The organism is Salinibacillus kushneri, from assembly GCF_900111405.1.
Taxonomy (GTDB): Bacteria; Bacillota; Bacilli; order Bacillales; family Alkalibacillaceae; genus Salinibacillus; species Salinibacillus kushneri.
Genome location: NZ_FOHJ01000009.1, coordinates 1 through 57,671, shown reverse-complemented (window position 1 = coordinate 57,671; position 57,671 = coordinate 1). Strand labels below are relative to the sequence as shown.

The 57,671-nt window shown below is 38.4% G+C and carries 59 protein-coding genes (1 of these 59 running past the window's edge); 55 read left to right on the top strand and 4 right to left on the bottom strand.

Annotation, left to right across the window (positions count from 1 at the left end):
* The 5 genes in view from carB to pyrE are tightly spaced (each overlapping or abutting the next) and all read left to right on the top strand, a layout consistent with a single transcriptional unit that may run on beyond the window.
* Nucleotides 1-64: the final stretch of a carbamoyl-phosphate synthase large subunit gene (gene carB / locus BMX63_RS12970; protein WP_093136424.1), read on the top strand. 3,137 nt of this gene lie to the left of the window's left edge; 64 of the gene's 3,201 nt are visible here — the last part of the coding sequence; its start codon lies beyond the left edge, outside the window; the stop codon is at nucleotides 62-64.
* A complete protein-coding gene (locus BMX63_RS12965) occupies nucleotides 61-837 on the top strand; it encodes a dihydroorotate dehydrogenase electron transfer subunit (protein ID WP_093136422.1) in 777 nt (258 codons plus the stop codon). Before carB ends, BMX63_RS12965 begins: the two co-directional genes overlap by 4 nt.
* Nucleotides 834-1,748: a dihydroorotate dehydrogenase gene (locus BMX63_RS12960; protein WP_093136420.1), complete on the top strand. Its 915-nt coding sequence runs from the start codon at nucleotides 834-836 to the stop codon at nucleotides 1,746-1,748. Before BMX63_RS12965 ends, BMX63_RS12960 begins: the two co-directional genes overlap by 4 nt.
* Nucleotides 1,745-2,455, top strand: a complete 711-nt coding sequence (pyrF, locus tag BMX63_RS12955) for an orotidine-5'-phosphate decarboxylase (RefSeq protein WP_093136418.1) — start codon at nucleotides 1,745-1,747, stop codon at nucleotides 2,453-2,455. The genes BMX63_RS12960 and pyrF overlap by 4 nt, the downstream gene beginning before the upstream one ends.
* Nucleotides 2,448-3,071, top strand: a complete 624-nt coding sequence (gene pyrE, locus BMX63_RS12950; protein WP_093136417.1) for an orotate phosphoribosyltransferase — start codon at nucleotides 2,448-2,450, stop codon at nucleotides 3,069-3,071. The genes pyrF and pyrE overlap by 8 nt, the downstream gene beginning before the upstream one ends.
* Nucleotides 3,072-3,545: 474 nt before the next feature.
* Here pyrE and BMX63_RS12945 read toward each other — a convergent pair whose 3' ends face one another.
* On the bottom strand, nucleotides 3,546-5,258 hold the full coding sequence (locus BMX63_RS12945) for an Rqc2 family fibronectin-binding protein (RefSeq protein WP_093136416.1): 1,713 nt from the start codon (nucleotides 5,256-5,258) through the stop codon (nucleotides 3,546-3,548).
* Nucleotides 5,259-5,352: 94 nt separating this feature from the next.
* Between BMX63_RS12945 and BMX63_RS12940 the strand changes: the two genes are divergently transcribed.
* From BMX63_RS12940 to spoVM, 15 genes are all read left to right on the top strand, one after another.
* Nucleotides 5,353-8,013, top strand: coding sequence for a calcium-translocating P-type ATPase, SERCA-type (locus BMX63_RS12940; RefSeq protein ID WP_093136415.1), 2,661 nt, complete (start codon nucleotides 5,353-5,355; stop codon nucleotides 8,011-8,013).
* A gap of 129 nt (nucleotides 8,014-8,142) precedes the next feature.
* Entirely contained in the window at nucleotides 8,143-9,024 is an 882-nt protein-coding gene (locus tag BMX63_RS12935; protein ID WP_093136414.1) for a YicC/YloC family endoribonuclease, read from the top strand.
* Between the two features lie 145 nt (nucleotides 9,025-9,169).
* The gene (remA, locus tag BMX63_RS12930) at nucleotides 9,170-9,433 is read left to right on the top strand and encodes an extracellular matrix/biofilm regulator RemA (protein WP_093136413.1); all 264 of its coding nucleotides are present in this window, start codon (nucleotides 9,170-9,172) and stop codon (nucleotides 9,431-9,433) included.
* Nucleotides 9,434-9,444: 11 nt separating this feature from the next.
* Nucleotides 9,445-10,065, top strand: a complete 621-nt coding sequence (gmk, locus tag BMX63_RS12925; RefSeq protein WP_093136412.1) for a guanylate kinase — start codon at nucleotides 9,445-9,447, stop codon at nucleotides 10,063-10,065.
* Entirely contained in the window at nucleotides 10,062-10,268 is a 207-nt protein-coding gene (gene rpoZ / locus BMX63_RS12920; RefSeq protein WP_093136411.1) for a DNA-directed RNA polymerase subunit omega, read from the top strand. Before gmk ends, rpoZ begins: the two co-directional genes overlap by 4 nt.
* 150 nt (nucleotides 10,269-10,418) lie before the next feature.
* Nucleotides 10,419-11,633, top strand: coding sequence for a bifunctional phosphopantothenoylcysteine decarboxylase/phosphopantothenate--cysteine ligase CoaBC (gene coaBC / locus BMX63_RS12915; RefSeq protein ID WP_093136410.1), 1,215 nt, complete (start codon nucleotides 10,419-10,421; stop codon nucleotides 11,631-11,633).
* On the top strand, nucleotides 11,630-14,038 hold the full coding sequence (gene priA, locus BMX63_RS12910; protein WP_093136409.1) for a primosomal protein N': 2,409 nt from the start codon (nucleotides 11,630-11,632) through the stop codon (nucleotides 14,036-14,038). Before coaBC ends, priA begins: the two co-directional genes overlap by 4 nt.
* Before the next feature lie 15 nt (nucleotides 14,039-14,053).
* A complete protein-coding gene (fmt, locus tag BMX63_RS12905; RefSeq protein WP_093136408.1) occupies nucleotides 14,054-14,995 on the top strand; it encodes a methionyl-tRNA formyltransferase in 942 nt (313 codons plus the stop codon).
* A gap of 1 nt (nucleotide 14,996) precedes the next feature.
* On the top strand, nucleotides 14,997-16,337 hold the full coding sequence (gene rsmB, locus BMX63_RS12900) for a 16S rRNA (cytosine(967)-C(5))-methyltransferase RsmB (protein WP_093136406.1): 1,341 nt from the start codon (nucleotides 14,997-14,999) through the stop codon (nucleotides 16,335-16,337).
* Between the two features lie 164 nt (nucleotides 16,338-16,501).
* Nucleotides 16,502-17,254: a Stp1/IreP family PP2C-type Ser/Thr phosphatase gene (locus BMX63_RS12895; RefSeq protein WP_093136403.1), complete on the top strand. Its 753-nt coding sequence runs from the start codon at nucleotides 16,502-16,504 to the stop codon at nucleotides 17,252-17,254.
* A 2-nt stretch (nucleotides 17,255-17,256) separates the two neighbouring features.
* Entirely contained in the window at nucleotides 17,257-19,257 is a 2,001-nt protein-coding gene (pknB, locus tag BMX63_RS12890; protein WP_093136400.1) for a Stk1 family PASTA domain-containing Ser/Thr kinase, read from the top strand.
* A gap of 4 nt (nucleotides 19,258-19,261) precedes the next feature.
* Nucleotides 19,262-20,146, top strand: coding sequence for a ribosome small subunit-dependent GTPase A (rsgA, locus tag BMX63_RS12885; RefSeq protein WP_093136398.1), 885 nt, complete (start codon nucleotides 19,262-19,264; stop codon nucleotides 20,144-20,146).
* 2 nt (nucleotides 20,147-20,148) lie between these two features.
* Entirely contained in the window at nucleotides 20,149-20,793 is a 645-nt protein-coding gene (gene rpe / locus BMX63_RS12880) for a ribulose-phosphate 3-epimerase (RefSeq protein ID WP_093136395.1), read from the top strand.
* 52 nt (nucleotides 20,794-20,845) lie between these two features.
* Nucleotides 20,846-21,502, top strand: a complete 657-nt coding sequence (locus tag BMX63_RS12875; protein ID WP_093136392.1) for a thiamine diphosphokinase — start codon at nucleotides 20,846-20,848, stop codon at nucleotides 21,500-21,502.
* 65 nt (nucleotides 21,503-21,567) lie between these two features.
* Complete coding sequence (gene spoVM, locus BMX63_RS18865) at nucleotides 21,568-21,648, top strand: stage V sporulation protein SpoVM (RefSeq protein ID WP_093136389.1); 81 nt, start codon at nucleotides 21,568-21,570, stop codon at nucleotides 21,646-21,648.
* Between the two features lie 160 nt (nucleotides 21,649-21,808).
* On the opposite strand, the gene rpmB is transcribed toward spoVM, so the two are convergent.
* Nucleotides 21,809-21,997: a 50S ribosomal protein L28 gene (gene rpmB / locus BMX63_RS12865; RefSeq protein WP_093136387.1), complete on the bottom strand. Its 189-nt coding sequence runs from the start codon at nucleotides 21,995-21,997 to the stop codon at nucleotides 21,809-21,811.
* Between the two features lie 289 nt (nucleotides 21,998-22,286).
* On the opposite strand from rpmB, the gene BMX63_RS12860 reads away from it, so the two are divergent.
* The 11 genes from BMX63_RS12860 to rnc all read left to right on the top strand — a co-directional run bounded on the left by BMX63_RS12860 (nucleotide 22,287) and on the right by rnc (nucleotide 32,817).
* The gene (locus BMX63_RS12860; protein WP_093136384.1) at nucleotides 22,287-22,649 is read left to right on the top strand and encodes an Asp23/Gls24 family envelope stress response protein; all 363 of its coding nucleotides are present in this window, start codon (nucleotides 22,287-22,289) and stop codon (nucleotides 22,647-22,649) included.
* Between the two features lie 70 nt (nucleotides 22,650-22,719).
* Nucleotides 22,720-24,393, top strand: a complete 1,674-nt coding sequence (locus BMX63_RS12855) for a DAK2 domain-containing protein (protein WP_093136381.1) — start codon at nucleotides 22,720-22,722, stop codon at nucleotides 24,391-24,393.
* Between the two features lie 330 nt (nucleotides 24,394-24,723).
* Complete coding sequence (gene sdaAB / locus BMX63_RS12850) at nucleotides 24,724-25,386, top strand: L-serine ammonia-lyase, iron-sulfur-dependent subunit beta (protein ID WP_093136377.1); 663 nt, start codon at nucleotides 24,724-24,726, stop codon at nucleotides 25,384-25,386.
* 26 nt (nucleotides 25,387-25,412) lie between these two features.
* The gene (gene sdaAA / locus BMX63_RS12845; protein WP_093136374.1) at nucleotides 25,413-26,297 is read left to right on the top strand and encodes an L-serine ammonia-lyase, iron-sulfur-dependent, subunit alpha; all 885 of its coding nucleotides are present in this window, start codon (nucleotides 25,413-25,415) and stop codon (nucleotides 26,295-26,297) included.
* 5 nt (nucleotides 26,298-26,302) lie between these two features.
* Nucleotides 26,303-28,342, top strand: a complete 2,040-nt coding sequence (gene recG, locus BMX63_RS12840; protein WP_093136371.1) for an ATP-dependent DNA helicase RecG — start codon at nucleotides 26,303-26,305, stop codon at nucleotides 28,340-28,342.
* A 76-nt stretch (nucleotides 28,343-28,418) separates the two neighbouring features.
* Nucleotides 28,419-29,000: a transcription factor FapR gene (fapR, locus tag BMX63_RS12835; protein ID WP_093136368.1), complete on the top strand. Its 582-nt coding sequence runs from the start codon at nucleotides 28,419-28,421 to the stop codon at nucleotides 28,998-29,000.
* Nucleotides 28,997-30,001, top strand: a complete 1,005-nt coding sequence (plsX, locus tag BMX63_RS12830; RefSeq protein WP_093136365.1) for a phosphate acyltransferase PlsX — start codon at nucleotides 28,997-28,999, stop codon at nucleotides 29,999-30,001. Before fapR ends, plsX begins: the two co-directional genes overlap by 4 nt.
* Complete coding sequence (fabD, locus tag BMX63_RS12825; RefSeq protein WP_093136363.1) at nucleotides 29,998-30,942, top strand: ACP S-malonyltransferase; 945 nt, start codon at nucleotides 29,998-30,000, stop codon at nucleotides 30,940-30,942. Before plsX ends, fabD begins: the two co-directional genes overlap by 4 nt.
* Nucleotides 30,942-31,682, top strand: coding sequence for a 3-oxoacyl-[acyl-carrier-protein] reductase (gene fabG, locus BMX63_RS12820; RefSeq protein WP_093136360.1), 741 nt, complete (start codon nucleotides 30,942-30,944; stop codon nucleotides 31,680-31,682). The genes fabD and fabG overlap by 1 nt, the downstream gene beginning before the upstream one ends.
* Nucleotides 31,683-31,773: 91 nt before the next feature.
* A complete protein-coding gene (gene acpP / locus BMX63_RS12815; RefSeq protein WP_093136357.1) occupies nucleotides 31,774-32,010 on the top strand; it encodes an acyl carrier protein in 237 nt (78 codons plus the stop codon).
* A 120-nt stretch (nucleotides 32,011-32,130) separates the two neighbouring features.
* Nucleotides 32,131-32,817 (top strand): ribonuclease III, encoded by a 687-nt coding sequence (gene rnc, locus BMX63_RS12810; protein ID WP_177167306.1) that lies wholly within the window; start codon nucleotides 32,131-32,133, stop codon nucleotides 32,815-32,817.
* Nucleotides 32,818-32,887: 70 nt separating this feature from the next.
* On the opposite strand, the gene BMX63_RS12805 is transcribed toward rnc, so the two are convergent.
* A complete protein-coding gene (locus tag BMX63_RS12805; protein ID WP_093136350.1) occupies nucleotides 32,888-33,112 on the bottom strand; it encodes a DUF1128 family protein in 225 nt (74 codons plus the stop codon).
* A 131-nt stretch (nucleotides 33,113-33,243) separates the two neighbouring features.
* Here BMX63_RS12805 and smc point away from each other — a divergent pair, with 131 nt between their 5' ends.
* The 24 genes from smc to codY all read left to right on the top strand — a co-directional run bounded on the left by smc (nucleotide 33,244) and on the right by codY (nucleotide 57,401).
* Entirely contained in the window at nucleotides 33,244-36,810 is a 3,567-nt protein-coding gene (gene smc / locus BMX63_RS12800) for a chromosome segregation protein SMC (protein ID WP_093136348.1), read from the top strand.
* 19 nt (nucleotides 36,811-36,829) lie between these two features.
* Nucleotides 36,830-37,837: a signal recognition particle-docking protein FtsY gene (ftsY, locus tag BMX63_RS12795; RefSeq protein ID WP_093136345.1), complete on the top strand. Its 1,008-nt coding sequence runs from the start codon at nucleotides 36,830-36,832 to the stop codon at nucleotides 37,835-37,837.
* Nucleotides 37,838-37,914: 77 nt separating this feature from the next.
* A complete protein-coding gene (locus tag BMX63_RS12790; protein WP_093136342.1) occupies nucleotides 37,915-38,250 on the top strand; it encodes a putative DNA-binding protein in 336 nt (111 codons plus the stop codon).
* An 11-nt stretch (nucleotides 38,251-38,261) separates the two neighbouring features.
* Complete coding sequence (ffh, locus tag BMX63_RS12785) at nucleotides 38,262-39,611, top strand: signal recognition particle protein (RefSeq protein ID WP_093136339.1); 1,350 nt, start codon at nucleotides 38,262-38,264, stop codon at nucleotides 39,609-39,611.
* A 329-nt stretch (nucleotides 39,612-39,940) separates the two neighbouring features.
* Nucleotides 39,941-40,213, top strand: a complete 273-nt coding sequence (rpsP, locus tag BMX63_RS12780) for a 30S ribosomal protein S16 (protein WP_044157382.1) — start codon at nucleotides 39,941-39,943, stop codon at nucleotides 40,211-40,213.
* A gap of 14 nt (nucleotides 40,214-40,227) precedes the next feature.
* Nucleotides 40,228-40,455 (top strand): KH domain-containing protein, encoded by a 228-nt coding sequence (locus BMX63_RS12775; protein ID WP_093136337.1) that lies wholly within the window; start codon nucleotides 40,228-40,230, stop codon nucleotides 40,453-40,455.
* A 199-nt stretch (nucleotides 40,456-40,654) separates the two neighbouring features.
* Nucleotides 40,655-41,041: a YlqD family protein gene (locus BMX63_RS12770; RefSeq protein ID WP_093136334.1), complete on the top strand. Its 387-nt coding sequence runs from the start codon at nucleotides 40,655-40,657 to the stop codon at nucleotides 41,039-41,041.
* Between the two features lie 9 nt (nucleotides 41,042-41,050).
* A complete protein-coding gene (gene rimM / locus BMX63_RS12765) occupies nucleotides 41,051-41,578 on the top strand; it encodes a ribosome maturation factor RimM (protein WP_245732829.1) in 528 nt (175 codons plus the stop codon).
* Nucleotides 41,578-42,312, top strand: a complete 735-nt coding sequence (gene trmD, locus BMX63_RS12760) for a tRNA (guanosine(37)-N1)-methyltransferase TrmD (RefSeq protein ID WP_093136329.1) — start codon at nucleotides 41,578-41,580, stop codon at nucleotides 42,310-42,312. The genes rimM and trmD overlap by 1 nt, the downstream gene beginning before the upstream one ends.
* A 127-nt stretch (nucleotides 42,313-42,439) precedes the next feature.
* Entirely contained in the window at nucleotides 42,440-42,784 is a 345-nt protein-coding gene (gene rplS / locus BMX63_RS12755) for a 50S ribosomal protein L19 (RefSeq protein WP_093136326.1), read from the top strand.
* Nucleotides 42,785-42,981: 197 nt separating this feature from the next.
* Nucleotides 42,982-43,539, top strand: coding sequence for a signal peptidase I (gene lepB / locus BMX63_RS12750; RefSeq protein WP_093136324.1), 558 nt, complete (start codon nucleotides 42,982-42,984; stop codon nucleotides 43,537-43,539).
* A 13-nt stretch (nucleotides 43,540-43,552) separates the two neighbouring features.
* On the top strand, nucleotides 43,553-44,398 hold the full coding sequence (ylqF, locus tag BMX63_RS12745) for a ribosome biogenesis GTPase YlqF (RefSeq protein ID WP_093136321.1): 846 nt from the start codon (nucleotides 43,553-43,555) through the stop codon (nucleotides 44,396-44,398).
* 66 nt (nucleotides 44,399-44,464) lie between these two features.
* On the top strand, nucleotides 44,465-45,241 hold the full coding sequence (locus tag BMX63_RS12740; protein ID WP_093136319.1) for a ribonuclease HII: 777 nt from the start codon (nucleotides 44,465-44,467) through the stop codon (nucleotides 45,239-45,241).
* A gap of 23 nt (nucleotides 45,242-45,264) precedes the next feature.
* A complete protein-coding gene (locus BMX63_RS12735; RefSeq protein WP_093136316.1) occupies nucleotides 45,265-46,878 on the top strand; it encodes a hypothetical protein in 1,614 nt (537 codons plus the stop codon).
* Nucleotides 46,875-47,171, top strand: coding sequence for an EscU/YscU/HrcU family type III secretion system export apparatus switch protein (locus BMX63_RS12730; RefSeq protein WP_093136313.1), 297 nt, complete (start codon nucleotides 46,875-46,877; stop codon nucleotides 47,169-47,171). The genes BMX63_RS12735 and BMX63_RS12730 overlap by 4 nt, the downstream gene beginning before the upstream one ends.
* Nucleotides 47,172-47,205: 34 nt before the next feature.
* Nucleotides 47,206-47,631 carry a hypothetical protein gene (locus BMX63_RS12725; RefSeq protein WP_093136310.1) on the top strand — a complete coding sequence of 142 codons (426 nt, stop codon included), beginning with the start codon at nucleotides 47,206-47,208 and terminating at the stop codon, nucleotides 47,629-47,631.
* Between the two features lie 397 nt (nucleotides 47,632-48,028).
* Nucleotides 48,029-49,189 (top strand): ADP-forming succinate--CoA ligase subunit beta, encoded by a 1,161-nt coding sequence (gene sucC, locus BMX63_RS12720; protein ID WP_093136307.1) that lies wholly within the window; start codon nucleotides 48,029-48,031, stop codon nucleotides 49,187-49,189.
* Nucleotides 49,190-49,212: 23 nt separating this feature from the next.
* On the top strand, nucleotides 49,213-50,115 hold the full coding sequence (gene sucD, locus BMX63_RS12715; protein WP_093136304.1) for a succinate--CoA ligase subunit alpha: 903 nt from the start codon (nucleotides 49,213-49,215) through the stop codon (nucleotides 50,113-50,115).
* A 77-nt stretch (nucleotides 50,116-50,192) separates the two neighbouring features.
* The gene (gene dprA, locus BMX63_RS12710; RefSeq protein WP_093136302.1) at nucleotides 50,193-51,122 is read left to right on the top strand and encodes a DNA-processing protein DprA; all 930 of its coding nucleotides are present in this window, start codon (nucleotides 50,193-50,195) and stop codon (nucleotides 51,120-51,122) included.
* A gap of 161 nt (nucleotides 51,123-51,283) precedes the next feature.
* On the top strand, nucleotides 51,284-53,359 hold the full coding sequence (gene topA, locus BMX63_RS12705; RefSeq protein ID WP_093136299.1) for a type I DNA topoisomerase: 2,076 nt from the start codon (nucleotides 51,284-51,286) through the stop codon (nucleotides 53,357-53,359).
* 357 nt (nucleotides 53,360-53,716) lie between these two features.
* On the top strand, nucleotides 53,717-54,616 hold the full coding sequence (gene xerC / locus BMX63_RS12700) for a tyrosine recombinase XerC (RefSeq protein ID WP_093136297.1): 900 nt from the start codon (nucleotides 53,717-53,719) through the stop codon (nucleotides 54,614-54,616).
* Between the two features lie 27 nt (nucleotides 54,617-54,643).
* Entirely contained in the window at nucleotides 54,644-55,189 is a 546-nt protein-coding gene (gene hslV / locus BMX63_RS12695) for an ATP-dependent protease subunit HslV (protein ID WP_093136294.1), read from the top strand.
* 12 nt (nucleotides 55,190-55,201) lie between these two features.
* A complete protein-coding gene (gene hslU / locus BMX63_RS12690; RefSeq protein ID WP_281242754.1) occupies nucleotides 55,202-56,596 on the top strand; it encodes an ATP-dependent protease ATPase subunit HslU in 1,395 nt (464 codons plus the stop codon).
* Between the two features lie 28 nt (nucleotides 56,597-56,624).
* Nucleotides 56,625-57,401, top strand: a complete 777-nt coding sequence (codY, locus tag BMX63_RS12685; protein ID WP_093136291.1) for a GTP-sensing pleiotropic transcriptional regulator CodY — start codon at nucleotides 56,625-56,627, stop codon at nucleotides 57,399-57,401.
* A gap of 55 nt (nucleotides 57,402-57,456) precedes the next feature.
* On the opposite strand, the gene BMX63_RS12680 is transcribed toward codY, so the two are convergent.
* Nucleotides 57,457-57,671: IS3 family transposase (locus tag BMX63_RS12680; RefSeq protein WP_143060164.1), on the bottom strand; the 215-nt coding region annotated here is incomplete at its 5' end.

Here is a 57,671-nt window from a genome sequence, read left to right as displayed (position 1 = left end):
TGTAATCGAATCGATGACCTTTACGGCGAGCTGTATGCCTAAGCAAGAGGTGGTATTAACATGATAAAAGAGGAATGGATGACAATTGTCCAAAATAAACCTCTTGCCCTGGATACGTACGAGATGATTCTATCTGGAGAACTTGCAGATTTTATCCCAGATTCTGGTCAATTTCTTCATATTAGGATAGGTGAGGGGATGACGCACCTATTAAGACGCCCCATCTCCATTACAAATGTGAATCCTGAAGGTAAAAGGATAACGATTATTTATAAAATGATCGGAGAAGGAACGAAATGGTTAAAGGAACAACAACCTGGACATAAGCTTCATGTATTAGGCCCAAGGGGGAATGGATTTCCTGTTGAGGATGTCAAATATGAAAAAATTTTACTTGTTGGGGGAGGGGTTGGAGTCCCCCCTCTCTACTATTTAGCCCGAAAACTTATTAATCAACATAATCAAGTCATAACAGTATTGGGGTTTCAAACGAAGAAAGCTGTTTTTTATGAAAAGAAGTTTGCTCAACTAGGAAATATGTTATTAGTAACAGAAGACGGAACAGCCGGTTTTAAAGGGAGAGTAACGGACTTTTTACCCTCATTTCGGGATGAAATTGATCGCTATTATACCTGTGGTCCTGCTGGAATGTTAAAGGCTGTTACAAAATGTATGGACACAATACCTGGATTTCTTTCCTTAGAAGAAAGAATGGGTTGTGGCATCGGCGCCTGCTTTGCCTGTGTATGTAAAACGAGTGACCCTCACGATCATAAAGGATACCGAAAAATTTGTAAGGATGGCCCTGTTTTTTCGGCGAGAGAGGTGATTTTATGACAGATTTAGCGGTCTCAATTCCTGGCTTACAGTTGAAAAATCCGGTTATGCCTGCTTCTGGCTGTTTTGGTTTTGGGCAGGAGTTCAGTGAGTTTTTTGACTTGAGTAAGCTAGGGGCATTGGTTCTAAAAGCGGCGACTTTAAAACCAAGGTATGGTAATGAAACCCCCCGAGTGGCAGAAACCCATTCAGGGATGTTAAATGCGATAGGACTGCAAAATCCTGGGGTGAAGCAGATTATTCAGGATGAACTCCCGTTTTTAGATTCATATCAAGTGCCGATTATTGCAAACGTAGCAGGAAGCACGGTAGAAGAGTACGTAGAAGTGGCGAAAACCATCTCGCAATCTTCTAATATTCAGGCTCTGGAACTAAACATATCGTGTCCAAATGTAAAAGAGGGTGGCATCCAGTTTGGGACCGATCCGAAACGTTCCGCAAATGTCACAGAACAGGTAAAAAAAGTAACAAATAAACCGGTTTATGTAAAACTTTCACCTAATGTCACAAATATTGTAGCAATGGCAAAAGCACAAGCTTCAGCAGGTGCTGATGGTTTGTCTATGATTAATACACTGACTGCTATGAAAATGGATCTAAACACGCAAAAACCAGTACTTGCTAATGTAACAGGCGGATTATCTGGTCCTGCCATTAAACCCATTGCTATCCGAATGATTTATCAAGTTAGACAAGAGGTAGATTTACCCATTATCGGTATGGGCGGAATAACTTCAAGTGAAGATGTGCTGGAATTTTTACTTGCTGGAGCAAATGCGGTAGCTATAGGGACGGCTAATTTTCAAAATCCTTATATATGTTCAAATATCATTGATGAATTACCATCGACATTAGAGAAATATGGGTATTCATCCGTCCAGAATTGTTCGGCCAAGGGGGTTACAGAATGAACAAACCAGTCTACCTGGCGTTAGATTTTCAAACGCTGTCTGAAGCTACTGCTTTTTTACAAAATAACGAATTACAAGGGGTGCCGGTTAAAGTAGGAATGGAGCTTTTTTACCGTGAAGGTCCAAAAGTGATTGAGGAACTGAAAAAGAATGAACACCCTATTTTTCTGGATTTAAAACTCCATGATATTCCCAATACCGTCAAATCTGCCATGAAAAATTTAGCAAGTATAGGTGTAGATATTGTGAATGTACATACTGCTGGTGGTCTTCATATGATGACAGCTGCAAAAGAAGGGCTTGATAGGGGTACAAATGCAAATGTTAAACCCCCCCTTTTATTGGCTGTCACACAACTTACTTCAACCGATGAAAAAATGCTAAATCGTGAACTTGGCATTTCATGGTCCATGAATAGAACGATTGAGGAATATGCCGCATTAGCTTGCCAATCAGGTGTTGACGGCGTTATTTGCTCTGTTCATGAAGTACCTCTTATAAAGAAAGCGTGTGGAAGGGCTTTTCTAACCTGTACTCCAGGGATTCGATTTGATGATGATCGCTTAGAAGACCAAAAGAGAGTAGCAACCCCTCGAGATGCTAAACAACGAGGAAGTGATATGATTGTGATGGGGAGAAGTATTACGAGAGCCATCCATCCAAAAAAACAATATGAACGAGTAGTAAAGGAGTGGAAGGATGAATAGAAAAACGTTTGTGGCCAGCCAATTAATGAAAGCAGGAGCACTTCAAGTTCGGACAGAGGCTCCCTTTACATGGTCATCAGGAATCCAATCGCCGATTTATTGTGATAATCGGATCCTGATGTCCTTTCCAAAAGTAAGAAAAAACATTACAGCCTATTTTGCCGAGGTTATCTCTAATCAATATCCTGAAACAGACATTATTGCGGGTTGTGCAACAGCTGGGATTCCTCATGCGGCTTGGGTAGCAGATCAATTAGAGCTGCCGATGGTATATGTTAGGGGGAAGGCTAAAGCGCATGGAAAACAAAATCAAATAGAAGGAAATTTGTCAAAAGGGCAAAAGGTCATTGTCATTGAGGACTTAGTATCTACGGGAATGAGTGTGTTGAATGCTGCTAAAACGATTGAAAGGTCCGGAGGAGAAGTGATGGCAATGTTATCTATATTTACTTATGGGCTAACCGCTAGTCTAAAAAACTTTAAGTCTGCTCGAATTCGTTATGAAAGTTTAACAGACTTTGATACTCTTTTATCCCATATGAACCATAACAAACAGATTTCACAACAACAAAAAGAGGATTTACTTAAGTGGCGTGACCACTTATCGATATCATAGAGCATGTATTTGGATTTGAAGCGATATTTTCTGCCGATATAGGTTTCTTTGGTCTGGTTAATTGGGATCATTGCATCTAACCGAGAGTCATTGTACAATAATCCAAGGAAAAAATAAACAAAGGCTGTGATGACTTGAAAATATCAAAATGGGCCTGGTTAATCGTAGGGAATGCCGCACTCGGACTATTTACATGTTATTTATATATCTATTTATGGGTTACACTTTCTATGGAGGAGTCAGAATCTATTTTCTCATGGAAAGCAAGTATAAGTTTCCTCATAGGAATCCTTATTTTTGCAGGCTGGAATTATTTCATGTTCCGGCGTCATAACAACAAATATTGGGGTCATAGTGGTTTTACCTATCTCGCAACCATTCTTTTGTTTATCCTTTTGTTTCAATACATATAAGAAATTTCTTATCCCAATAAAAGTCAGGCTGTCCCAATGCTTCAGGGTCAGCCTTCTTTCGTTATGATCTATCCTTTTTCATTTCGTGAATCTTCTTTTCAGTCGGAGTAACAAAAACGGTTTTCTGGTTTTCATAGATGACATAACCGGGTTTTGCGCCATTTGGTTTATGCACATGTTTTACTTTTGTATAATCAATTGGAACGGTTGATGACATTTTCGATTTGCTATAGAAAGCGGCAAGTTGTGCAGCTTCCTGGATGGTTTCCTCATTTGGACGGGTATCTCTAATTAAGACATGGGATCCCGGTATGTCCTTTGCATGAAGCCAAATTTCTTCTTTATTGGCTAAGCGATTGGTTAAATATTCATTTTGCTTGTTATTGCGTCCAACTAAAATCAATGTTCCATCAGAAGCTTGATATTCATCCAGCTGAGGCTTCTGATTCTTTTTCTTCTTTTGCTTATTCCTTTTTTTCTTAATAAACCCTTGTTCTTGGAGTTCTTCGCGTATCTCTTCTAAATCCTGCTCCCTTGCTGACTCTAATTGCTGCATCAACTGCTCTAAATACTGAATCTCCTCATTTGCTTTATCAATCTCTTTTGTGACCACTTCTTTTGATTTCTTTAACTTATGATAGGTTTGAAACAGGCTCTGGGCATTTTCGCTGGGTGTTTTGTTTGGATTAAGTTCAATTTCAATCTCCGCCTGTTCAGGATCATAGTAATCAATAACCTTTACGGAAGAATCACCTGTTTTAATCAGGTGCATATTGGCTGTTAATAATTCTCCCAGCTTTTGATAAACCTCTGCTTTTTCAGCCTTTTTCAACGTTTGTTGATGTTTTTTGATTTTGCGTTTATTTTTGTCACGTTCGTTTTTTAAAAGACGATATATGTCACCCATTTGCTGCTTAACCCTATCTCGTTCTGCTTTGCCTCGATAATAGGTGTCTAACATTTCACTTATAGAAGCATAGGTTATGCGTTCATTTGGAAGGGAATCCAGATAAAAGACATAGAATTGCTCCTTATTTCCTTGATAAATCGTCGGTGTATAGTTGTGCTCTTTTAAATCTTTTTGAAAGTCTTCGAAAACATCCTTATATTTCCGGGCTGAACCAAGATGAGCACGGTGCTCTAGTTCTCTAGCCATTAATGGAGACAGTCCCATTAGGGTTTGGACCATTTGCTGATCGAGCTTACCTCCATTAAAGTCCAGTTTTTGTACAAATCGTTCCCCATCAATTTCTAAAGGATGGAGTTTATTTTGCTCAGGAGGAAAGACATAGGGCTGGCCCGGTAAAATGGTGCGATGGCGATTTTGGGTTGGTGGAATATGCTTCATACTATCCAAAATAACGTTTTTCTCCTCATCAACCAGCATTATATTGCTATGCTTGCCCATTATTTCTACGATTAAGGATTTACTTGTTATATCACCGATTTCATCCTTGGTGTATATACGAAAACGAATCATACGCTCCATATCTTTTTGCTCAACTTTTTCAATAAATCCCCCAGAAAGATATTTCCTCAGTAACATACAAAACATTGGCGGTTCCTTTGGGTTCGTAAGGGATTCATTCGTTAAATGCAAACGGGCGTAGCTTGGATGTACAGACAAAAGAAGCTTATGATTCTCTCCATGACTACGCACGGTTATGACTAACTCACTGTTGGTTGGCTGATAAATTTTTAATATACGTCCTGTTGTTAGCTTCGTTGATAGTTCATTGACAACAGCACGTGTTACTACTCCATCAAATGACAATCTCATCACCTCATATCATACACAAAGTATAGCATTTTTTTGGGCTTGTCTGAATAGATATACACAAGAAGCTCTTAGATGGGGGTATTGGATTGTGAAGTGGTATACGAAAAATCAAGCAGAAATAGAAGAAAAGCTCCAGACTGATATGCGTTTTGGTTTAACCGAAAAACAAGCTTATAATCGTTTACAGCAACAAGGAGAAAATACAATTGCAGACCAGGAAAAAATATCAAGATTTTATTTGTTTGTCCAGCAATTCAAAGATTTTATGGTGCTTGTCCTACTGGGTGCTACTTTAATATCTGGTTTGTTAGGAGAATACATAGATGCCATAGCGATTATGGCGATTGTTCTCTTGAACGGATTATTGGGATTTTTTCAGGAGCAAAAAGCTGAAAAATCGTTGTCAAAATTAAAGGAATTATCTGCCCCGGTTGTTACGGTATTACAGGAAGGAGTATGGGTCAACAAATCAAGCCGGGAACTCGTTTCAGGCGATATTGTCAAAATCAGGACAGGAGACCGCGTTAGTGCAGATGTCCGTTTATTAGAAATCAATAGCCTTGAAATTGAAGAATCGGTATTAACTGGGGAATCTATTCCTGCCGTTAAGGATGATAAACCCATTCACAAAGAAAATGTAGAACTTGGTGATCAGCAGAATATGGCCTTCTCCGGTACTTTAGTTACAAGAGGCAGTGGAATGGGAGTTGTAGTGGCTACAGGGATGTCCACTGCTATGGGTCAAATTGCTTCCATGCTTTCTTCGACCGAACGTATGCCTACACCACTTGAAAGAAAGCTGGAAGAATTGGGGAAGATTTTAATTGTTACAGCCATACTATTAACAGTTGCTGTAGCCCTTTTAGGGATATATCAGGGGCATCCGATTTACGAAATGTTCTTAGCAGGTGTGTCGTTAGCTGTTGCAGCAATACCTGAAGGGCTGCCGGCTATAGTGACAGTTGCCCTTTCATTAGGGGTACAGCGAATGATTAAACGTAAAGCAGTTGTTCGTAAGCTTTCTGCTGTGGAAACATTAGGAGCCGCATCTGTTATCTGTTCAGATAAAACCGGAACCCTTACCCAAAATCAAATGACAGTAAGACAAATATATGTACCGAAAAAGCATTTTTTTGTAACCGGAAAAGGATATAATCCTAAAGGGAAATTTTTATTAAATCGTAAAAGAGTAGATCCTTTACATTCAGAATCGCTTAGTCATTTATTACGATATATTTTATTGTGCAGTCATGCAGAAATCATGAATAATAAGGGTAATTATCAAATCGATGGTGATCCTACTGAAGGTGCTCTTGTTGTGGCGGCAGAAAAGGCGGGGTTATCGCGACACAGCTTACAAGGAATGAAAGTCATTCGTGAAATTCCTTTTGATTCTTCCAGAAAGCGGATGTCTGTAGTGGTTGAAGATGAAAAAGGTAAACGTTTTGTTATTACAAAAGGAGCTCCTGATGTTTTGTTAAAACGGACAAGCTGGATTCAGGATGGCAAGGAAAAATTACCCTTTACACCAAAAAAAGAAAAGCATATCCAGCATATGATGCAAAGGATGACCAATGAAGCATTACGTACTATCGCTGTATGTGTAAAAGAAATAGGTGCATCAAAAAACGATCAGGATTTTCAATTAGAAAGCGATTTGACTTTTATAGGATTGTTCGGTCTAATGGATCCACCACGCGAGGATGTAGGGGAAGCTATTAATATTTGTCGTGATGCGGGTGTAAAAACGGTCATGATTACGGGAGATCATGTTAATACAGCTCAAGCTATTGCCAGACAATTACAGCTTCTTCCTCCCAATGGAAAGGTTTTAGATGGTTATCAAATAAGTGCAATGAATGATGAGGAACTAGAAGCCCTTATTCCTGATGTTTATGTTTTTGCTCGTGTTACTCCAGAGCATAAATTACGTATTGTAAAAGCTTTTCAAAATAATGGACATGTTGTAGCGATGACAGGAGATGGGGTGAATGATGCACCTGCTATCAAGGCCAGTGATATTGGAATAAGCATGGGGAAAAGTGGTACAGACGTTACAAAAGAGGCATCTTCTCTTGTATTAATGGATGATCATTTTGCTACCATTAAATCGGCTATAGAAGAAGGAAGAAATATTTATGAGAATATACGTAAATTTATTCGTTATTTGTTAGCATCTAATGTAGGAGAAATTTTAGTCATGTTATTTGCTATGATGTTAGCCATGCCTTTACCTTTAGTTCCTGTTCAAATCTTATGGGTGAATTTAGTTACAGATGGGTTGCCAGCACTAGCTTTAGGACTGGACCAGCCGGAAAGAGATGTAATGAAACGACCGCCACGCAATCAAAAAGAGAGTGTCTTCTCGAGAGGATTGGGTTATAAAATCGTAAGCAGAGGGTTTCTAATTGGCTTAGTGACTTTATTGGCCTTTATGTTCGCCTATCAAAAAAATCCTGATCATTTAGAATACGCCCAGACGATTGCCTTTACAACTTTAGTAATGTCACAGCTTATTCATGTTTTTGATTGTCGATCAGATAATTCGGTATTTTCACGTAACCCTATTGGAAATCTTTATTTAGTAGGAGCGGTACTGTCATCCGTTTTATTACTACTAGTTGTCGTGTACTATGAACCCTTGCAACCCATTTTTCATACAGTAGAGTTACCTTTGACAGAATGGATATATATATTAGCTTTAAGTGCGATTCCAACTCTGATTTGGATGCCTTCTCGAAAAGAATAAAAACGATAGAATCGGTACTTGTAACAGTGAATTTTGACATATCTATTAGAAATTCCGGGAAAATCATGATAAAATAAAGAATATCGTAGCATTTATCCTATAATTGGTAACAGAATGGAAGTGAGTATTTTGGTTAAAAGTATGACAGGCTACGGTAGAGAAGTCGCAGCAATCGGGGAAACAAGAGTTACAGTAGAAGTTCGCACTGTCAATCATCGATTTTTAGACCTGTCGATAAAAATGCCAAAAATGCTTCTATATGTTGAAGAGAAAATCAAAAAACAGGCCAGAACATACTTTACACGTGGCAGAGTGGATGTAATGGTAACCATTGAAGGAGAAGGACTTGTAAATCGTAAGCTTCACATTGACTGGCCTCTCTTAGATCAATATATAGAAAAGATGGAGCTTCTAAAAAACCGCTATCATTTGTCTGAATCCGTTACAATACAAGATATAGTACAGCTTGAAGATGCATTTTCTATTGTTGAACAGGAAAAAACGGATAATGAATTTGAAACTTTGCTACTTCAAACATGCGACAGAGCTTTAAAGAAATCATTGGAAATGAGACAACGGGAAGGAGAAGTTATTTTCAATGATTTACAGCAACGAGTCTTGTATATCCAATCCATTGTACAGAAACTGGATAGGAATCGTGATTTCATCATGGAAGAATATCGAAAGCGGATTCGAAATCGAATTGAAGAGTATTTAAACGATGAGCTTCGTGAGGATGACCGAAAAGTCATACAAGAAGTCGCACTATTAGCTGAGAAAGGTGATATTACAGAAGAAGTTACAAGACTCTTCAGTCATATTGATCAATTTATAGCAACCCTGCAAAAAAATGAATCAATAGGAAGAAAACTTGATTTTATCATTCAGGAAATGCATCGTGAAATCAACACAATCGGTTCTAAATCCAACGACGGCCATATAACAGAATGGGTTGTAAACGTCAAAAGTGAAGTAGAAAAACTAAAAGAGCAGATTCAAAATGTTGAATAAAACCGAATAATCGTGTATATTTTGAAGAAAAGCGAGAGACAATACCGAGTTTAATGGAAAGATTAGGGTTCGTTAGCATTAGCAAAATCAAAAATAGCTGTTGTAAATAGAAACAGAAAGGCTAAAATTAGAGGAGGAACCATATTTGAGTTTAAAATTAATTAATATTGGCTTTGGAAACGTTGTATCAGCTAATCGAATTATTTCAATTGTATCGCCGGAGTCAGCACCAATAAAACGAATTATAACCGTTGCAAGAGACAATAATAAACTGATAGACGCTACATATGGGAGACGTACACGTGCTGTGATTGTGGCAGACAGTGACCATGTTATTCTTTCTGCTGTACAGCCAGAAACAGTTGGTCAACGTGTCATTAGTAACGATGACATGTCGGATGAAGGCTAGGAGGCAATATTGTGATTGATAAGAAAGGTATCTTGTTTATTTTATCCGGTCCATCAGGAGTCGGAAAAGGCACCGTAAGAAAGGCTCTATTCGATCAGGCAACAGACTTACAATATTCGATATCTGTTACAACAAGAAAACCCAGAAACGGAGAAAAGCATGGGGTTGACTACTTCTTTCATGAAAAAGAGGAAGTAGAAAAAATGATTGAGCAAAATAAACTGCTCGAATGGGCAGAATATGTTGGAAACTATTATGGAACCCCTAGAGAATATGTAGAAGAAACACTCGATTCAGGTAAAGATGTTTTTCTCGAAATAGAAGTTCAAGGGGCATTACAGGTGAAAGATAATTTTCCTGAAGGTGTTTTTATCTTCTTATTTCCCCCAAGCCTTGAAGAGCTGAAAAATCGAATTATCAATAGAGGAACAGAATCGGAAGACCTGGTCAGGAATCGTTTATTAGCTGCTAAAGAAGAAATTGAAATGATGGAAGCGTATGATTACGTAGTAGTGAATGATGAAGTAAATCACGCTGTAGAGAAAATAAACTCAATTGTTCAGGCAGAACATTGTAATAGAGAGCGAATTGCTGAAGAGTATAAAAAAGCGTTGGAGAGTGATATGGAATGATGTTAGAACCATCTGTAGATGAATTGCTTGAAAAGGTAAATTCAAAATACGCTTTAGTCATCTTGTCCGCTAAGCGTGCGAGAGAATTGCAATTTACGAAAGATCCGATGATTGATCATGTCAAATCCAATAAATTAGTCGGGACTGCACTGGAGGAAATTCGGGCTGAGCAACTGGAAACAGCTAATCATGATTATGAATAATCACCCGTAATCGTTGAAATAACAACCTTAATAGGGTTGTTATTTTTTGCACTTTATAAGTACCATAAAAGATTTTTAGATAGGCCCAATTGATTTACGGCACTCTTTTTTAGCCTGTGAGGGATGAATTATCAAGGGGGAATCAAACCAATGGTAAAAGGAAAAAAAGTCGTTTTAGGTGTATCGGGAGGTATAGCTGCATATAAGGCATGTGCACTAACCAGTAAGCTTGTACAAAAAGGAGCTGTAGTGAAGGTTATTATGACAGAACATGCCAGGGAATTTGTCACTCCTTTAACATTTCAAGCTTTATCAAGACAGCCGGTGTTTACAGATACCTTTGATGAAAAAGATCCGGAAAAAATTGCTCATATTGACTTAGCTGATTGGGCAGATTTATTTATTTTAGCTCCAGCAACAGCAAACACGATTGGGAAAGCCGCAAACGGTATAGCTGATGATATGCTGACTACAACCTTACTTGCAACAAGTGCTAACGTTTTTGTGGCCCCAGCTATGAATGTACACATGTATGCTCATCCTGCAGTACAAAAAAATATGCAGACGTTAACGGAGTATGGTTATCAATTTATTGAACCTGGTGAAGGTTTACTTGCTTGCGGGTATGTAGGTAAAGGTCGACTGGAAGAGCCTGAATCAATTATAGAAGTAATAGAAAAGCAGATGGATGCTGACGAATCTCCTTCTTATCTTAGAGGAAAGCAGATTGTAGTCACGGCTGGACCTACTCGGGAATCCCTTGATCCTGTCCGGTTTTTTACCAATCGTTCATCAGGAAAAATGGGATATGCAATCGCTGAAATAGCAGCAAATCTCGGTGCACATGTTACTTTAATATCTGGACCGTCTCCGCTCGATGTACCCCATGGTGTCAAGCGAATTGATGTAGAAACAGCTGAAGATATGTATAAAGAAGTCCTTCGACACTATGAGCAGGCTGATATTGTTATAAAAGCAGCCGCTGTTGCAGATTACCGACCTAAGATTACGTTCGATCAAAAAATGAAAAAACAGGAAGAATCACTTGTCGTTGAGATGGAACGCACGCAAGATATCTTAAAAGCCTTAGGGGAGAAAAAGGAACAGCAATACTTAGTTGGATTTGCTGCGGAAACAACGAACGCCCTTCAATATGGAAAAGAGAAATTAGATAGAAAAAATTTAGATGCTGTCATCATTAATGATGTCAGTCAGGAAGGAGCGGGCTTTTCCGGGGATACAAATGAAGCTACTTTTATATCAAAACAAGGAAGAGTTGAACAGCTTCCATTATCCTCAAAAAGACAAATTGCCCGTCAACTGTTTTCTTTAATAGAGGAAGAATTAAAGGGTGTAGAACAGTGACCATTGCAAGTGTTATAGTAGATGTCCCTTCCATGGCTATTGATCACGTTTTTGATTACCGTGTTCCTGAAAGATATGAAGATAGCTTAGAAGAAGGAATGCGTGTAATTATACCCTTTGGCCCACGAAAAGTGATGGGGTTTGTTGTGAAAATCAAACCGGATACAGATGTTGTGCAATTAAAAGAGATTCATGAAGTAATGGATTATACACCTGTCTTAACAAAAGAACTATTAGAACTTGGCACGTGGATTGCAAATAAAACCTTAAGTTTCCAGATTACTTCCCTTCAGGTAATGCTTCCACAAGTTCTCAAAGCAAAGTATAAAAAAGAACTTTGGTTACTAGCAGAAGAGATAGAATTGACTGAAGCGCTGCAAACATTATTTGCTGGGCGAGTTGTTGTATCATTTGAGGAAATCGAAGAAAGGAATATTCCATACTCTCAAATTCAAAAAGCGATTAAAGATGGAAATGTTGAAGTTCGATATATCGTGAAGAGTAAAGAAACAAAAAAGAAAATAACCTGGGCACAGCCAATAGACGTGCTTCAGTTAGAAGAAGCGCTTATCGATATACCAAAACAAGCGAAAAAACAAAAAGCTATTGTAGAATTCTTTCTACATAATCCTGAACCAGTTCCTATGAAGAAGCTGATGGAAAGACTAAATACAACTAGGTCTACGGTAAAATCACTGACTGAACGTGGATTAATCGAAGTATTTGAAAAAGAAGTATATCGGGATCCCTATGAAAATCGTGATTTTGAAAGAACAGAGCCGCTTCCCTTAACAGAGGAACAATCAGAAGCTATTACACCGATCCATCGCTCCATCAAGGAATCTGCTCATGAAGTCTTTTTACTTCATGGTGTTACAGGCAGTGGAAAAACAGAGGTTTACCTCCAATCCATCCAGAAAGCACTGGATAAAGGGGAAGAAGCCATTGTTCTTGTTCCTGAAATATCCTTAACACCGCAAATGGTCCAGCGATTTAAAGGAAGATTTGGTTCTGAGGTCGCCGTTATGCATAGTGGTCTATCAGCAGGTGAAAAATTTGATGAATGGCGCAAAATACTACGAAAAGAAGTACGGGTAGTTGTGGGTGCACGTTCGGCTATTTTTGCTCCTTTTGAAAATCTCGGAATTATTATCATCGATGAAGAACACGAGAACAGTTATAAACAGGATGATACCCCGCGCTATCATGCACGTGATATTGCTATTTTTCGAGGAGAATATCATCAATGTCCTGTTATTCTTGGCAGTGCAACGCCTACGCTTGAGACTTTTGCTAGGGCAAAAAAAGGAGTTTATCAATTACTGACTCTATCCAAACGTATGAATAATCAAAGTATGCCAGAGGTGGAAATTGTTGATATGCGTAAGGAGCTTCATCAGGGTAACCGGTCTATGTTTTCTTTTCCTTTGCAAGAACGCATTCGCGACCGTTTGCAAAAACATGAACAAATTGTACTGCTCCTAAATCGCAGGGGCTACTCTACATTTGTCATGTGCAGAGATTGCGGCACAACGATGCAATGCCCTCACTGTGATATCTCATTAACGTATCACAGAAAACAGGAACGTCTAAAATGTCATTACTGTTCTTATGAAATCCCTATGCCCCAAACGTGCCCTGAATGCGGAAGCGAGTCGATTCGCTATTTTGGTACGGGAACTCAGAAAGTAGAAGAATCCCTTCAACAGACTTTCCCGGAAGCACGAATTATCCGTATGGATGTGGATACTACTCGTAGAAAAGGCGCTCATGAAAAGTTATTGAATCAATTCAGGGAAGGAAAGGCTGATATTCTATTAGGTACCCAAATGATTGCAAAAGGTCTTGATTTTAATAATGTGACTCTGGTAGGTGTGCTTGCTGCTGATTCTATGCTATACATACCAGATTTTCGTTCATCTGAAAAAACCTTTCAATTGTTAACACAGGTCAGTGGTAGAGCTGGTCGTCATGAACTTCCAGGTGAGGTTGTTGTCCAAACGTATACACCTGACCATTATAGTATAGAGATGGCAAGCCAATATCAATATGATGACTTCTTCCAGTATGAAATGAGGATGCGAAAGAGATTTCAATATCCACCCTATTATTTTTTGGCTTTAGTAACAGTGTCTCACCCTAATAATGCGTATGTAGTCCAAGTGACCCAAAAAATTGTGAAATCATTAAACCATATGAGCATGAATCGAACACAAATACTAGGTCCCACACCATCTCCTATTACAAGGATAAAAAATAGATATCGCTATCAATGCATGATAAAATACAAAAATGAACCAAACCTTTATGAGAATATGAAAAGCATCATACAACAATATGAAAAGGAAATACAGTCAAAGGATTTGCAAATATCTATTGACTTTCAACCAACGCAAATGATGTAGAAGGAGTGTCAATCAATGACGAAACGCATTGTATTTATGGGAACACCTGATTTTGCTGTTCCCGTTTTACAATCCATCATTCAGGAAGGCTATCAAGTAGCAGCCGTTGTTACCCAGCCGGATCGACCTAAGGGAAGAAAAAGGGAATTAACACCGCCCCCGGTAAAAGTTGAGGCTCTGCGACATGATATTCCTGTAATACAACCAGAGAAGATTAAAAATGAATATGAAATGGTGCTCGATTATCAACCGGATCTTATTGTTACAGCTGCTTTTGGTCAAATTTTACCCAAAGAATTACTGGAAGAACCTCTGTATGGATGCATTAATGTACATGCCTCGTTACTTCCGGAATTAAGGGGAGGTGCGCCGATACATTATGCAATTTTAGAAGGGAAGAAAGAGACGGGTGTTACAATCATGTATATGGTTGAGGCTTTAGATGCAGGAGATATGCTTGCCAAGGTAAAAGTTCCTATTCAAGAGAATGATCACGTTGGTTCCTTGCATGATAAATTGGCAGAAGCAGGATCAAATCTGTTAGTTGATACTCTGCCCAAAATATTTAACAAGACCATTGAACCAGAAAAACAGAATCATGAACAGGCAACTTTTGCTTATAATATTAAGCGAGAACAGGAAAGAATAAATTGGAACGAGAATTATGAGGATATCTATAATCATATTCGAGGTCTCCATCCTTGGCCGGTAGCATCTACCAAGCTAAACGGGAAGAATATTAAAATCTGGTGGGGGGAAAAAGTTAACAAAACTTATAACGAAACCCCTGGTACCATTAGTGAAATGGATGAGGATGGATTTGTAGTGGTGTGTGGGGATCAAAAAGGAATTCGAATTACAGAGTTACAACCTGCAGGCAAAAAACGTATGAATGCGGAATCCTTTTTACGTGGAGCCGGTAGCAAACTTACTACAGGAGACAGGTTAGGAGAGTAGCATGGCACAGAAAACCGTTCGCGAAGCAGTATTAAATATTTTGGTAAGAGTTGGACAAAGTGGTGGCTACAGTCATTTACTGATTCAACGTGAAATAAGGAAGGATAACCTGAATCAAAAAGATGTCGCCTTACTTACAGAATTGGTTTATGGGACTTTACAGCGAAGAGATACCTTAGCTTACTTTTTAAAGCCATTTGTACGAAAACGTGTTAAACCCTGGGTGAAGTGGCTTTTATATTTGGCCATTTATCAGATGCAGTACTTAGAAAGGGTACCTGATCATGCCATTATTTATGAAGCAGTTGAATTAGCCAAGAAAAAAGGTGGCAAAGGATTAAGCTCATTTGTAAATGGTGTATTGAGGAATGTTCAACGAAAAGGTGTACCTTCAATTGATTCCATTGAAAATCCAGTGAAAAGACTGGCAGTAGAAACCAGCCATCCAGAATGGCTGGTAGAGCGTTTTGTAAGATGGTATGGATTTGATATTGCCCGCTCGATGTGCTTCAGAAACTTGCATGAAAAGGAAGTTTCTGTACGTGTGCAATCCATGAAAACAAGCCGTGAAGAAATGATAAAGAAACTGGAGGAGGATGGATTTGAAGTAGAACGTTCCCCTTTATCAGCCCAGGGGATTATTATTAAAAACGGTAATATCTTTCGCCATCCATTATTCAAGGAGTACTTAACAGTTCAAGATGAGAGTTCCATGTTAGTTGGAGAAATGATGGATGTTGAACCTGGAATGTTTGTTTTAGATGCATGTAGCGCACCGGGGGGGAAAACGACTCATATTGCTGAAAAAATGAATGATGAGGGCTGTATTCATGCCTATGATTTACACGAGAAAAAGACAAAGCTTGTTGAAGAGAAAGCAAAGGATCTTGGACTAACTATTGTAGAAGCTAAACAAGCAGACAGCCGCAAGCTCCATGAAATTTATGATAATGGAACCTTTGATCGAATTCTTTTAGATGCTCCTTGTTCCGGATTGGGGGTTTTAAGAGGGAAGCCTGATATTAAATACCAAAAGTCTGTCGATGATATACAGAACTTAGCAAAAGTTCAAGGTGATTTGCTGGCTGCAGTTGCTCCTTTACTAAAACCCGATGGAAAGTTAATTTACAGTACATGTACGGTTGATAAAGAAGAAAATGAGTTGTTAATCCAAGCATTTTTGGAAAATCATAAAGATTTTGTAATCGATCCACATTTCAAAGCGTCTCTTCCTGAGGTATGCAAAGAATTAGAGGGATTAACCGAATGGGGGCTGCAATTGTTTCCGCAGGATTTGGACACAGATGGATTTTTCTTAACGAGGTTAATCAAAAAGGTATAATTATGGTATTCTATAGAAAAGTAAATGGGGGCGGGAAAATCCGGTTTCCTTGAATGATTTTTTAAGCTTATCCTGTTAGTTGAAACGAAAATGATAGCTGAAACGTAATACATATGTTCGTAAAAAATTGGATAAGCTTTGTAAGAAAAAACGGGGTGATACGAGTGTTAGGAAATTTTCTAACCGATACGGGCCATGTAAGAAGCCATAATGAAGATTCTGGCGGGATTTATTTTAATCAGGAAAATCAAATGCTGGCCATTGTAGCTGATGGAATGGGAGGACATAGTGCAGGTGATGTAGCAAGTTCATTGGCTACAACGGAATTACATACTAGATGGAGTAATACGAAGGAGATTTCTTCACCTGAACAAGCTCAAGCATGGCTGAACGACGAGATTAAAGAGGTTAATCAGATTATTTTACAGTATGCCATTGACCATGAAGAGTGTAAAGGAATGGGAACAACCATTGTTGCTGCTGTATGTACAGATTACTTTATTACAATAGCGCACATTGGTGATAGCAGATGTTACTTATCCAACAGCCATGGTTTTGCTCAGGTGACAGAGGATCATTCACTAGTTAACGAACTGGTCCGTACTGGTCAATTGTCTCCAGAAGATGCAGAGCATCATCCACGGAAAAATGTCTTATTAAAGGCATTAGGAACTGAAGAAAGAGTGGATATTGATATTAAGACGATAAGCTGGGAGCCTAAAAATTATTTGGTTCTATGTTCGGATGGTTTAACAAATAAAGTTGAAGATCATGAATTACACCAATATATTATAGAGGCTGATTCCATAGAAGATTCTATGAAAAAGCTAATTGATTTAGCGAATGAACGAGGTGGCGAGGATAATATCTCCCTGGCAATAGTACAAAATTCCCCTCAACAGAAAGAGGGTGAATAAACGTGTTTGAAGGACAAGTTTTAAATGATAGATATAAAATTACCGACACCATTGGTGGAGGAGGCATGGCGAATGTTTATCTCGCCCATGATTTAATCCTGGAACGTGATGTTGCAATAAAAGCATTGCGCATGGAGTATGCCCATGATGAAGAGTTTATTGAAAGATTTCGGCGGGAAGCTCAATCTACTATAAGCTTATCCCACCCAAATATTGTGAATATATATGATGTAGGGGAAGAAGACGATAATGACAATATTTATTATATTGTCATGGAGTATGTCAAAGGGATGACTCTCAAACAATACATTCAGTTGTACGGTCCACTCCCTGTTGATGAAGCTGTCGATATAATGAAACAAATCACATCAGCCATAACTCATGCCCATCATAATGAAATTATTCATAGAGATTTAAAGCCTCAAAATATTTTAATTGATGAAAAAGGAATTGCTAAAGTAACCGATTTTGGAATTGCTATGGCACTAAGCCACACAAGTGTAACACAGACGAATTCGGTGCTTGGTTCTGTTCATTATCTGTCACCAGAACAGGCTAGAGGTGGTACGGCCATTAAAAAGTCTGATATATACTCATTGGGTATTGTATTTTTTGAAATGCTGACCGGGAGACTTCCATTTTCAGGTGAATCGGCTGTTTCAATTGCCTTAAAGCATTTACAAAGTGAAACGCCATCTGTACGCAGATGGGTACCAGATATTCCTCAAAGTGTAGAAAATGTAGTCCTGAAGGCTACAGCGAAAAATCCATTTCACCGTTATGATAGTGCACAACAATTTGAAGAGGATTTAGCGACAGCCTTATTACCCAGTCGGATGAATGAAGAGAAGTTTTCACCTCCTGAGGAAGAGGGGGAAGAAACAAAGGCTATACCTGTTATTACGAATGATAATGAAATGGCGGATGATCATACTGGAGATACTGTTGTTCACAAAAAACAGGAGCCCCAAAATGATGAGAAGCCAAAGAAAAAGAAAGAGAAATGGAAGGTGTGGACCTTTTCCATATTAGCCGTATTGATTGTTGCTGGCCTGTTTGCATTGTTTGTGTTACCAAAATTATTAATGCCGGATGAAGTGGAAATTATGGATGTTTCCGGTTTAACATACGAAGAAGCTGTGAATGAATTAAATAAGATAAATGTGGAAATAGAAAATGAGTCCAGAAATTCAGATTCAGTTGAAGAAGGCAATGTTATTGAAACAGAGCCTGGAGCTGGATCGATTGTAAGAGAAGGATCAACGGTAACCATTATTACGAGTATAGGGAAAGAAAAAGAGGAATTTGGCAATTATGTAGGTCAACAATATGATCAGGTACAACAAATCCTGGAGGGGATGGGGTATGATGACATTAAAGACTTTGGTGTAGAGTCGGATAGACCTGTAGGTGAAATTATATCCCAGGACCCAACAGCTGAATCTCCTGTTATTCCTGAGGATACATCGGTTCGTTTTGAGGTGAGTACCGGACCACCAACCGTCACCCTTCAATCACTAAGAGGATCTACCTTAGAGGAAGTAGATCAGTATATAAGTGAACATAATTTATCGATGTCTTCTGATCCTAAAGAAGAATATTCAGACGAAGTAGAAAAAGGCCGTGTTATCAGCCAGGATCCAGCAGCTTCTGAAGAAGTTGAAGAGGGAACTGAAATTTCTGTTGTCATTTCAAAAGGACCAGAACCAAAACCTAAGAGTTTTTCAGTTGAACATACGGTAGAAGTAGAAGATAGCAATCAGGGCAACGATGAAGGACAAGAGAATAAACAGGACCAAAATGTGACGAGTGTAGAAATTTATATAGAAGATATGAATAACGATGGATCAACTCCATTTATTAGTGAAGAAATTACAGAAGATAAAACGTATGAATTTGATTTAACAGTTGCACCAGGGGAAACAGGAAGCTATCGAATTCTAGTTAATGGTAAAGTAGATGATACAGACGAATTCACGAACAATCCAGAAGGTGGAGATTAACCGAATGACCAAAGGGAAAATCGTAAAAGCGTTAAGCGGGTTTTATTATGTAGAGGTGGAAAGTGGACAAATTTATCAATGCAGGGGGAGAGGACTTTTCAGAAAGCAAAAGATCACACCCCTGGTTGGTGATAGGGTGGAAATTGATATTACAGATAATGGACATGGCTTTGTTACAGGAATTTCTGAACGGAAGAATGAATTAGTCCGCCCGCCAATTGCTAATATTGATCAGGCTATTATTGTCACATCTGCCAGGGAACCTGATTTTAATGCTTTACTGTTAGATCGTTTCCTCGTATTAAATGAGGCTAAACGGATAGAACCCATTATTGTGATTACCAAAATGGACCTGGTAAAGCCAGATGTAAAAAAGGAAATGGAAACCTTCCAACAGATGTATGAAAACATAGGATATTCTGTTGTCCTTTTATCCTTTAAGGATAAAGAACAAGTACAACAAATGATTCCATATATAAGAGGGAAAGCATCAGTTATAGCAGGACAATCCGGAGTAGGGAAATCCTCCTTATTAAATGCTCTTAAACCTGGTTTAGATTTAAAAGTAGGAAATATTTCAGAAACATTAGGGCGGGGAAAGCATACAACAAGACATGTTGAGTTCATTTCTTTACATCAGGGGTATGTAGCAGATACCCCGGGATTTAGTTCATTGGATTTTCGGGAAATTGAGGCAGATGAGCTCCCGGAATGCTTTCCGGAAATGGTGGAAAGGCAGAATGATTGTAAATTTAGAGGCTGCAAGCATTTTAAAGAGCCGAAATGTGCGGTGAAGGATGCCGTTGATTCAGGGGAAATCCCTGACTTTCGTTACAATCATTACTTGCAATTTTTAGATGAAATTCAATCAAGAAAGCCGAGGTATTAAATGTGACTAAACTATCTCCTTCAATATTATCAGCTGATTTTGCCAAGTTAGGGGAAGAAGTAAAGGAAGTGGAACAGGCAGGAGCAGATTATGTTCATGTCGATATTATGGATGGACATTTTGTTCCCAATATTACTATTGGTCCCCTAATTGTAGAAGCGATTCGACCGAGTACCAAGCTTCCATTAGATGTTCATTTAATGATTGAGAAACCTGAGAATTATGTGTCAGCATTTGCTCAAGCAGGTGCAGATATTATTACAGTTCATCAGGAAGCCTGTGTTCACTTACATAGAACCATTGAGATGATTAAACAGGAAGGGGTCAAAGCAGGTGTAGTGATAAATCCTGCTACTCCTGCAGAGGCTATAAAACCTATCTTACCTGATGTAGATCTTGTCTTATTAATGACTGTAAATCCTGGATTTGGCGGACAGGCCTTTATTCATTCCGTAATTCCAAAGATTGCTCAAATTGCAGCATGGAAAAGAGAGGAAAACCTTACGTTTGAAATTGAAGTCGATGGTGGTGTGAATAAAGATACTGCAGCATTATGCGTAGAAGCTGGGGCAAATGTATTGGTTGCTGGAAGTGCTATTTTTAAAGCAAAAAATCGAAAAAAAGCGATGGAAGAAATACGTGTTTAACGTTACAAAGCTGCCAACAAGGCAGCTTTGTTTATGGAGGGAGGACTAAGTGATGACGAATGTCGGTATTGTAGGGGGTGGACCTGAAGATATGATTCCGGCACTATATATGTATAATGAAAATATGATTTGGATCGGGGCGGACCGGGGGAACCTCTATTTGCTTAATCAGAGAATCATTCCGAATTACGCAGTAGGCGATTTTGATTCCATTACGAAGGATGAATGGAAAAAATTACAGACAAAAGTCAAAAATATAAAAACCTATCCTGTAGAAAAAGATCAGACTGATTTGGAACTAGCTTTAAAACGAGCTATAGATATGAATCCAGAGCAGATTTATATGTTTGGGGTTACAGGCGGGAGATTGGATCATGAACTTATCAACATTCAGCTTTTATATCAGCTTTCCAATCTTAATGGTCAAATAAGGGGAATGATTATAGATAAAAAAAATCATATTGAACTAAAAAGGGCAGGTGTGCATATAGTAGAATATGATGAAAAATATGGGAATCTTTCATTGATTCCACAAACACCGCAGATTAAAAACCTGACCCTGAAAGGATTTTATTACCCGTTAACCAATGCTACGCTTGAATTTGGATCAACCTTGTCCACTTCTAATCGTTTAATTGGAAAAAAAGGTACTTTTTCATTTGATGAAGGCATATTATTAGTTGTAAGGAGCGATGATGTCCACGAATAATGCGTCTTCATTTCATCATATGGTATTGTGGAATCTTGATTTGATCGCTAGAGGAGGGGGATCTGATGAAATTTTATACGATTAAACTCCCAAGGTTTCTCGGTGGAATGGTCAAAGGGATTATTGGGATTTTCAGAAAGGAATGAAGTCGGTTTGGTCCCAACAGCAATATGGTACAGGTCCATCAAAAAAAGCTGTCAAACAAGATAGTCTGACAGCTTTTTTTGTACGGTAAAATTTAACGTACTATAAAAAAACAAACGCATTCGCGTAAAAAGCGAATGCGAGTCTTCTAAATGATGTTCATTATGCACGCTTAATTTTGCCGGATTTCAAAGCACGAGCAGAAACATAAACTTTTTGAGGTTTTCCGTCAATCATAACACGTACCTTTTGAACATTGGATTTCCATTTACGTTTATTCGCATTCATTGCGTGTGAACGACTATTTCCAGAACGTGTCTGACGTCCAGTAACAGCACATTTACGAGACATTCTAATTCCCTCCTAATTCAGTATCATACTATATGCAGTACATACTAAATTAATTTATCACAAACAGTACTAGAATGCAATGTGAAACAGGCGATTTGTCTTCTTATCCTGATAGTAAATAAGAAGGTTTTTCCATCCTTTAAGGGTTAAAGTAAAAATGCTTGACATTAAGTTCATTTTAGGCCATTGTATGAAGGGGAATTTGTATTCATATATAGCTTATCTTTTAAAACGAAGGTCTTTGTAGTAAAATATCCATGAGTTAAGTGAATTGTAGAGGAGGATTCATATGTCCATTGATTTGCAGAATGAATATGGTCATGTAACCATTTCAAATGAGGTGATTTCCACAGTAGCAGGCGGGGCTGCCGTTGAATGCTACGGAATCGTTGGAATGGCTTCAAAAAAACAATTAAGAGATGGACTTGCCGAGATATTACGAAAAGAAAATTTCTCTAAAGGCATTGTAGTACGTCAAGAAGAAGATAAAATTCATATTGATATGTATATTATTGTAAGTTATGGAACTAAGATTTCCGAAGTAGCTCATAATGTTCAAAACCAAGTGAAATATACTTTAAATAAAACAGTAGGATTGTCAGTTGACTCCGTGAATATTTATGTTCAAGGAGTTCGAGTCATCAATGCTTAGGATCAATATCGCTAGGCACGTGTAAGCAAGCTTTATTCTTACACGAGATAAGTATGAAGGAGGAAGTGTCGTGACGGTAAAGACAATAGATGGTGAAACATTTTCGCAAATGGTTTTGCTGGGAGCAACCCATTTAACAAATAACGCCAAAATGATTGATGCATTAAATGTATTTCCGGTCCCTGATGGTGATACAGGAACCAATATGAATTTAACGATGACATCTGGTGCGGATGAAGTGAAGAAGGCTACATCCAATCATGTTGGGTCCATTGGTGAAACGTTAGCAAAAGGCTTATTAATGGGAGCAAGAGGAAACTCCGGTGTAATTTTGTCGCAATTATTTCGAGGCTTTTCTAAATCGATTAAAGATAAAGAGGTTCTACATATATCAGATTTTGCCGACGCTTTTGATGCAGGAGTTGAGACAGCTTATAAGGCAGTTATGAAGCCGGTTGAAGGGACAATTCTTACTGTAGCAAAAGATGCTGCTCAGGCGGGAAAAGATGCTTCGAATTCGGTTGATGATGTGACGGAATTAATGGAGATCATTTTAAATGCAGCCAAAAAATCACTAGAAAAAACCCCTGAGCTGTTACCTGTGTTAAAAGAGGTTGGAGTTGTTGATAGTGGTGGCCAGGGATTGGTTACGGTCTATGAAGGCTTTTTGGCTTCTTTAAAAGGAGAAGAAGTTCCTGAACAGACAGATGCTCAAGTTAGTATGGACGATATGGTAAGTGCTGAACATCATAAAATGCATCAGGATTTTATGGACACATCAGAGATTGAATATGGTTATTGCACGGAGTTTATGGTTAAATTTGAAGAAGATAAGCTTAAGGAAAACCCTTTTGATGAAGAATCCTTCCGAAATACTTTAAGTCAACATGGCGATTCACTACTAGTCGTTTCTGATGATGAACTTGTTAAAGTACACGTACACGCGGAATATCCCGGAGAGGTTCTTAATTTTGGACAAAAATACGGCAGTTTGATTAACTTAAAAATTGAGAACATGCGTAAACAGCATACAGATATCGTTGGAGATGAAAAAAAGGGAAGTCCTGAAAAAAAACAAGAACTAGCTGAATACGGGATTGTAACCGTTGCTATGGGGGATGGAATAAAACAATTATTTGAGAGCCTGGGTGCCACCGTTGTGATTGAAGGTGGACAAACCATGAACCCTAGCACACAAGATATTGCTGATGCCATCAACCAAGCGAACGCCAAAAAGGTATTTGTAATGCCAAATAATAAAAATGTTGTTATGTCTGCTCAACAAGCTGCAGAACTAGTAGATGTTGAGGTTGAAGTGGTTCCAACCAAGACAGTTCCTCAGGGGATGAGTGCTTTACTTATGTTCCATCCAGAAAAATCTTTACAGGAAAATGGAAAAGTGATGAAGGATGCAGCACAAGAAGTGAAAACAGGTCAGATCACATATGCTGTACGTGACACTCAAATCGATAGAATGACGATTGAAAAAGGGAATTATATGGGGATTGCAGACGGAAGTATTCAATCCACAAATGAAGATAAAATGAGTGTCATGAAAGAATTGCTAACGACAATGATTGATGATGAAGAAGATGAAATTGTAACTATCCTGCAAGGAGAAGAGGGTACCGACGAAGAGGTTGATGAAATTCAGGCATATATTGAGGAAAACTTTGATGACCTGGAGGTTGAAGTGCATCAAGGCAAGCAGCCCATCTATTCTTTTATTTTTTCAGTTGAATAATAAGTTATGTGAACCAGAGGAAACCTATCCTCTGGTTTTTTATCAAAACAAGCTTACATGATTGAATCTTAATTAGAATACCTCTCTTCCAGACCTTATCATTGTCTTCTAGCCAAAACCACCTCTCCACTTTTGTGTATGGTAAGCTACAGGCTCTTACCCTTCGTTAACGTTAGCAATCACTCTTATGAAATGCGTGTAACTTTACGGTGATTTTATATAGCAGGGATGTAAATGGGCTCTTTAAGCTTTTTTACCCAATTTTTATTTGGCATATTCGCGTTTTACGGATAAAATAGAAATAAGAGATGTTTGTAGGATGGTGAAAGTATGAAATATCGTTCTGTTTTTGACATTATTGGTCCTGTAATGGTGGGGCCATCTAGTTCGCATACAGCGGGAGTTTTAAGAATTGGGCGAATGGCCAGACAGCTTTTAGGCAATGAACCTGCATGGGCGAAGATTTTTCTATACGGTTCATTTGCAGATACGTATAAAGGACATGGTACAGATGTTGCTATTGTTGGTGGTTTGCTAGACTTTGATACGTTTGATACGAGATTGGGTGATTCGATAACGATTGCAAAGGAAAAAGGAATTGAAATCGAATTTATCGAAGAGTCAGCCAAAACCGAACACCCCAATACTGCAAGAATACAAACGGGTGATAATCATAAAGAGATTGAACTTGTAGGCGTTTCAATTGGTGGCGGAAAAGCAGAAATCACTGAATTAAATGGATTTGACTTAAAACTTACCGGACACCATCCAGCCATTTTAGTCATGCATAATGATCGATTTGGAGCTATTGCTTCAGTAACACAAATACTAGCAAAATATGAAATTAACATTGGTCATATGGAGGTTTCGAGACGCGAACAAGGTCAGGAAGCCTTAATGGTCATTGAAACTGACCAAAAGATAGATCCGGAAATTATCACTCAATTAGAAAAAGAAAATCATATAATGCAAGTGGTTAGAGTTTCGGACTAACCTTTACAGAAAGGGAGGGGGATTGTTTGTTTAAAAATGTCCGTCAATTAGTAGAGCTTGCCGAAAGCCAAAATATACCCATTTCTGAAGTGATGATTCGTCAGGAAATGGAAGTAACCGAAAAGTCCAGAGAAAAAGTCATGGAACAGATGGATGAGAATTTATCCGTGATGGAAAAAGCAGTTGAAGACGGTTTGAAAGGGGTCAAATCCCGTTCAGGTTTAACAGGTGGAGATGCTGTATTAATCCAAAACTATATGAAAAATGCTGAACCTTTATCAGGTCATTTGCTTTTAGATGCAGTAAGTAAGGCAGTTGCTACAAATGAAGTGAACGCAGCGATGGGAATTATCTGTGCGACACCTACTGCGGGAAGTGCAGGATGTGTACCGGGAACCTTATTCGCTGTAAAAGAAAAATTACATCCTACCAGAGAGGAAATGATTCGCTACTTATTTACTTCAGGAGCCTTTGGCCAAGTTATAGCTAATAATGCTTCGATTTCAGGGGCTGCAGGTGGCTGTCAGGCGGAAGTAGGGTCTGCTGCAGGAATGGCATCTGCCGCAATTGTTGAAATGGCCGGGGGAACCCCTCAACAGTCTGCAGAGGCGATGGCTATCACCTTGAAAAACATGTTAGGTCTAGTCTGTGACCCAGTTGCAGGCCTTGTTGAGGTCCCATGTGTAAAACGTAATGCTATGGGTGCTTCAAATGCTATGGTATCTGCTGATATGGCGTTAGCAGGTGTAACGAGCCGCATTCCATGTGATGAAGTAATTGAAGCAATGTTTCGAATTGGACAGCGTATGCCTGTTGCCTTCAAAGAGACTGCGCAGGGTGGTCTGGCTGCAACCCCTACAGGTAGGGCGATTGAAGAACAAATTTATGGAACCTCGTTACAGAAAGAGTGAGAAACTTGTTATCTAATGTACCCGTTTCAAATATCAAAGGAATAGGAGAAAAAATAGAAAGTGACTTGTACGAGATGGGAATTGAAACGGTTGAAGATTTTCTATTTTATTTTCCATTCCGATACGATGTTCATGAAATTAAGCCCATAACAGAGCTTGAACATCAAGAAAAAGCAACACTAGTAGGGAAGGTTGTATCGGAACCTTCCCTGGCCTTTTATGGACGAAAAAAATCACGCCTGGTTGTTACTTTGGAGATTGATCAAATCGCAGTAAAAGCGGTCTTTTTTAATCAGACATACGTGAAGAAGCATTTGAAGCAAGGTGAACTGATTACGGTTATAGGTAAATGGGATCAACATCGTCTGCAAATTACAGTAAGTCAATTTAAAAAAGGTAAAGTGAAAGAAAAGGATACTATTCAGCCCGTATACTCCCTAAGAGGAAAGGTATCGCTAGGGTTTTTGCGTAAAACTATGCGGTATGCTCTGCAAACCTATAAGAATGAAATAGAAGAAATTCTCCCGGAAGAATTTTTAACAAGCTATAAACTTCCTCCGCGTATCCAAGCCTTGGAGCAAATGCATTTCCCTGGTAACGGACACCTCTTAAAACATGCCAAAAGAAGATTTATATATGAAGAATTACTTTTATTCCAATTGAAAATGCAATGGTTACGAAAACAAAAAAGAGAAGCAACAATGGGAAATGCCATAAAAATCGACTCTGACCGTACGAATGCGTTTGTTCAAAGTCTTCCATTTTCTCTTACAGAGGCTCAATCTAAAGCCTTAGAGGAAATATTGAACGATTTGCAAAGGCCTTATCGAATGAATCGATTATTACAAGGTGATGTGGGTTCTGGTAAAACGGTTGTAGCAGCGATTGGTCTGTATGCTGCAATTAGCGCAGGTAAACAGGGAGCTCTAATGGTTCCAACAGAAATATTAGCTGAGCAGCACCATGAATCTTTGCAGGAGCTATTTGCTGATCAAGCAGAAGTAGTACTTTTATCAGGTTCTGTTAAAGGAAAAAAACGGAAGGAAATCTTACATAAAATTGAATCAAATGAAGCTCAGATTATTGTTGGTACACATGCCCTCATTCAGGATGATGTGTTTTTTCATGATTTAGGATTTGTGATTGTAGATGAGCAACATCGATTCGGAGTTGAGCAACGCCGGGCATTACGTGACAAGGGGTTACAACCTGATGTGTTATTTATGACTGCAACACCTATTCCAAGGACGTTAGCCATTACTTCATTTGGAGATATGGATGTTTCCGTTATTGATGAAATGCCAGAAGGAAGAAAGCCGGTTGAAACCTATTGGGTGAAAGAAAATATGTTAAATCGAGTATTACGATTTATTTATAAAGAAATGAAAAATGGGCATCAGGCCTATGTAATATGCCCGCTTGTGGAGGAATCAGACAAGCTTGATATACAAAATGCTGTTGATCTTCATCAACAACTAAAAGCATTATTTCCTAATGACGTAAAAGTAGGCTTAATGCATGGACGCCTCCATACTGATGAGAAAGAAGATGTAATGCAGCAGTTTGCTAATAATGAATTACACGTTCTTGTTTCTACCACAGTAGTTGAAGTAGGTGTAAATGTACCTAATGCCACGATTATGTTCATTTATGATGCTGAACGCTTCGGCCTTTCCCAGCTACACCAATTGAGAGGTCGTGTAGGAAGAGGAGATGCGCAAAGTTATTGCATTTTATTAGCTGATCCGAAAAGTGAAACGGGTAAAGAAAGAATGCGTATCATGTCTGAAACGAATGATGGATTTGAGTTATCAGAGCATGACTTGAAGCTAAGAGGACCTGGCGATTTCTTTGGAAAAAAACAAAGCGGATTGCCTGAGTTTAAAGTAGCTGATTTAGTACAAGATTATCGTGCTTTAGAAACAGCAAGAAAAGATGCGGTTGAAATTATTGAATCAGGAAAATTATTTACAGATCCATCCTATCAAAAACTTAAGACCAGAGTAGAGAATGACCCTTATGTGAAAGGACAGGTTTTGGATTAGAAAAAAGTATTGCATATAATCTTCAGGTATTATATATTACTATTAGTACCTAGTCATAATCTGGACGGTGTCACTCATGAAAAAAACAAAAAAAGAACGACAGTCGGAATTAAAAGAAACCATAACTACGATGCCTTTTATTACAGACGAAGAACTTGCTAAGAAGTTTGGAGTCAGTATACAGACCATTCGATTAGACCGAATGGAGCTTTCTATACCAGAAGTCCGGGAACGTATTAAATCCGTCGCTACGAACGAATGGAATGAAACAGTCAAAGCTTTGCCGATTGATGAAATAATAGGAGAAGTAATTGATTTAGAGCTGGATGAGCGTGCGATCTCCATTTTAGACATAGGGAGAGAACACGTTTTTTCACGCAATAAAATCGCAAGAGGCCATCACCTGTTTGCCCAGGCTAATTCATTAGCTGTGGCAGTAATTAATGATGAACTGGCGTTAACAGCCAGATCTGATATACAATTTAAACGTCAGGTAAAAGAGGGAGAACGTGTTGTCGCCAAAGCAGATGTTAAGGGAAACGATGAAAAAGACCATACCATTGTATCTGTACAAAGCTTTGTCGATAATGAACTCGTTTTTCAAGGGATATTTGAAATGTACCGCTCAAATGAACAAAAAGGAGAGGCAACCGAATGAAATTAGCAATAGATGCAATGGGTGGAGATCATGCTCCTGAATCCATTGTAAAGGGAGCTTGCATGGCGGTTGAAAATATATCTGATTTATCCATCGTACTTGTTGGTGATGAGGACCAAATAAAACCGCATCTCACTCAAACCAATCGAATCGAAATTATACATACAACAGAGGTTATAAATACTGAAGATGAGCCTGTTCGGGCTGTTAGACGTAAGAAACAGGCTTCCATGGTGATGATGGCAAATGAAGTGAAGGAAGGAAGAGCAGACGCCTGTATTTCAGCGGGCAACACAGGCGCATTAATGAGTGCAGGTTTATTTATCGTAGGTCGTATAAAAGGAATTGATCGCCCTGCATTAAGTCCGACACTCCCTACCCTAGACGGAAAAGGATTTTTACTGCTTGATGTCGGTGCTAATGTAGATGCAAAGCCTCAACATTTATTACAATACGGATTGATGGGCTCGATTTATGCAGAAAAAGTCCGTGGAATTCAAAGCCCAAGAGTAGGTTTGCTAAATGTTGGAACGGAAAACCAAAAGGGTACGGATTTAGCGAAAAAAGCCTTTCAATTAATGGAGGACGCACCGATTAATTTTGTAGGGAACGTTGAAGCCAGAGACTTCTTAGATGGTGTAGCTGATGTGGTTGTTACCGATGGTTTTTCAGGTAATGTTGCACTCAAATCCATAGAAGGAACAGCTTTAGGAATGTTTTCAATGTTAAAGGAAGTTTTCATGAAAAACATGAAAACAAAAATAGCAGCTGGAGTACTGAAATCTGATTTGAAAGGATTGAAGGGAAAGCTTGATTATTCTGAATATGGAGGGGCAGGTTTATTCGGTTTAGCTGCACCTGTTATTAAGGCGCATGGTTCCTCCAATGCTACAGCTGTATACAATGCTATTCAACAAGCGTGTCAGTTAGTAGAAAGAGATGTGACAACTAAAATTGAAGAAACGGTACAATCCTATAACACAGAGGAGGCGAACGAATGAAAAAAGTAGCATTCTTATTTCCTGGACAGGGCTCTCAGGAGATTGGTATGACCAAAGCTTTTTATGAACATGATGAAGATGTAAAAGCTTTAGTGGATCAAGCTGAAGAAACGTTACAAGTCCCTATTAAAAAGCTCATGTTTGAAGGACCAGCAGAGGAACTTACGAAAACGGAACATGCACAGCCCGCCTTGCTTTTATCGAGTCTTTCAGCTTTAAAGGTTCTTGAAAAAGAGGGTGTACATCCTGATATGGCAGCCGGCCATAGTTTAGGAGAATACAGTGCTTTGGTGAGTGCTAAAGCTCTTTCACCAGAAGATGGTCTTAAACTTGTTCAAACAAGAGGACGTTTAATGGAAAAGGCTTATCCAGCAGGTAAAGGCTCAATGGCTGCGGTATTAGGTCTTGATGAATCAACCATACAGGAGACCATAACGGAAATCTCCGAAAATGGCGAAGTGGTTGATATTGCAAATGACAACTGTCCTGGACAGATTGTTATATCTGGTACGAAACAAGGAATTGATCAAGCCATTGATAAATTGAAGGAAAATGGAGCAAAACGTGTACTTCCACTAAACGTTAGTGGTCCATTTCACTCTCGCTTAATGGAACCGGCAAGTGGTGAATTAGAAGCAGAACTGAATCAAGTAACTATTCAAAATGCAATTTTCCCTGTATATGCGAATGTGACAGCATCTCCAGTACAAGATCAGACTGAAATTAAAAATCTTCTTATAAAACAGCTTTATTCTCCCGTTCGTTTTTCGGAAACTATTTCTAACATGCTGGAACAAGACGTCGACGCGTTTGTGGAAGTAGGGAATGGCAAGGTTTTATCGGGGTTAGTCCGTAAAGTTAAACGGAGAGTGAAAACATTTGCTGTTCAGGATCCGGATTCTATGAAGGCTTTTCTTGAGTGGTATAAGGAGGATTCATAATGTTAGATGGAAAGAATGCCTTGGTTACAGGTGCTTCGCGTGGAATTGGGCGAGCCATTGCTTTAGAATTAGCCCGTAATGGTGCAAATGTAGCTGTTAATTATGCAGGTAATGAACAAAAAGCGAAAGAAGTCGTTCAGGAAATTGAACGGTTAGGTGGAAAAGCCTTTCCTGTACAGGCTAATGTGTCTAATGCTGAAGATGTAAAGGGCATGGTCAAATCGGTTATTGATACGTTTGGTTCATTAGATGTATTAGTGAATAATGCAGGAATTACCCGTGACAATTTACTTATGCGCATGAAAGAAGAAGACTTTGATGAAGTCATTGATACAAATCTTAAAGGAGTCTTCTTAACGACAAAAGCCGTAACTAGACAAATGATGCGACAGAAGAGTGGCCGTATTATTAATATCGCGTCTATTGTTGGAATTGCCGGTAACCCTGGCCAGGCAAATTATGTTGCGGCCAAAGCAGGTGTGATAGGGTTAACGAAGACAACAGCAAAAGAGCTTGCATCCCGTAATATTTTAGTTAATGCTGTGGCACCAGGATATATTTCAACAGACATGACAGATGAACTTGATGATGAGACGCGAGAAATGATGCTATCAACAATTCCGCTAAATCGTTTAGGAAACCCTGAAAATGTAGCAAAAGTTGTTAAATTTTTAGCTTCAGATGATGCAGACTACATGACAGGACAGACCTTGCATGTGGATGGTGGTATGGTAATGTAAGGTATACCTTACTAGTGGGTATACCCTGAAGGCCAACTTTAAATAAGAAAACCAATATTTTATAATCACTTACTGGAAGGGAGGTGACAACATGGCAGACGTATTTGATCGTGTAAAAAAGGTAATTGTTAACCAATTAGAGGTAGATGAATCCAAAGTGACCATGGAAGCATCTTTTAGTGATGACTTGGAAGCTGATTCACTAGATGTAGTAGAATTAGTTATGGAGTTAGAAGATGAATTTGACATGGAGATTTCCGATGAGGAAGCAGAGAAAATTGCTACCGTTGGAGATGCTGTGGACTACATAACTAAGTCACAGTCTTAAGTAAACATTTATGAAATTATGTTATTGACCTTATAGGAAAGTCCTGCCATTGCAGGACTTTCCATTCATTTATCTCGGTTAAAATGTAAAACAAAATCCAAGGATAGGTGGCAGCTAGACGTGAATTTTGAACAATTTCAAGAGCAAATTGGTGTAAAGTTTCATAATCAGCCGTTATTAAAACAGTCTTTTACCCATTCGTCGTATGTGAATGAACATCGGAATCGTGGTCTGGAAGATAATGAGCGTCTGGAATTTTTAGGTGATGCGGTATTGGAGCTTGCTGTATCCCAATTTTTATATCGAAAATATCCTAAGATGAATGAAGGTGAAATGACAAAATTTAGAGCTTCTATTGTATGTGAGCCTTCACTCGTCCATTTTGCCGAAAATCTTCAATTTAATGATTTAGTCCTATTGGGTAAGGGTGAGGAAATGACTGGTGGAAGAACCAGGCCGGCACTATTAGCAGATGCCTTTGAAGGGTTTATTGGCGCTCTTTACTTAGATCAGGGGTTTGGTACCGTTTTGAATTTTTTGGATAAATATGTATTTCCTACAATAAAACCAGGTGCTTTTTCTCATACCATGGATTACAAAAGTATGCTTCAAGAGGTTGTACAACAAGATTTAGAAGGTCAAATCAATTACAAAATTGTCGATGAAAAAGGTCCGGCACACCACCGCGAATTTATTGCAGAAGTAACGATTCAGGATGATGTTTGTGGTGAAGGGGTCGGTCGAACGAAGAAAGAAGCAGAACAAAATGCGGCTAAAGAAGCATTGGATAAAATAAAGAAAAAGTGATAATAATAGGTGCCAAAACTTTTGAATAACTGATTTGAAAGCTTTGGCACCTATTAAAATTAGTATACTTTCATTGCACTCTAAATTTCCTTAATTCCTCGATAATAGCTTGTAATTCTGGTAAGCTTAGTTGATTTTTACTTTTTACCATCTCATAAACGGATTTAATATCATGGTAATCTTTAACATCAAAATATTTGGGATCTAATACGCTACGATTAATAACCTGCAAGTCATTCATAAGCTCTTCAATAATATAAGATAAATTTTGCTCGGATGCTTCTTTTAAACTCACATCAACACTCCTTTATGTATAATCTTCTTCTTTCATTTTATATTCTATGATAAAATATACAAGGTTAAAAGGAAACCTATGACAAGAAAAATCATAAGTGTTATGAAAAGAATTTACGGGAGGAAAACGGAATGTTCCTCAAACGATTAGATACAGTTGGATTTAAATCCTTTGCTGAGCGAATTTCAGTTGAATTTGTCCCGGGTGTCACAGCCGTTGTTGGACCTAATGGGAGCGGAAAGAGTAATATTACGGACGCAATACGCTGGGTATTAGGTGAGCAATCTGCCAAATCGTTACGTGGGTCCAAAATGGAAGACATTATTTTTGCAGGCAGTGATACAAGAAAGGCGCTTAACTTTGCTGAAGTTTCGTTAGTTTTAGATAATGAAGACAGTGCTTTACCTATAGACTATCAGGAGGTTAATATAACTCGCCGTGTGTATCGATCCGGTGAAAGTGAATTTTTTATTAATCAGCAGACGTGTCGATTAAAGGATATTATTGACCTGTTTATGGATTCAGGACTTGGTAAAGAAGCCTTTTCAATCATCAGTCAGGGAAGGGTTGAAGAAATATTAAGTTCAAAACCGGAAGAACGTCGTGCTATTTTTGAAGAGGCTGCTGGGGTTTTAAAATATAAGCAGCGAAAGAAAAAAGCGGAGATGAAGCTTTCGGATACGCAGGAAAACCTCTACCGTGTAGAAGATATTATTTATGAAATTGAAGGTCAGCTTGAGCCTCTTAAAGAGCAGGCCGAAACAGCTGAAACATACTTGGAAAAAAAGGATCAGCTAAAAAAACACGAGGTTTCTTTACTCGTAACGGAGATTGAGAGATTAAATAAAGAATGGCAATCCTTACTAGGTCAGATTGAAGAACAAAAACAGGATATTTTACATAAACAAACAGATATAACTCAGGAAGAGGCCAAGCTGGAAAAAGAGAAGGCTGAAATACAAGGATTAGATCAGACCATTGAAGAGATGCAAAATCAAATGCTGTCCTTAACTCAGGAATTAGAAAATTTAGAGGGACGTAAGCGTTTGTTTAATGAGCGCTGGAAACATTATGAGGAAAATAAGGATAAGTTAGTTGATGAAGAATCGAGATTGAATGAAAAAATAGAAAATGTAAACCATCAGTTAGCAGCTGATGAAGAACAATTAAAAAAGCTCGTTACGGAAAGAAATGAAACGAAAAAAAGAATAGAAGCCCTTGAACAGAGTCTTGGCACCTCCCGTGAAAGCATGGAGGAAAAGATAGAAGGGTTAAAAAGTGACTATATTGAGTTATTAAATGAACAAGCTGCTAAGCGAAATGAACTGCAGGGTATTGAACGAAGTCTAGAACAGAACAAACAAAAAAAGAGTAAAATGACTGAGCGTTTCCAGGGATTATTAGATCAGCGTAAAGAAATTGATCAGAAACAGGAAAAATTCTCGGCGGAATTACAACAAATAGAGGAAAAGGCCGAAGAAAAACAACAATTATATCATAAAGAAAAAGAAGCTTTTGAAAAGCAAAAAACAAAGATTGAAGAGAAACAGAAAAAATTAAATCAGGGATATCAGTATATTCATAAGCTTCGTTCTAGAAAAGAAATGCTGGAGGAAATGAAGGAGGACTTTTCTGGCTTTTTCCACGGTGTAAAGGCTGTTCTGAAAGCTAGAGAACGAAATGAATTACAGGGAATACACGGCGCAGTCGCGGAAACTATACAAATTCCTGATGACTACGTATTGGCTATCGAAACCGCTCTTGGTGGACAAGCCCAGCATATTATTATGGAAAATGAAAATCATGCACGCCAGGCAATTCAATGGTTGAAAAAAACCAATAACGGAAGAGCTACTTTTCTCCCTCTTCCTTCTATGCAACCTAAACGTATACCAGATCATTTGACTCGTAATATTGAAAGTCATCCCGGTTTTGTCGGCATAGCGGACCAGCTCATTGATTACAACCAAAAATTTTCAAAAGCCATTCAATCCTTGCTTGGAAATATTGTCATCGCAAAAAATCTCAAAGATGCTAATGATTTAGCTAATTCTCTTCAACGACGTTTTCGTATCGTTACCCTTGATGGTGATGTAGTTAATCCTGGAGGTTCGATGACGGGTGGAGCCCAAAAGAAGAAAAATCAATCACTCTTTACGAGAGATAAAGAATTGGGGCAGGTTACAGAGAAACTCGAGGATTTTGAGAAAAGAACAAAAGCATTTGAAAATGAGCTTGACCAGTTAATCCATGAACAAAATCAGAAACAGGAAGAGGTTCAGGCTCTGGAAGATGAAATCAATCAATTGAAATCTACAGCGAATGAACGTCGAGGCGATTTAAGAGAGATTGAATTGAAACGGTCGAATGTTAATGATCACTTATCTCTCTATGATCAGGAGCAGGAGCAATTTCAAACAGAAGAGAAGGAATGGCAGGATTCACGGTTGACGTTGACGAATCGCTTGCAGGAACTTGAAGAAGAAGCTGAAAAGCTGCAAAACCAAATTGATACGCTAACAAATGAGCTTAATAACCAACAAGAATCAAGCGAAAAAATTCAGCAGGAATACCATCAAATGCAAGTTATACTGGCTGAACAAGACACAAATGTAAAAAATCAAAGAGAGAAAGTAAGCAGTTCAAAAAATGAACTAGCCGATTTACAATCACAAAAAAGTCAGGTTCAGGAAGAGCATACAGCACTGGAAACTATGAAGGAAGAGGGACAGACAGCGGAAGAAATTGAACAGGACATTTCCTTGAAGCGAGAGGAAAAACACAAGACGCAGCTAAATTTAAAAGCGAAACGCGAAAATCGACAGCAACGTAATCAAATAACAGAGGATTTAGAAATCGAAATAAAAGAAAAAAATCGAATCCTGAATCAATTAACAGAAGACCTGCAGCAAAAAGAAGTGAAGGCTAATCGCCTGGATGTTGAATTGGAAAATCATCTAAGCGTCCTACAGGAAGAATATATGCTTTCCTTTGAAAAAGCGTTATCCTCTTTTGGTCGAACAGAAGATGTGGAAGAGGCCAAAAATACAGTAAAACAAATAAAAGAGGAGATTGATCGTCTGGGCACGGTCAATTTGGGAGCAATTGATGAATATAAGCGAATTCAAGAACGTTACGAATTTTTAACCACCCAAAGACAGGATTTATTAGATGCCAAAGAAACGTTATATGCGGTCATTAAAGAGATGGATGAAGAAATGGTGACGCGTTTTGAGGGTACGTTCGTACAAGTACAGAGGGAATTTATAGATGTCTTTCAACAATTATTTGGTGGGGGGCGAGCTGATCTAAAACTAACAGATCCAAAAGATTTACTGGAAACAGGAGTGGATATTGTCGCACAACCTCCGGGTAAAAAGCTGCAAAATCTGGGACTACTTTCCGGAGGTGAACGTGCACTTACAGCCATTGCTTTGCTTTTTGCCATTTTACGTGTGCGACCAGTTCCGTTCTGTGTACTGGATGAAGTAGAAGCGGCACTTGATGAGGCTAATGTTAACCGGTTTGCTCAGTATTTAAAAGATTATAGTGAAAAAACACAGTTCATTGTTATCACCCATCGAAAAGGAACGATGGAAGAAGCGGATGTACTATACGGGGTAACTATGCAGGAATCGGGTGTATCTAAACTCGTATCCGTACGTTTAGAAGAAACCGATCAAATGGTCAATGCATAAGGAAAGGAAGGATGAGGTTTTGAGTTTTTTTCAGAAATTAAAGGATAAAATTAGTAAACAAACCGAACAGGTATCAGATAAGTTTAAAGATGGATTAACCAAAACAAGAGATTCATTTGCTACTAAAATGAATGATTTAGTGGCGAAATACCGAAAAGTTGATGAAGACTTTTTTGAAGAGCTTGAAGAAATACTGATTTCCGCTGATGTAGGGGTGGAAACGGTGATGGAATTAATTGAAGAATTAGAAATGGAAGTAAAACGTCGAAATATTAAAGAAACCACTGAAGTTGTTGAAGTCATTTCAGAAAAACTTGTGGAGATTTATTATGGGGATGCGGAAGAAGAGGTGGAAGAGCTTAAGCTAAATCAGGAAGGTTTATCCGTTATTTTATTTGTAGGGGTAAATGGTGTTGGTAAAACAACTACAATCGGAAAACTTGCTCATCGACTTAAAGAAGAAGGCAAAACCGTAATGCTTGCTGCTGGAGATACATTTAGAGCAGGGGCTATTGAACAGCTGGATGTATGGGGAGAACGAGTTGGCGTTGAAGTCATTAAACACAATGAAGGGAGCGATCCAGCGGCAGTCATTTACGATGGTATTCAGGCAGCTAAATCAAGAAAAGCTGATGTGCTACTTTGTGATACGGCGGGAAGACTGCAAAATAAAGTAAATCTGATGAACGAACTGGCAAAGGTGAAACGTGTGATTTCCCGGGAAGTGCCTGATGCTCCACATGAAGTGCTATTAGTTCTGGATGCGACTACAGGCCAAAACGCTATGAGTCAGGCCAAGACATTTTCAGATGCAACAGATGTTTCAGGAATTGTATTATCGAAATTAGATGGAACGGCTAAAGGCGGGATTGTATTAGCTATTCGTAATGAGTTATCCATTCCTGTAAAATATGTTGGGCTTGGTGAGAAAGTGGCAGACTTACAGCCATTTGATGCTAATTCTTTTGTTTATGGTCTATTTGCTGACATAATTGAACAACAGCCAGACACAAATGAAGAGCAGTAGCCATACCTTGACACATTGTACTTGTTCCCTTACCATTTAAGATGTAAAGGATATTCCCTTAACAAGAGGTGCTTACCTTGCTGGAAAAAACAACCCGAATCAATTATCTATTTGATTTTTACCAAAAGTTATTAACACCTAAACAAAAAAATTATATGGAAATGTATTATTTAGAGGATTATTCATTAGGCGAGATAGCTGAAGAATTTGATGTAAGTAGACAGGCCGTTTATGATAATATAAGAAGAACGGAATCTATGCTTGAAGAATATGAAGAAAAGCTTGATCTTTATCGCAAATTTAAGCAAAGAAACGAACTTATTCATGAATTAAAAGAAAGAGTAAACCGTGAAGAAACGATTGATAAATCCGAACTTTTGACATTCATTCAAAGGTTTGAAAATCTAGATTAGGAGGTGGCTTTATGGCATTTGAAGGGTTAGCCGACCGACTGCAAAAAACGATTCAAAAGGTAAAAGGAAAAGGTAAAGTAACCGAAGCCGATGTAAAGGAAATGACTCGTGAAGTCCGGTTGGCTCTATTAGAGGCCGACGTTAATTTTAAAGTAGTAAAGGATTTTATTAAGCGCGTTAAAGAACGGGCAATCGGTCAGGAAGTCATGGATAGTTTAACACCTGGCCAACAGGTAATAAAAGTTGTAAAAGAAGAGCTGTCGGACCTGATGGGCGGCGAGCAAAGCAAGATTGCAGTAGCCAATAAACCCCCTACTGTCATCATGATGGTTGGTTTACAAGGGGCAGGTAAAACGACAACTACCGGAAAATTAGCCAACCTGCTACGAAAAAAGAATAACCGAAATCCGATGCTGGTAGCTGCTGACGTTTATCGTCCTGCAGCCATTAATCAATTAGAAACATTAGGTAAGCAGTTGGATATGCCTGTCTTTTCATTAGGAACAGAAGCAAATCCGGTTGATATTGCAAAACAGGCAATTGATAAAGCAAAAGAAGAACATCATGATTATGTTATTATTGATACAGCTGGTCGCTTGCACGTTGATGAACAATTAATGGATGAGCTGCAAAATATTAAAGAAGTCACTACACCAGATGAAATTTTCCTTGTTGTTGATTCCATGACGGGTCAAGATGCAGTGAATGTGGCAGAAAGCTTTGATGAACAGCTTGATATTTCCGGAGTTGTGTTAACCAAGTTAGATGGGGACACTCGTGGTGGTGCAGCTATATCCATTAAAGCTGTTACAGGTAAACCGATCAAATATGCAGGTATGGGTGAAAAACTTGACGAACTTGAAGCTTTTCATCCGGAACGTATGGCATCCAGAATTTTAGGTATGGGTGATGTGTTATCTTTAATTGAAAAAGCACAAGATAATGTAGATGAAAAGCAGGCAAAAGAGCTTGAAGAAAAAATGCGTTCTGCATCGTTTACATTTGAAGATTTTCTTGAACAAATGCAACAAGTAAAGAATATGGGACCTCTGGATGAGTTAATCAACATGATGCCTGGAGCAAATAAGATGAAGGGCATGAAAAACCTTCAAGTTGATGAAAAACAAATTAGCCATGTAGAGGCTATTATTCAATCTATGACTAAAAAAGAGAGAATTGATCCAGGCATCATGAACGCCAGTCGTAAACGTCGTATTGCAAAAGGTTCCGGAACTTCCGTATCTGAAGTAAACAGACTTCTCAAGCAATTTGACGAAATGAAGAAAATGATGAAACAAATGACCAATACAAGCAAAAAAGGAAAAAAGAAAAAAGGCCTCATGAATTTTCCTTTTATGTAATAAGAAAAGCGTTGGCGACTGGTCAGGTCTGGCGGTATACGCCAAATCCATGTAGTGGAATAGGTTTTGCCACGTAATGGATTTGGCTTATGTCCGCCCAGACCTAGGAGCTACAGCTGGACAAGAAAAGCGTTGGCGACCGTTAAGGCCCAACAGCGTAAGCAGAATACACGAAGTGGTCTGCTTTTAAAAGCTCCACGCTTAGACTTGACCGCTTAAGTAAGCTACCTTTATGAAATTTGAATTGTAATGTAAATATACTTTACAGCTAATAAAATATCTGCTACAATCTAAACTTGTGTTAGATAATTATTTTGGAGGTGCAAAACATGGCAGTAAAAATTCGCCTAAGAAGAATGGGTTCAAAGAGAAATCCATTTTATCGTGTAGTAGTTGCAGATTCACGTTCTCCTCGCGACGGACGTTTTATTGAGCAAATTGGAACATATAATCCAGTTGTTGAACCAGCAAAAGTTGATTTAGATGAAGAAAAAGCACTAGACTGGATGCAAAAAGGTGCAAAGCCAAGTGACACAGTTCGCAATCTATTTTCAGAACAAGGCATCATGAAGAAGTTTCACGAAGCTAAAAACCAAAAATAAAGTAGTGTGATATCATGAAAGCCTTAATTGAAACAATTGTTCGTCCTCTTGTTGATTATCCTGAAGAAGTCGTGGTGACCGAAGAGGAAACGGAAGAAAAAATTCGGTATCATTTGACTGTACATGAACAGGATGTTGGTAAAGTAATTGGCAAAAATGGACGTATTGCAAAAGCTATTCGAACGGTCGTTTATGCAGCTGGATCGAATCGGGATAAAAAATTATATTTAGATATTATGTAATCAACAGGGAAGGGGGACATATCCTTTCCCTGTTTTTACTAATGGCTGTTTTTACACGCGTTAACTGACAATAATCCTTTCCGTCAATACCTGGATGGCCTACGGATTCTTTAATGAACTATAAGTGGATTGTTAAAGGTTACGCATAAAGTTTGATTTAAGACATGGTGTTTCTTTTATTAAATGGAGGTTTTTCCTCGTGAAAATTATTCGAAAAACGGCAGTTAAACAGGTGATTACCGAAAAAAGTAAGGAGCGCCTCGAATCTAAGTTTCAGCAGCAAATGGCGCAGCTTGAAAACGAGTGTCATCAGCTTCAATTTGAAAAACGTAAGCTGCAATCCAAAAAAGGTATATCCTCTCAGGATGTAAATACTAGATTTCAAAAAGAAATTGATCGGCGACAAAATAAAATGAAATGGATTGAATATCAGCTTGAGCAACTGGACATTTTACCCATAGGCAGTGAAATCACAGAAAGTGAAGTGGATGAAATCGTAGACATTTCAGTTGGGGATAACTGGTCAGAAGTCATGGGTGAACGTTCCATTACCATTAAAGACGGTACGGTTATTCGAATGGACTAAAACTAGGTGATGGGTGATGTAAGTATGGAAATGTTTAATGTCGGAAAAATAGTAAATACTCATGGAATTAAAGGAGAAGTTAAAGTTATAAAAATTACAGATTTTGATGAACGGCTGGAGCCTGGTTCAAAGCTTTTTTGGGTATCAAGTGATGAATCGGATATCATTCCACTTGAAGTGGATGGACATCGTATACATAAAAATTTTCATTTACTACATTTTCATGGATACTCATCTATCAATGATGTGGAGCCATTAAAAGAGGGTATGCTTAAAATTTCAGAAGATCAACTGAAGACACTGGATGATGGGGAATATTATTATCATGAAATTATTGATTGTGCAGTAGAGACTGATGCAGGAGAAGAAATTGGTATCGTGAAAGAGATCTTATCACCAGGTGCAAATGATATATGGGTAGTAAAACAGGGTGGTCAAAAGGATGTCCTTATTCCTTACATTGAAGATATTGTAAAGCAAGTGGATGTAGAAAATAAACGGATAATAATCGATCCAATGGAGGGTTTATTAGATTGATGCAGATTGATATATTAACGCTATTTCCTGAAATGTTTAATGGTGTATTGAATTCCTCCATTTTAAAAAGAGCAAGTGATATAAAGGCCGTTCAGTATGATACGATTAATTTCCGTTCCTATACAGAGAATAAACATCAAAAGGTCGATGATTACCCATATGGGGGTGGAGCTGGCATGGTTTTATCACCACAGCCCTTGTTCGATGCTGTAGAAGATTTAAAAACGAAAAGTAAATCTTCTTCTCGTGTGATTCTGATGTGCCCACAGGGGGAACCCTATACACAGCAAAAAGCGGAAGAATTATCTCAGGAAGATCATTTAATCATGATATGCGGTCATTATGAAGGGTATGATGAACGGATTCGCTCTCATTTAGTCACCGATGAAATTTCCATAGGAGATTATGTTTTAACCGGTGGTGAGCTGGGTGCAATGGTCGTGACAGATAGTGTCGTTAGATTATTACCAGGTGTACTTGGTAATGACCATTCAGCTGTACAGGATTCCTTTTCTACAGGATTACTGGAGCATCCACACTACACTCGTCCCCGTGATTTTCGAGGATTAAAAGTGCCGGAAGTGATTTTGTCTGGTGATCATAAAAAAATTGATGAATGGCGACAAAAAGAATCCTTAAGAAGAACCTATGAACGAAGACCAGATTTAATTGAGAATGCCTCTTTAACAGAGAAAGAGAAACAATGGCTGAAAGAGTGGAAGATGGACAAATAATCTTGCATTGAATGGGTCTCTATGATATATTAATTGTTGTGCTTAAGAGTTTGCTTGAGCAGATAAAAACGATACTCCGCTGTCGACAATTTTAGGCAAGAGTGTTAGTTGGAAGGAGTGAAGACTTGTGCAAAACATTATTGAACAAGTTACAAAAGATCAATTACGAACAGACCATCCGGATTTTCGTCCTGGTGATACGGTAAAGGTTCACGTGAAGGTAGTTGAAGGTAACCGTGAACGTATTCAGGTGTTTGAAGGTGTTGTACTTAAGCGCCGTGGAGGCGGTATAAGTGAAACCTTCACCGTACGTAAAATCTCTTATGGTGTAGGTATTGAGCGTACGTTCCCAGTACATTCACCACGTATTGATAAGATTGAAGTATCCCGCCGTGGTAAAGTTCGTCGTGCGAAGCTTTATTACCTACGCGAATTACGTGGTAAAGCAGCCCGTATTAAAGAAATTCGATAAACCAATTAAAGCAGTGTATGCTTTAGGTTACATGGAAAAGGAGCTTGCATGGTCAGGCTCCTTTTTCTATTATATAAACATATTGTGTTTTAGATTACTTGTTGAACATACTGAAGTTTTTACTTTAGACGATGTAAAAATAATAAATCGAAATAAAATAGGTAATTTTTGCTGCACACAAGCTCGGAGGTAATGATATGGCTGCAAAAAATAGGGAATGGCTAAGCTGGATAAAAGTGATTGTAATATCAGCAATTCTTGCATTAGGAATTCGAACATTTTTGTTTACGCCAATTATTGTAGATGGTCCTTCCATGCTTCCTACACTGGAAAACGGTGATCATCTCATTGTAAATAAATTAAATTATACGATTGGTCAGCCAGAACGTTTTGATATTGTCGTGTTTCACGCTACACAAAAGCGTGATTATATTAAACGAGTCATCGGCTTACCAGGTGAACATATATCCTATCAAAATGAAATTTTATATGTAGATGGTACACCCGTTGCAGAACCATTTATACGAGAAAGAGTGACCAGTTTACCAGCAGGAAGTCACTATACACATGACTTTACATTAGAGAACATGCCTGGAGGATATGAAAAAATACCAGAGGGTTATGTATTAGTCCTAGGTGATAACCGCACGAATTCTACAGATAGTCGAATGATTGGTTTAATTCCCATAGATCAAATTGTAGGAGAGGCACAATTGATTTATTGGCCATTACCCCATTTCGGATTGACAACATAAAGTAGGTGATAATATGACTATACAATGGTTTCCCGGACATATGGCAAAAGCAAAGAGAGAAGTAGAAGAAAAACTAAAGCTTGTGGATTTCGTTATTGAGCTTGTAGATGCGAGAGTTCCCCTTTCCTCACAAAATCCTATGTTACAGGGTGTATTAGGAGAAAAGGAAAAACTTGTATTACTAATGAAAAAAGATCTTGCTGACCCGGAAATAACAAAGGAATGGCAATCTTACTTAGACAGGAAGGGTATTCCTAATTTAACTGTAAATGTACAAGAGCAAAAGGATATACAGGAGTTAATCAAAAAGGCTAAGGGATTAGGTGAGAAAAAATTAGAACGTCTAATGCAAAAAGGAGTAAAACCAAGGCCAATCAGAGCTATGATTGTCGGTATTCCAAACGTTGGAAAGTCTACCCTTATTAACCGACTTGTAAACAAAAAAATAGCTCAAACAGGGGACCGGCCCGGAGTTACGAAAGCCCAGTCCTGGATTAAAGTGAAGAAAGATTTTGAACTACTTGATACACCAGGTATTTTATGGCCGAAGTTTGAAGACGAGGCAGTAGGATATAAATTAGCGGCAATAGGGACTATTAAGGATCAATTATTGCATTTGGATGACATAGCTGTATTTGTCCTTACATTTTTAAAGCAGCATTACCCAAATAAGCTTAGAGATCGATATGGTATTGATTTGGAAGAAGAAGATATTATCACATGGTTTGATGAAATTGGGAAGAAACGTGGCTGTTTAGCCAGTGGTGGTATGATTGATTATGAAAAAACAGCTGATGTTATTATTCGTGATTTGCGCATTGGCAAATTAGGGCTTATTTCGTTTGATCGTCCTGACTAAAATGAAAATCCCCTTTATATTACCCTTAGTAGTGCCGATATAGAGAATAAATAATGGAGGAGAAAGATGACGAAGAAAGAAACGATAAAGGAAATACGAGAAAAACTAGCAACAGATACCTATTCTCCCTCAGAATGGGAGGCGTATCAAAAAGATAATCGAAAAGGCGTACAGGACTTAGTGAGTAAACAAAAGAAAAAGGATAAAGAAAAGCAGCAGCAAAAAGACCAATTTGAGCACATGCTCATATGGGAGAAGAATTTGTGGAATAAGGGATATACATATATCGCAGGAATTGATGAAGCTGGAAGGGGACCCCTGGCAGGCCCCGTTGTAGCTGGTGCAGTTATAATTGATGAATCATTTTATATCGAAGGACTCGATGATTCAAAAAAATTACCTGAGTCGACCAGAGAAAGATTTTTTGATGAAATTAAAGAAAAGGCCGTCGGTTTTGGTATAGGAATTGTAGATTCTCAAACCATAGATCAAATCAATATCTATCAAGCAACGAAATTAGCAATGAAAAAAGCCGTGATGGACATAAAGAATGATCCACAATATTTATTAATCGATGCAGTAAAATTACCAGAGTTACCGGTCCATCAGGAATCCCTTGTTAAAGGGGATCAAAAATCGGTTTCCATTGCAGCTGCGAGTGTTTTAGCCAAGGTTACTCGAGACCGTATGATGAAGGATATTGATCGTGAATACCCTTCCTATCAATTTGCATCGAACATGGGGTATGGAACGAAAGTGCATCTGGAAGCACTAAAGCAAAACGGACCTACACCTTTTCACAGGAGATCATTTACTCCGGTTAAAGAAGCTATGAAGTCATAGAGACTTAGAGGGAGAGAGTTGGGGTGCAAAAGAACGGGATTACAAAAGCTTTACAAGCAGTCCGGATAAAATCGAATCAACATACAACACGATCGTTTAAAGAGGGGCAGATTGTAACGGGAAAAGTGCAAAAATTTCTGCCTCAGAATAAAGCTATGATACAAATGGGTGGACAGAGGCTTGTTGCACAATTGGAACATTTACTTAAGGCCAATAAACGTTACGTATTTCAGGTAAAACAAGCCTTCCCCTTTGTCAAACTTCAAGTTGTGAGTGACAAACCTGTAAAAAACCAAAAAGAATCAGCATCCATTTTATTACAGGAAATGGGTGTGAAAGGAACCAAAAATCAACATGCGTTCCTTTCTTTTCTATTGGATCATCAGCTGCCTTTTCAAAAACAACGATTAACACAGGCGTTTTCACTATTGGAGAGAGGTTCTTCGTTTGAAGAATCCAGGATGGTCTTATTGGAAATGATGCAAAGAAATCTCCCCATGACAAAAAAAGTTTTTGATATAACTTATGCTCGATTGTTCCGTCCTATATCTTTATCCAAAACAGCAAATACTTTGATACAGTCCCTGCCATCCACTCATTCAAACGAAACCATACAGCTCCAGAATATCTTACGATTATTCCAATCAAACGGAAGAGAGTTTACTACCAAAGACGTTGCTGCCTATAGTTTAACGGATATACAAAAGGGATCGTTTCAAACCTTTAATCTGCTAAAAAGGTCAGGACTTCTAGATAAGGATATAACTTTTAGTAAGTGGCAAAGTGATTGGTCAAGTTGGGTCAAAGAAAACAAAGTGAATTTAAATCAGGCATTTACCGACCTTCAACAAAAACATATATCCTTAAAAAACTCTCCTCTTCCTTTTGAATCTATGGATGAATTCTATCAAGCTATAAAGCAAGTATGGAATGAACCGACTGCTAAAGGTCATTCACAAATGCAGCGAGCCCTTTCTTTTTGGCTGCTTCAGGGTGCGGCAAACACTCCATTGTTTGCTGAATCAGAGAAAATTTCGATTAAGCTAAAAGGATTTACTACTCTTATGAGCAGTACTTCCGGTATGAATACTAATCTTCCTGCAGACAGTTATACATCATTGACAGACCTCCTGAAAATCGTAAACAGCCAGGCGGATGGAAAAGCGGCTTATAAACAGCCTATCCAACAGCTGTTACAGGTGTTTTCAGGAATGCAGCTACAGGCAAATGATCATAATGAATGGGCACAGTTTAGTGTACAACTACCAGGTGAAACATTTGGCTTACATGATGATTTTTTTATGGATTTTGAGGGCAAAAAGAAGGATAATAACGAGTTGAATACCGATTATTGTCGGGTCATGTTTTATTTACAGCTGCATCAATTAAATGAAACCGTGATTGATATGAATGTACAGAACAAACAAATTTCGCTAACGATATATAATCAAAATCCCAAAATCCTTCAACCCATCGTAAAATTATTGGAGCCTGCTTTAAGGGAGAATTTAGGTGAATTGCATTTTCCACTAACGTCTATTCAAATTAAGGATTTTGAGAAAAACACTGGTTATCAGGGTACGCCTCGAATGGCACCGGCCTATAATCAGGAGAAAGGATTGGATGTTAAAATATGAGCAAAACGCCCAAATTCAAACGGAAACAAGCGGTGGCCTTATCTTACCATGATAAACAAGCTACTGCTCCAAAAGTGACAGCTAATGGAAAAGGAAAAATGGCCGAAAAAATTTTATCTCAGGCAAAAGACCATGATGTACCTATACATGAAGATGAAAGTCTGGTTGAGCTTCTTTCTGCATTAAATATTAATGAAACGATTCCGGAAGATCTGTATCAAGTTGTAGCTGAAGTATTTGCATTTATTTATCGCGTAGATCGTCATGAGCAGGAGCATCATAAAATAGAATAATGCGGACAAGGATTGTTTAAAGGAGGAAACGTAAATGAAAATATTACGCAGATTGTTCATATTTCTGATATTAATTGGTGTTTTGGCCTATGGAATTTACCATTTTGGGACGAAGATAGCAGCAGAAAAAATGATGGAGTCTTATATGGACGACCTGTCAGCAAGCCCGGTATTGAATCAATTTGAGCAGCAAATCAGTGAGCATCCTCAACTGGAGCAGGCCATTCAGGATGGTGCAAATGTGGATGAAAGTGTACTTCCTTTTTCTACAAAAGAGGAAGCAACAAAGAATCTGGTTTCAAAGTTTAGTGTTGGTGAATTAATCGAAATGGGGAATATGGCTAAAGATGGGCTAAATGAGGATGAAAAACTTGAAATGGTTCAAGAGTTTGAAAGCAGGCTTTCAGAAGATGAACTCTTAGCCCTTAAATATATTGCATATAAAGAATTAAATCAATAAAAACACCGAAGCATTCCTTGTCCTGTGGGAAGTGTGAGACAGGTGAGACTCCGAACTGAAAAGGGGACGATTGTTTAGGCTCGACAGTATAAGCAGAATTCACGTGCCTGACATGTCATTCTGTCACGCTGTGGATTTTGCTTATGTCTGCTTGGACCTGGGAGTTGACACTTGCTAAAGCGCAGCGAGGAGGATTACCGGCGGATAGCGTAGTGTATTTCACCTTCAGCAGGGCAACAAACTATGCGAAAACAGCCTAGTAGTATATTAAAGGAGATAATTCATTCTTCGTTTGTTATTTTTATAGAATCGTCTTATAATAGAAAAGTGTGGACAAATTCCAACAATTTTGTATACAATGTACACGCAATTCGAATTTCAGATGGGAGGATGGAAGATGAACATTCACGAGTATCAAGCAAAAGAGATTTTTCGCCAATTTGGCGTTGCTGTACCCAATAGTCGTGTCGCCTTCTCAGTAGATGAAGCTGTTCAAGCGGCACAGGAATTAAGTTCAGGTGTAAGCGTTGTTAAGGCTCAAATCCACGCAGGTGGACGCGGAAAAGCAGGCGGTGTAAAAATTGCCAAGAGCCTTGATGATGTAAGTACATATGCTGAGGAGCTTCTTGGTAAAACATTAGTAACTCATCAGACAGGACCTGAAGGAAAAGAAGTGAAACGTCTTTTAATAGAAGAAGGATGCGATATCCAAAAAGAATATTATGTCGGGATTGTACTGGATCGTGCAACCTCTAGAGTTGTCATGATGGCTTCTGAAGAAGGTGGAACTGAGATTGAAGAAGTAGCAGCTAATACACCCGAAAAAATCTTCCAGGAGGTAATTGATCCTGTGACAGGTCTTATGCCATATCAGGCTAGAAGACTAGCGTTTAATATTAATATACCTAAAGAACTAGTTTCTAAAGCGGTTAAATTTATGATGGGGCTTTATGATGTATTTGTTAAAAAGGATTGTTCTATTGCAGAAATTAATCCACTCGTCACAACAGGTGATGGAGAAGTATTAGCCCTGGATGCAAAGCTAAATTTTGATGATAACGCTTTATTTCGTCAAAAAGATGTGCTGGAGTACCGTGACCTTGATGAAGAAGATCCAAAAGAAATTGAAGCATCCAAATATGATCTTAGTTATGTTGCATTAGATGGAAATATCGGTTGTATGGTAAATGGTGCCGGACTTGCCATGTCTACAATGGATATTATTAAACATTCAGGCGGGGAGCCTGCTAACTTCCTTGATGTTGGCGGAGGTGCTACAGCTGAGAAAGTTACCGAAGCTTTTAAGATTATTCTATCTGATGATCATGTAAAAGGAATTTTCGTCAATATCTTTGGTGGTATTATGAAATGTGATGTCATTGCTGAAGGTGTAGTTGAAGCGACGAAGCAGGTAGGTCTTGAGCTACCGTTAGTTGTTCGTCTGGAAGGTACAAATGTAGAGCAGGGTAAGAAAATTTTAGCTGATTCCGGCTTGAATATTACATCTGCAAACTCCATGGCTGATGGCGCACAAAAAATTGTTGAATTGGTTAAGTAATGTAGAAAGGTGGGAGAGAAATCATGAGTATTTATATAAATAAAGATACGAAGGTTATTGTTCAGGGTATCACTGGTTCTACAGCACTATTTCATACGAAGCAAATGCTTGAATATGGAACAAACATTGTAGGCGGAACTTCTCCTGGTAAAGGCGGCCAAACAGTAGAAGGTGTTAAGGTATTTAATACAGTACAAGAAGCAAAAGAACAAACTGGAGCTACTGCTTCTGTTATTTATGTACCGGCTCCATTTGCTGCAGATGCGATTTTGGAAGCTGTTGATGCCGAATTAGACTATGTTATTTGTATTACTGAACACATTCCAGTAATGGATATGGTCAAAGTAAAGAGACAAATGCAAGGTAAGAAGACACGCTTAATCGGACCAAACTGCCCAGGTGTGATTACGCCTGAAGAATGTAAGATTGGTATAATGCCTGGTTATATTCATAAAAAAGGTCATGTTGGAGTCGTTTCCCGTTCAGGTACCTTAACATATGAAGCCGTTCATCAATTATCTGAAGAAGGAATTGGTCAATCCACTGCAGTCGGAATCGGTGGTGATCCAGTAAATGGTACAAACTTTATTGATGTTTTAAAATCATTTAATGAAGATCCAGATACAGAAGCTGTTATTATGATTGGTGAAATTGGTGGTACAGCTGAAGAAGAAGCGGCTGAATGGATTAAGGAAAATATGACTAAACCAGTAGTGGGCTTTATTGGTGGTCGTACTGCACCTCCAGGAAAACGTATGGGTCATGCAGGTGCCATTATTTCTGGTGGGAAAGGAACCGCGGATGAGAAGATTCGCACTATGAATGAGTGTGGAATTAAAGTTGCGGAGACACCGGCTGTTATGGGAGAAACCTTAATCGAAGTACTTAGAGAAAAAGGGTTATATGAGAAGTGTAAAACTTACTAATTTTTAATGGACAGGGCTAATTCAGGATGATTGATTTTGGATTAGTCCTGGTTTTATAAAAGGAAGGATGTGTTTGTTTGGTATCAGAAAAAGAATTAAAGCTTAGTCATTTGCTACGAGTTCGCGGGCTTGGTCGTACGAGAATCCGCTATTTATTAGAAAGTAATGCTCCGTTGTCGTCAGTTTATAAGTTTTCCCTCAATGAACTCCAGGCATTACTCAAACTTCCCCCTTCAAAGGCTCAGGTCGCTTATCATGATCTTCACTCCTCCCGATTAAAGAAAGCTGTAGAAAAAGACCTTAAATGTTATCCGATAATCTCCATAGAGAACCCCTTCTATCCCACTTCCCTTAAAATGATTCCAGACCCTCCTTTGTTACTATTTGCCAAAGGTAATATAAACTATTTAAATCATGAGCCGAAACTGAGTGTTGTTGGTACAAGAGCCTATTCCCATGAAGCAAAAGCCAAAACGAATCATCTATTAAAGCCTATTATAGAAAAGGATTGGTTAATCGTTAGCGGAATGGCGAAAGGGATTGACTCATTTGCCCATAAGGCTGCCATAGCTTCACAAGGGAAAACCATCGCAGTCTTAGGCTTTGGCTTTCAGCATATCTATCCAAAAGAAAACATACATTTAATGAATACATTAGAACAGGAGCATTTGCTTTTATCAGAATATCCCCCTGGTCAATCTCCGAAGCCGTGGCATTTTCCAGAGCGTAATCGGATTATTAGCGGACTTTCGTTTGGAAGCCTTGTAGTTGAAGCAAAGGAAAGAAGCGGGACATTTATTACAGCTGAGCAGGCATTGGAACAGGGGAGAGAAGTGTTTGTAGTACCCGGTTCCATCCTGCTTCCACAAACGAAAGGCTGTCATCGACTCATTCAGGAAGGTGCCCACCTCATTCATGATGCAGAGGATTTAATAGAGGCGAGAAAAGATTATGAAAAAAGGAGTATGAGTCCGGAAATTAGTACAAAAAATCCGGGTCTTATGTAAAAAATGGTTTGACAAATGTAACAATTGTATTTAATAATAAGGAAGATTTCAAAAAACGATTTTGTAATCTTTTAATTAGGAATATTTCATGAAAACGTTACCCTATAATAGACCAAAACATATAAAAAAGAAAAAGAGAAAAACCTCTTAGGAGGATGAATATGGCTGATTATTTAGTAATTGTCGAATCACCGGCAAAAGCAAAAACAATTGAACGATATTTAGGAAAAAAATATAAAGTGAAAGCATCCATGGGACACGTTCGTGATTTACCAAAGAGTCAAACGGGCGTTGATGTGGATGATAATTATAAACCGAAGTATATTACTATTCGTGGAAAAGGCCCTGTATTAAAAGAATTAAAAACCGCAGCTAAAAAGGCGAAAAAAGTTTTTTTAGCAGCCGACCCTGATCGGGAAGGAGAAGCCATAGCCTGGCATTTAGCTCATAGTTTAGATGTTGATGAGGATTCAAAATGCCGTGTTGTATTTAACGAGATTACCAAAGAGGCTGTAAAAGAATCTTTTAAACATCCACGTCATATTGATATGGATTTAGTAGATGCGCAGCAGGCTCGTAGAATCTTAGACCGTTTAGTGGGATATAATATTAGTCCCTTGTTATGGCAAAAAGTAAAGAAAGGTCTAAGCGCCGGCCGTGTTCAGTCAGTGGCTGTACGTCTGGTCATAGAGCGGGAACAGGAAATCCAAAATTTCCAGCCGGAAGAATATTGGACGATTGAAACGGATTTTTCAAAAGGAAAAAATACTTTCCAGGGTTCTTTTTATGGAGTGAATGGAAATAAACAAAAGCTTGGTTCAAAAGAAGAAGTTAATCAGATTTTGAATAAAATCGATGGAGACCAATTTAAGATTGATAAAGTCAATAAACGAGAAAGAAAACGGAATCCTGCTCCACCGTTTACTACATCATCTTTACAGCAGGAAGCTGCTCGTAAGTTGAATTTTCGGGCGAAAAAAACGATGATGCTGGCTCAACAGTTGTACGAGGGAATTGATTTAGGTAAGAAAGAGGGAACAGTCGGTCTTATAACCTATATGAGAACGGACTCAACCCGTATTTCCAATACAGCCAAACAGGAAACTAGTCAATTCATCGAATCATCTTATGGAAAAGACTACTTAGGCTTCTATAAAAAAAAGAAAGATGCAGAAGGGGCACAGGATGCCCACGAAGCGATTAGACCTACATCTGTAAATCGAACACCACAATCACTTAAGTCTGTTTTAAAACGTGATCAACTGCGTCTTTATCGGTTAATCTGGGAACGATTCTTAGCCAGTCAGATGGCACCAGCTATTATGGACACTGTAACGGCTCATCTTATCAATAATGAAGTTGAATTTCGTGCAAGTGGATCGCAAATAAAGTTCAAAGGGTTTATGAAAGTGTATGTCGAAGGACAAGATGACAAAAAGAAAGAAGAGAATAAGCTGCTCCCACCACTTGAAGAGGGAGAAACAGTAAAAGCACATGAAATTACCCCGAACCAGCATTTTACTCAGCCACCCCCACGTTATACGGAGGCACGGTTAGTAAAAACGCTTGAAGAACTTGGAATTGGTAGACCATCAACTTATGCGCCAACTTTAGATACAATTCAACGAAGGAATTATGTGACCTTAGATAATCGCCGCTTTGTTCCGACAGAGCTTGGGGAAATCGTTATAAACATTCTTAAAGAATATTTCCCCGAAATTATTGATATAGAGTTTACGGCTAATATGGAAAATGACCTGGATAATATTGAAGAAGGAAAAACCGAATGGATTAACATTATCGATCAATTCTATCAGGGATTTGAAAAACGACTCAAAACAGCAGAAGAGGAAATGGAAAAAATCGAGATCAAAGATGAGCCTGCTGGAGAAGATTGTGAGAAGTGTGGACACCCGATGGTATATAAAATGGGGCGCTATGGAAAATTTATGGCCTGCTCGAACTTTCCGGAATGTCGCAACACTAAACCAATTCTAAAGGAAATTGGAGTAAAGTGTCCGAATTGTAAGGATGGGAACATCGTTGAAAGAAAATCAAAAAAGAATCGTACATTTTATGGATGTGACAATTATCCAGAATGCGAGTTTATTTCCTGGGATAAACCTATTGCAAGACCATGTCCAAAATGTGAAGGGCTATTAGTTGAAAAGAAAAAGAAGAAAGCTTCTCAAGTTCAATGTACACAGTGTGATTATAAAGAAGAGAAACAAGAATAACCTGAGCCAAATGATAAGTAAAATGCCTGATAAATTCCTCCATTGTTATATTTTTAGACAATGGGGGATTTTTAAATTCTTCTTCATTGACAGGGAACAATCATAAAGCTATAATTACCTTTTGGTAAGGTTATTTACTTGACACAGGATACATATTCAATTTTATACAATGAGGGAAAACCCAATAGCATATCAGGGACAATTCAGAATTTTGTTACAATTTAGTCAAATTTATTGCATCCTATCCTCAAGATATGTTAAGATTTAAACGCTTCAGGTAGGAAAGACCTTTGCTTACCTGCCTAAGCAGTTATTTGCTCCACTCGGAATGTCTGAAATCAGGTGAGGTGGGGAATCATGAATTTTGACTATTTACGTGAGGCTTTTGTTGAATATTTACAGGTTGAAAAGAATGCCTCGCCTTATACGGTTAAATTTTATCAAGATGATCTTGATACCTTTTTTTTGTTTTTAAAGGAAGAAGGTATTGATCATGTTAAAGATGTCGATTATGCAGTTATAAGAGTCTTTTTAACAAATCAATATCAAAAAAATCTTTCCAGAAGAAGTGTATCAAGAAAACTTTCAAGCTTGCGTACGTTTTATCGTTTTTTAGAAAGAGAGGAAAAGGTTGAATCAAATCCATTTTTACAAGTGTCTCAACCTAAAATGTCAAAATCAATTCCAGATTTTCTATATGAAGAAGAAATCGAAAAATTGTTTCATATCAGTGATTTAAGCACTCCACTTGGTCAAAGGAATCAAGCCATTCTTGAGCTGCTCTATGCTACAGGGATGCGGGTAAGTGAGTGTGCCAATGTAAAGCTTGCACATTTAGACTTTATGATTGGAACGGTGTTAGTAAGAGGAAAGGGAAATAAAGAACGCTATATTCCTTTTGGTCGTTATGCACAAGACGCCCTGGAACGTTACATCCAGGATGGAAGAAGGAAGCTATTAAAGCATACAACTGATTATAGTGAGTCATTGTTTTTAAATGCACGTGGTACCACATTATCAACTCGAGGATTTCGATTGGTATTAAATAAAATAGTAAAGGATGCTGCACTTACCGTTCATGTCCATCCGCATAAATTGAGACACACTTTTGCAACCCATTTACTTAATGCCGGGGCTGATTTGAGATCTGTTCAGGAATTACTTGGACATAAAAATCTGTCGGCAACGCAGATCTATACACATGTGTCAAAGGATCATCTGCGTAATATTTATAAAAATTCGCACCCTCGAGCTTGAAGTTTACAAATAGAGGAGGACCCTGAATTGTCAAACGAAATTCATGCTACCACTATTTTTGCTGTACGACATAATGGTCAATGTGCTATGAGTGGTGACGGACAGGTTACATTGGGGAATCAAGTGGTCATGAAGCACACTGCAAGAAAAGTTCGTCGTTTATTTAACGGCAATGTATTGGCTGGCTTTGCAGGTTCTGTTGCAGATGCTTTTACACTTTTTGAGAAGTTTGAAAGCTATCTTGATAAATATAATGGTAATCTGGCCAGAGCTTCAGTAGAGTTGGCCAAAGAGTGGAGAAGTGATAAGGTGCTTCGAAAGCTTGAAGCCATGTTAATTGTAATGGATAAAGAAGGGATGTTTTTAGTTTCTGGAACGGGTGAAGTCATTGAGCCTGATGATGATATGTTGGCGATTGGATCTGGCGGAAATTATGCACTTAGTGCAGGTCGAGCTTTAAAACGATACTCACAGGAAAAGACTGCACCTGAAATAGCGCAGGCCGCATTAGAGATAGCCGGAGAAATATGTGTCTTTACAAATGACCAGATTGTGTTAGAAGTGTTAGAATAAGGAGGTTGGCCTATGACTGAGATGAACCTCACCCCAAGACAAATTGTTGAAAAGCTTGATCAATTTATTATTGGGCAAAATCAGGCGAAAAGAGCTGTAGCTGTTGCTTTACGGAATCGATTTCGCCGTTTGCAAATGGATGAAAAATTAAGAGATGAAATTGTTCCCAAAAATATCTTAATGATTGGTCCAACAGGTGTTGGGAAAACAGAAATAGCAAGACGATTAGCTAAATTAGTAGGTGCCCCTTTTGTTAAAGTAGAGGCAACGAAATTTACAGAAGTTGGCTATGTTGGCCGTGACGTTGAATCGATGGTCCGGGATTTAGTGGAAATATCCATCCGAATCGTTAAAGAAGAAAAAATGAAACAGGTAAAGGGAAAAGCTGAGGAATCAGCTAATAAGAGACTTGTAAAACTATTGGTACCAGAAAAGAAAAAAAATCAATCCATGAAAAATCCTTTTGAAATGCTGTTTTCCAATCAGCAAAATGAGGAACCGTCTCAAGATGATGAAAAGCAAACAGAGATTGAACAAAAGCGCAATCGAATCAGACATCAGCTTGATTTAGGTGAGTTAGAAGATAACATGGTGACAGTGGAAGTTGATGAACAGCAATCCTCTATGTTTGATATGCTTCAGGGTTCAGGTATGGAACAGTTCGGAATGAACATGCAGGATGCTTTTGGGCAGTTTATGCCTAAAAAGAAAAAGAAAAGAAGATTACCTGTAAGAGAAGCAAGGAAAATCCTAACCCATGATGAAGCCCAAAAGCTGATTGATATGGATGAGGTATCTCAAGAGGCAATCGAAAAGACGGAACAATCAGGGATCATTTTTATTGATGAGATTGATAAAGTTTCTGGAAGTAACGAATCTCAGGCAAATGTTTCAAGAGAAGGTGTCCAGCGTGATATCCTTCCTATTGTTGAGGGCTCTACAATTACAACAAAATATGGCCCCGTAAAGACGGACCATATCTTATTTATAGCAGCAGGAGCTTTTCATATGTCGAAACCTTCTGATTTAATACCTGAGCTTCAAGGACGCTTTCCAACAAGGGTCGAATTACAAAAGCTGAATGTAGAAGACTTTATCAACATTTTAACAGAGCCATCCAATGCATTAATTAAACAATATTCAGCATTATTAAAAACAGAAGGTATAAATGTTGAATTTTCTGACGATGCTGTTAATAGAATCGCGGAAATTGCTTTTGAAGTCAATCAGGATACCGATAATATCGGAGCAAGGAGACTTCATACCATTCTGGAAAAGCTTTTAGAGGATTTATCCTTTGAAGCGCCAGATATTAATATGCAACAGGTTGATATTACCAAAGAGTACGTCAATGAGAAGCTTGGATCGATTGTAAAAAATAAAGACTTATCCCAATACATCTTATAGGGAACCGTCAAGAATTAGGAGGATGAAAATGGAGTTATTAGAAAGAGCAAGAATGATTAATTCGATGTTACAAAAGACTACAGGGAAAACGGTAAACTTTAGCGACATGTCAGCAACATTACGAGATGCAATTAGTGCAAATGTTTTCGTACTAAGCCGCCGAGGAAAATTATTAGGGTTTTCCATCAAACAGGAAATTGAAAATGAACGTATGAAAGATATGTTAGAGGAAAGACGTTTTCCTGAAGAATACACAGAAAACTTATTTGCAATTTCCAGAACAACACCAAACTTAGATATTAATAGTGAATATACAGCATTTCCTGTAGAAAACAAAGATTTATTCCAAAATGGTTTAACTACAATTGTACCAATTATCGGTGGTGGTGAACGTCTGGGAACATTAATCCTAAGCAGATTACAAGATCATTTTAACGAAGATGATTTGTTATTAGCTGAATATGGAGCAACAGTTGTAGGTATGGAAATTCTTCATCAGAAAGCTGAAGAAATTGAAGAAGAAGCCAGAAGTAAAGCAGTCGTACAAATGGCTATTAGTTCATTATCCTATAGTGAATTAGAAGCAATTGAACACATTTTTGACGAACTAGGGGGTAAAGAAGGACTATTAGTTGCAAGTAAGATTGCTGACCGTGTAGGAATCACCCGTTCTGTTATTGTAAACGCCCTTCGTAAACTGGAGAGTGCTGGAGTCATTGAATCCAGGTCACTTGGAATGAAGGGTACGTACATTAAAGTATTAAATGATAAGTTTTTAGTTGAGCTACGAAAACTTACTACATGATAGGTAAAAAAGACTGACTCTCCTGTGCTGAACCCTAAAAGTTAGACCAAAATATTTAAGCAGCTAGTTGACTGGTATGCAGACGGTATTCCACCGGGCTCATGCCAGTCAATTTTGCTTTTATCCGTTCATTGTTATAGTAAAAAATATAATCAGTTACTGCTTGCTTAAGCTCTTCAAATGATTTATAAACTTTACCGTAATACATTTCCTGTTTCATTAGCCCAAAGAAATTCTCCATTGGTGAATTATCTAGACAGTTTCCTTTTC

Coding starts and splice junctions, on each gene's coding strand:
- BMX63_RS12965 (WP_093136422.1), top strand. CDS start 61: ATGATAAAAGAGGAATGGATGACAATTGTCCAAAATAAACCTCTTGCC.
- BMX63_RS12960 (WP_093136420.1), top strand. CDS start 834: ATGACAGATTTAGCGGTCTCAATTCCTGGCTTACAGTTGAAAAATCCG.
- pyrF (WP_093136418.1), top strand. CDS start 1,745: ATGAACAAACCAGTCTACCTGGCGTTAGATTTTCAAACGCTGTCTGAA.
- pyrE (WP_093136417.1), top strand. CDS start 2,448: ATGAATAGAAAAACGTTTGTGGCCAGCCAATTAATGAAAGCAGGAGCA.
- rpoZ (WP_093136411.1), top strand. CDS start 10,062: ATGATGTTAGAACCATCTGTAGATGAATTGCTTGAAAAGGTAAATTCA.
- coaBC (WP_093136410.1), top strand. CDS start 10,419: ATGGTAAAAGGAAAAAAAGTCGTTTTAGGTGTATCGGGAGGTATAGCT.
- fmt (WP_093136408.1), top strand. CDS start 14,054: ATGACGAAACGCATTGTATTTATGGGAACACCTGATTTTGCTGTTCCC.
- rsmB (WP_093136406.1), top strand. CDS start 14,997: ATGGCACAGAAAACCGTTCGCGAAGCAGTATTAAATATTTTGGTAAGA.
- rsgA (WP_093136398.1), top strand. CDS start 19,262: ATGACCAAAGGGAAAATCGTAAAAGCGTTAAGCGGGTTTTATTATGTA.
- BMX63_RS12875 (WP_093136392.1), top strand. CDS start 20,846: ATGACGAATGTCGGTATTGTAGGGGGTGGACCTGAAGATATGATTCCG.
- spoVM (WP_093136389.1), top strand. CDS start 21,568: ATGAAATTTTATACGATTAAACTCCCAAGGTTTCTCGGTGGAATGGTC.
- rpmB (WP_093136387.1), bottom strand. CDS start 21,997: ATGTCTCGTAAATGTGCTGTTACTGGACGTCAGACACGTTCTGGAAAT.
- BMX63_RS12860 (WP_093136384.1), top strand. CDS start 22,287: ATGTCCATTGATTTGCAGAATGAATATGGTCATGTAACCATTTCAAAT.
- sdaAB (WP_093136377.1), top strand. CDS start 24,724: ATGAAATATCGTTCTGTTTTTGACATTATTGGTCCTGTAATGGTGGGG.
- fapR (WP_093136368.1), top strand. CDS start 28,419: ATGAAAAAAACAAAAAAAGAACGACAGTCGGAATTAAAAGAAACCATA.
- plsX (WP_093136365.1), top strand. CDS start 28,997: ATGAAATTAGCAATAGATGCAATGGGTGGAGATCATGCTCCTGAATCC.
- fabD (WP_093136363.1), top strand. CDS start 29,998: ATGAAAAAAGTAGCATTCTTATTTCCTGGACAGGGCTCTCAGGAGATT.
- fabG (WP_093136360.1), top strand. CDS start 30,942: ATGTTAGATGGAAAGAATGCCTTGGTTACAGGTGCTTCGCGTGGAATT.
- acpP (WP_093136357.1), top strand. CDS start 31,774: ATGGCAGACGTATTTGATCGTGTAAAAAAGGTAATTGTTAACCAATTA.
- smc (WP_093136348.1), top strand. CDS start 33,244: ATGTTCCTCAAACGATTAGATACAGTTGGATTTAAATCCTTTGCTGAG.
- ffh (WP_093136339.1), top strand. CDS start 38,262: ATGGCATTTGAAGGGTTAGCCGACCGACTGCAAAAAACGATTCAAAAG.
- rpsP (WP_044157382.1), top strand. CDS start 39,941: ATGGCAGTAAAAATTCGCCTAAGAAGAATGGGTTCAAAGAGAAATCCA.
- BMX63_RS12775 (WP_093136337.1), top strand. CDS start 40,228: ATGAAAGCCTTAATTGAAACAATTGTTCGTCCTCTTGTTGATTATCCT.
- rimM (WP_245732829.1), top strand. CDS start 41,051: ATGGGTGATGTAAGTATGGAAATGTTTAATGTCGGAAAAATAGTAAAT.
- trmD (WP_093136329.1), top strand. CDS start 41,578: ATGCAGATTGATATATTAACGCTATTTCCTGAAATGTTTAATGGTGTA.
- lepB (WP_093136324.1), top strand. CDS start 42,982: ATGGCTGCAAAAAATAGGGAATGGCTAAGCTGGATAAAAGTGATTGTA.
- ylqF (WP_093136321.1), top strand. CDS start 43,553: ATGACTATACAATGGTTTCCCGGACATATGGCAAAAGCAAAGAGAGAA.
- BMX63_RS12740 (WP_093136319.1), top strand. CDS start 44,465: ATGACGAAGAAAGAAACGATAAAGGAAATACGAGAAAAACTAGCAACA.
- BMX63_RS12730 (WP_093136313.1), top strand. CDS start 46,875: ATGAGCAAAACGCCCAAATTCAAACGGAAACAAGCGGTGGCCTTATCT.
- BMX63_RS12725 (WP_093136310.1), top strand. CDS start 47,206: ATGAAAATATTACGCAGATTGTTCATATTTCTGATATTAATTGGTGTT.
- sucC (WP_093136307.1), top strand. CDS start 48,029: ATGAACATTCACGAGTATCAAGCAAAAGAGATTTTTCGCCAATTTGGC.
- sucD (WP_093136304.1), top strand. CDS start 49,213: ATGAGTATTTATATAAATAAAGATACGAAGGTTATTGTTCAGGGTATC.
- topA (WP_093136299.1), top strand. CDS start 51,284: ATGGCTGATTATTTAGTAATTGTCGAATCACCGGCAAAAGCAAAAACA.
- xerC (WP_093136297.1), top strand. CDS start 53,717: ATGAATTTTGACTATTTACGTGAGGCTTTTGTTGAATATTTACAGGTT.
- hslU (WP_281242754.1), top strand. CDS start 55,202: ATGACTGAGATGAACCTCACCCCAAGACAAATTGTTGAAAAGCTTGAT.
- codY (WP_093136291.1), top strand. CDS start 56,625: ATGGAGTTATTAGAAAGAGCAAGAATGATTAATTCGATGTTACAAAAG.